The organism is Youxingia wuxianensis (assembly GCF_014385085.1).
Classification (GTDB): Bacteria; Bacillota; Clostridia; order Oscillospirales; family Ruminococcaceae; genus Youxingia; species Youxingia wuxianensis.
Genome location: NZ_JACRTD010000007.1, coordinates 1 through 55,994 on the forward strand (window position 1 = coordinate 1; position 55,994 = coordinate 55,994).

62 protein-coding genes and 1 rRNA gene (1 of these 63 running past the window's edge) are annotated in these 55,994 nt (G+C 49.5%); 52 read left to right on the plus strand and 11 right to left on the minus strand.

Features of this window, described 5'->3' with window-relative positions:
- Window positions 1–12 precede the first annotated feature (12 nt).
- A 5S ribosomal RNA gene (rrf, locus tag H8705_RS09855) occupies window positions 13–129 on the plus strand.
- Window positions 130–491: 362 nt separating this feature from the next.
- Window positions 492–1,076 carry a transcriptional repressor LexA gene (gene lexA, locus H8705_RS09860; RefSeq protein WP_262395599.1) on the plus strand — a complete coding sequence of 195 codons (585 nt, stop codon included), beginning with the start codon at window positions 492–494 and terminating at the stop codon, window positions 1,074–1,076.
- Window positions 1,077–1,169: 93 nt separating this feature from the next.
- Here lexA and H8705_RS09865 read toward each other — a convergent pair whose 3' ends face one another.
- From H8705_RS09865 to H8705_RS09875, 3 genes are all read right to left on the minus strand, one after another.
- Window positions 1,170–1,889, minus strand: coding sequence for a hypothetical protein (locus H8705_RS09865; RefSeq protein WP_262395601.1), 720 nt, complete (start codon window positions 1,887–1,889; stop codon window positions 1,170–1,172).
- Between the two features lie 35 nt (window positions 1,890–1,924).
- Complete coding sequence (locus H8705_RS09870) at window positions 1,925–2,689, minus strand: DUF1624 domain-containing protein (protein ID WP_262395602.1); 765 nt, start codon at window positions 2,687–2,689, stop codon at window positions 1,925–1,927.
- A 208-nt stretch (window positions 2,690–2,897) separates the two neighbouring features.
- Window positions 2,898–3,407: a DUF4358 domain-containing protein gene (locus H8705_RS09875; RefSeq protein ID WP_262395603.1), complete on the minus strand. Its 510-nt coding sequence runs from the start codon at window positions 3,405–3,407 to the stop codon at window positions 2,898–2,900.
- A 214-nt stretch (window positions 3,408–3,621) separates the two neighbouring features.
- Between H8705_RS09875 and H8705_RS09880 the strand changes: the two genes are divergently transcribed.
- From H8705_RS09880 to H8705_RS09900, 5 genes are all read left to right on the plus strand, one after another.
- Window positions 3,622–5,088: an ATP-binding cassette domain-containing protein gene (locus H8705_RS09880; RefSeq protein WP_262395604.1), complete on the plus strand. Its 1,467-nt coding sequence runs from the start codon at window positions 3,622–3,624 to the stop codon at window positions 5,086–5,088.
- 237 nt (window positions 5,089–5,325) lie between these two features.
- Complete coding sequence (gene serC / locus H8705_RS09885) at window positions 5,326–6,411, plus strand: 3-phosphoserine/phosphohydroxythreonine transaminase (protein WP_262395605.1); 1,086 nt, start codon at window positions 5,326–5,328, stop codon at window positions 6,409–6,411.
- Between the two features lie 130 nt (window positions 6,412–6,541).
- Window positions 6,542–7,708, plus strand: coding sequence for a phosphoglycerate dehydrogenase (locus H8705_RS09890; protein ID WP_262395606.1), 1,167 nt, complete (start codon window positions 6,542–6,544; stop codon window positions 7,706–7,708).
- Window positions 7,709–8,254: 546 nt separating this feature from the next.
- On the plus strand, window positions 8,255–8,728 hold the full coding sequence (locus H8705_RS09895) for an NfeD family protein (protein WP_262395607.1): 474 nt from the start codon (window positions 8,255–8,257) through the stop codon (window positions 8,726–8,728).
- A 27-nt stretch (window positions 8,729–8,755) separates the two neighbouring features.
- On the plus strand, window positions 8,756–9,685 hold the full coding sequence (locus H8705_RS09900; protein WP_262395608.1) for an SPFH domain-containing protein: 930 nt from the start codon (window positions 8,756–8,758) through the stop codon (window positions 9,683–9,685).
- Window positions 9,686–10,150: 465 nt separating this feature from the next.
- Here the strand turns inward: H8705_RS09900 and H8705_RS09905 are convergent, their stop codons facing one another.
- The gene (locus tag H8705_RS09905) at window positions 10,151–10,771 is read right to left on the minus strand and encodes a DUF1638 domain-containing protein (RefSeq protein ID WP_262395609.1); all 621 of its coding nucleotides are present in this window, start codon (window positions 10,769–10,771) and stop codon (window positions 10,151–10,153) included.
- Window positions 10,772–10,965: 194 nt separating this feature from the next.
- Here H8705_RS09905 and hflX point away from each other — a divergent pair, with 194 nt between their 5' ends.
- Entirely contained in the window at window positions 10,966–12,207 is a 1,242-nt protein-coding gene (gene hflX / locus H8705_RS09910; protein ID WP_262395610.1) for a GTPase HflX, read from the plus strand.
- Window positions 12,208–12,212: 5 nt separating this feature from the next.
- On the opposite strand, the gene H8705_RS09915 is transcribed toward hflX, so the two are convergent.
- The gene (locus H8705_RS09915) at window positions 12,213–12,710 is read right to left on the minus strand and encodes a flavin reductase family protein (RefSeq protein ID WP_262395611.1); all 498 of its coding nucleotides are present in this window, start codon (window positions 12,708–12,710) and stop codon (window positions 12,213–12,215) included.
- A 162-nt stretch (window positions 12,711–12,872) separates the two neighbouring features.
- Between H8705_RS09915 and H8705_RS09920 the strand changes: the two genes are divergently transcribed.
- The 8 genes from H8705_RS09920 to argF all read left to right on the plus strand — a co-directional run bounded on the left by H8705_RS09920 (window position 12,873) and on the right by argF (window position 21,702).
- Window positions 12,873–13,505 carry a hydrolase gene (locus tag H8705_RS09920; RefSeq protein ID WP_262395770.1) on the plus strand — a complete coding sequence of 211 codons (633 nt, stop codon included), beginning with the start codon at window positions 12,873–12,875 and terminating at the stop codon, window positions 13,503–13,505.
- A 128-nt stretch (window positions 13,506–13,633) separates the two neighbouring features.
- A complete protein-coding gene (locus H8705_RS09925; RefSeq protein WP_262395612.1) occupies window positions 13,634–14,854 on the plus strand; it encodes an argininosuccinate synthase in 1,221 nt (406 codons plus the stop codon).
- Between the two features lie 204 nt (window positions 14,855–15,058).
- Window positions 15,059–16,444 (plus strand): argininosuccinate lyase, encoded by a 1,386-nt coding sequence (gene argH / locus H8705_RS09930; RefSeq protein ID WP_262395613.1) that lies wholly within the window; start codon window positions 15,059–15,061, stop codon window positions 16,442–16,444.
- Window positions 16,441–17,481, plus strand: coding sequence for an N-acetyl-gamma-glutamyl-phosphate reductase (gene argC, locus H8705_RS09935; RefSeq protein ID WP_262395614.1), 1,041 nt, complete (start codon window positions 16,441–16,443; stop codon window positions 17,479–17,481). Before argH ends, argC begins: the two co-directional genes overlap by 4 nt.
- A gap of 29 nt (window positions 17,482–17,510) precedes the next feature.
- Window positions 17,511–18,737, plus strand: a complete 1,227-nt coding sequence (argJ, locus tag H8705_RS09940) for a bifunctional glutamate N-acetyltransferase/amino-acid acetyltransferase ArgJ (protein ID WP_262395615.1) — start codon at window positions 17,511–17,513, stop codon at window positions 18,735–18,737.
- A 22-nt stretch (window positions 18,738–18,759) separates the two neighbouring features.
- Window positions 18,760–19,620 (plus strand): acetylglutamate kinase, encoded by an 861-nt coding sequence (gene argB / locus H8705_RS09945; RefSeq protein ID WP_262395616.1) that lies wholly within the window; start codon window positions 18,760–18,762, stop codon window positions 19,618–19,620.
- A gap of 12 nt (window positions 19,621–19,632) precedes the next feature.
- The gene (locus H8705_RS09950; RefSeq protein WP_262395617.1) at window positions 19,633–20,793 is read left to right on the plus strand and encodes an aspartate aminotransferase family protein; all 1,161 of its coding nucleotides are present in this window, start codon (window positions 19,633–19,635) and stop codon (window positions 20,791–20,793) included.
- Window positions 20,794–21,702 carry an ornithine carbamoyltransferase gene (gene argF / locus H8705_RS09955; protein ID WP_262395618.1) on the plus strand — a complete coding sequence of 303 codons (909 nt, stop codon included), beginning with the start codon at window positions 20,794–20,796 and terminating at the stop codon, window positions 21,700–21,702.
- Between the two features lie 169 nt (window positions 21,703–21,871).
- On the opposite strand, the gene H8705_RS09960 is transcribed toward argF, so the two are convergent.
- Entirely contained in the window at window positions 21,872–22,942 is a 1,071-nt protein-coding gene (locus tag H8705_RS09960) for an ABC transporter substrate-binding protein (protein ID WP_262395619.1), read from the minus strand.
- A 167-nt stretch (window positions 22,943–23,109) separates the two neighbouring features.
- Here H8705_RS09960 and ilvB point away from each other — a divergent pair, with 167 nt between their 5' ends.
- Genes ilvB through H8705_RS09975 form a run of 3 tightly spaced genes read left to right on the plus strand, consistent with a single transcriptional unit; the run spans window position 23,110 to window position 26,793 of the window.
- Entirely contained in the window at window positions 23,110–24,786 is a 1,677-nt protein-coding gene (gene ilvB, locus H8705_RS09965; protein WP_262395620.1) for a biosynthetic-type acetolactate synthase large subunit, read from the plus strand.
- Window positions 24,783–25,280: an acetolactate synthase small subunit gene (ilvN, locus tag H8705_RS09970; RefSeq protein WP_262395621.1), complete on the plus strand. Its 498-nt coding sequence runs from the start codon at window positions 24,783–24,785 to the stop codon at window positions 25,278–25,280. Before ilvB ends, ilvN begins: the two co-directional genes overlap by 4 nt.
- Before the next feature lie 10 nt (window positions 25,281–25,290).
- Window positions 25,291–26,793: a hypothetical protein gene (locus tag H8705_RS09975; RefSeq protein ID WP_262395622.1), complete on the plus strand. Its 1,503-nt coding sequence runs from the start codon at window positions 25,291–25,293 to the stop codon at window positions 26,791–26,793.
- Window positions 26,794–26,830: 37 nt separating this feature from the next.
- Here the strand turns inward: H8705_RS09975 and trmB are convergent, their stop codons facing one another.
- Entirely contained in the window at window positions 26,831–27,472 is a 642-nt protein-coding gene (trmB, locus tag H8705_RS09980; protein ID WP_262395623.1) for a tRNA (guanosine(46)-N7)-methyltransferase TrmB, read from the minus strand.
- A complete protein-coding gene (dusB, locus tag H8705_RS09985) occupies window positions 27,453–28,451 on the minus strand; it encodes a tRNA dihydrouridine synthase DusB (protein WP_262395624.1) in 999 nt (332 codons plus the stop codon). Before dusB ends, trmB begins: the two co-directional genes overlap by 20 nt.
- 250 nt (window positions 28,452–28,701) lie before the next feature.
- Here dusB and polA point away from each other — a divergent pair, with 250 nt between their 5' ends.
- From polA to H8705_RS10015, 6 genes are all read left to right on the plus strand, one after another.
- Window positions 28,702–31,305 carry a DNA polymerase I gene (polA, locus tag H8705_RS09990; RefSeq protein ID WP_262395625.1) on the plus strand — a complete coding sequence of 868 codons (2,604 nt, stop codon included), beginning with the start codon at window positions 28,702–28,704 and terminating at the stop codon, window positions 31,303–31,305.
- Between the two features lie 127 nt (window positions 31,306–31,432).
- Complete coding sequence (gene rimI, locus H8705_RS09995; protein ID WP_262395626.1) at window positions 31,433–31,894, plus strand: ribosomal protein S18-alanine N-acetyltransferase; 462 nt, start codon at window positions 31,433–31,435, stop codon at window positions 31,892–31,894.
- Window positions 31,895–32,032: 138 nt separating this feature from the next.
- Entirely contained in the window at window positions 32,033–33,064 is a 1,032-nt protein-coding gene (gene tsaD, locus H8705_RS10000) for a tRNA (adenosine(37)-N6)-threonylcarbamoyltransferase complex transferase subunit TsaD (RefSeq protein ID WP_262395628.1), read from the plus strand.
- Between the two features lie 246 nt (window positions 33,065–33,310).
- The gene (locus H8705_RS10005) at window positions 33,311–35,077 is read left to right on the plus strand and encodes a phosphoenolpyruvate carboxykinase (GTP) (protein WP_262395629.1); all 1,767 of its coding nucleotides are present in this window, start codon (window positions 33,311–33,313) and stop codon (window positions 35,075–35,077) included.
- 4 nt (window positions 35,078–35,081) lie between these two features.
- Window positions 35,082–35,219: a hypothetical protein gene (locus H8705_RS10010; protein ID WP_262395630.1), complete on the plus strand. Its 138-nt coding sequence runs from the start codon at window positions 35,082–35,084 to the stop codon at window positions 35,217–35,219.
- 70 nt (window positions 35,220–35,289) lie between these two features.
- On the plus strand, window positions 35,290–35,778 hold the full coding sequence (locus H8705_RS10015; RefSeq protein WP_262395631.1) for a prolyl-tRNA synthetase associated domain-containing protein: 489 nt from the start codon (window positions 35,290–35,292) through the stop codon (window positions 35,776–35,778).
- 82 nt (window positions 35,779–35,860) lie between these two features.
- Here H8705_RS10015 and H8705_RS10020 read toward each other — a convergent pair whose 3' ends face one another.
- From H8705_RS10020 to fabD, 3 genes are read right to left on the minus strand one after another with little or no spacing between them, the layout of a single operon-like run.
- Window positions 35,861–36,358, minus strand: a complete 498-nt coding sequence (locus tag H8705_RS10020; protein ID WP_262395632.1) for a shikimate kinase — start codon at window positions 36,356–36,358, stop codon at window positions 35,861–35,863.
- Entirely contained in the window at window positions 36,355–37,194 is an 840-nt protein-coding gene (gene aroE, locus H8705_RS10025; protein WP_262395633.1) for a shikimate dehydrogenase, read from the minus strand. The genes H8705_RS10020 and aroE overlap by 4 nt, the downstream gene beginning before the upstream one ends.
- A gap of 33 nt (window positions 37,195–37,227) precedes the next feature.
- Window positions 37,228–38,145: an ACP S-malonyltransferase gene (gene fabD, locus H8705_RS10030; protein WP_262395634.1), complete on the minus strand. Its 918-nt coding sequence runs from the start codon at window positions 38,143–38,145 to the stop codon at window positions 37,228–37,230.
- 245 nt (window positions 38,146–38,390) lie between these two features.
- Between fabD and H8705_RS10035 the strand changes: the two genes are divergently transcribed.
- The 27 genes from H8705_RS10035 to rpsH form a co-directional block, all read left to right on the plus strand.
- Window positions 38,391–39,383 (plus strand): 3-oxoacyl-ACP synthase III family protein, encoded by a 993-nt coding sequence (locus H8705_RS10035; RefSeq protein ID WP_262395635.1) that lies wholly within the window; start codon window positions 38,391–38,393, stop codon window positions 39,381–39,383.
- Window positions 39,384–39,402: 19 nt separating this feature from the next.
- On the plus strand, window positions 39,403–40,356 hold the full coding sequence (gene fabK / locus H8705_RS10040) for an enoyl-[acyl-carrier-protein] reductase FabK (protein WP_262395772.1): 954 nt from the start codon (window positions 39,403–39,405) through the stop codon (window positions 40,354–40,356).
- On the plus strand, window positions 40,349–41,089 hold the full coding sequence (gene fabG, locus H8705_RS10045) for a 3-oxoacyl-[acyl-carrier-protein] reductase (protein WP_262395636.1): 741 nt from the start codon (window positions 40,349–40,351) through the stop codon (window positions 41,087–41,089). Before fabK ends, fabG begins: the two co-directional genes overlap by 8 nt.
- A 20-nt stretch (window positions 41,090–41,109) precedes the next feature.
- Window positions 41,110–42,345: a beta-ketoacyl-ACP synthase II gene (gene fabF / locus H8705_RS10050; protein WP_262395637.1), complete on the plus strand. Its 1,236-nt coding sequence runs from the start codon at window positions 41,110–41,112 to the stop codon at window positions 42,343–42,345.
- Window positions 42,346–42,348: 3 nt separating this feature from the next.
- A complete protein-coding gene (gene accB, locus H8705_RS10055) occupies window positions 42,349–42,825 on the plus strand; it encodes an acetyl-CoA carboxylase biotin carboxyl carrier protein (RefSeq protein ID WP_262395638.1) in 477 nt (158 codons plus the stop codon).
- Between the two features lie 9 nt (window positions 42,826–42,834).
- Window positions 42,835–43,266: a 3-hydroxyacyl-ACP dehydratase FabZ gene (gene fabZ / locus H8705_RS10060; RefSeq protein WP_262395639.1), complete on the plus strand. Its 432-nt coding sequence runs from the start codon at window positions 42,835–42,837 to the stop codon at window positions 43,264–43,266.
- Window positions 43,267–43,385: 119 nt separating this feature from the next.
- Complete coding sequence (gene accC / locus H8705_RS10065; protein ID WP_262395640.1) at window positions 43,386–44,735, plus strand: acetyl-CoA carboxylase biotin carboxylase subunit; 1,350 nt, start codon at window positions 43,386–43,388, stop codon at window positions 44,733–44,735.
- A 33-nt stretch (window positions 44,736–44,768) separates the two neighbouring features.
- Window positions 44,769–45,635 (plus strand): acetyl-CoA carboxylase, carboxyltransferase subunit beta, encoded by an 867-nt coding sequence (gene accD, locus H8705_RS10070; RefSeq protein WP_262395641.1) that lies wholly within the window; start codon window positions 44,769–44,771, stop codon window positions 45,633–45,635.
- Window positions 45,632–46,429, plus strand: coding sequence for an acetyl-CoA carboxylase carboxyltransferase subunit alpha (locus H8705_RS10075; RefSeq protein ID WP_262395642.1), 798 nt, complete (start codon window positions 45,632–45,634; stop codon window positions 46,427–46,429). Before accD ends, H8705_RS10075 begins: the two co-directional genes overlap by 4 nt.
- 60 nt (window positions 46,430–46,489) lie before the next feature.
- Window positions 46,490–46,720, plus strand: coding sequence for an acyl carrier protein (locus H8705_RS10080; protein ID WP_262395643.1), 231 nt, complete (start codon window positions 46,490–46,492; stop codon window positions 46,718–46,720).
- 248 nt (window positions 46,721–46,968) lie between these two features.
- Complete coding sequence (gene proS, locus H8705_RS10085) at window positions 46,969–48,405, plus strand: proline--tRNA ligase (protein WP_262395644.1); 1,437 nt, start codon at window positions 46,969–46,971, stop codon at window positions 48,403–48,405.
- 503 nt (window positions 48,406–48,908) lie between these two features.
- Window positions 48,909–49,220 carry a 30S ribosomal protein S10 gene (gene rpsJ, locus H8705_RS10090; RefSeq protein ID WP_262395645.1) on the plus strand — a complete coding sequence of 104 codons (312 nt, stop codon included), beginning with the start codon at window positions 48,909–48,911 and terminating at the stop codon, window positions 49,218–49,220.
- Window positions 49,221–49,311: 91 nt separating this feature from the next.
- Window positions 49,312–49,944 carry a 50S ribosomal protein L3 gene (rplC, locus tag H8705_RS10095; protein ID WP_262395646.1) on the plus strand — a complete coding sequence of 211 codons (633 nt, stop codon included), beginning with the start codon at window positions 49,312–49,314 and terminating at the stop codon, window positions 49,942–49,944.
- Window positions 49,945–49,961: 17 nt separating this feature from the next.
- On the plus strand, window positions 49,962–50,585 hold the full coding sequence (gene rplD, locus H8705_RS10100) for a 50S ribosomal protein L4 (protein ID WP_262395647.1): 624 nt from the start codon (window positions 49,962–49,964) through the stop codon (window positions 50,583–50,585).
- The gene (gene rplW / locus H8705_RS10105; protein WP_262395648.1) at window positions 50,585–50,881 is read left to right on the plus strand and encodes a 50S ribosomal protein L23; all 297 of its coding nucleotides are present in this window, start codon (window positions 50,585–50,587) and stop codon (window positions 50,879–50,881) included. Before rplD ends, rplW begins: the two co-directional genes overlap by 1 nt.
- A 211-nt stretch (window positions 50,882–51,092) precedes the next feature.
- A complete protein-coding gene (gene rplB, locus H8705_RS10110) occupies window positions 51,093–51,923 on the plus strand; it encodes a 50S ribosomal protein L2 (RefSeq protein ID WP_262395649.1) in 831 nt (276 codons plus the stop codon).
- Window positions 51,924–51,950: 27 nt separating this feature from the next.
- A complete protein-coding gene (rpsS, locus tag H8705_RS10115) occupies window positions 51,951–52,223 on the plus strand; it encodes a 30S ribosomal protein S19 (RefSeq protein ID WP_262395650.1) in 273 nt (90 codons plus the stop codon).
- A 27-nt stretch (window positions 52,224–52,250) separates the two neighbouring features.
- Window positions 52,251–52,586: a 50S ribosomal protein L22 gene (gene rplV, locus H8705_RS10120; protein WP_262395652.1), complete on the plus strand. Its 336-nt coding sequence runs from the start codon at window positions 52,251–52,253 to the stop codon at window positions 52,584–52,586.
- A 20-nt stretch (window positions 52,587–52,606) separates the two neighbouring features.
- On the plus strand, window positions 52,607–53,287 hold the full coding sequence (rpsC, locus tag H8705_RS10125; protein ID WP_262395653.1) for a 30S ribosomal protein S3: 681 nt from the start codon (window positions 52,607–52,609) through the stop codon (window positions 53,285–53,287).
- Window positions 53,287–53,718: a 50S ribosomal protein L16 gene (gene rplP / locus H8705_RS10130; RefSeq protein WP_262395654.1), complete on the plus strand. Its 432-nt coding sequence runs from the start codon at window positions 53,287–53,289 to the stop codon at window positions 53,716–53,718. The genes rpsC and rplP overlap by 1 nt, the downstream gene beginning before the upstream one ends.
- Window positions 53,718–53,918: a 50S ribosomal protein L29 gene (gene rpmC / locus H8705_RS10135; protein WP_262395655.1), complete on the plus strand. Its 201-nt coding sequence runs from the start codon at window positions 53,718–53,720 to the stop codon at window positions 53,916–53,918. The genes rplP and rpmC overlap by 1 nt, the downstream gene beginning before the upstream one ends.
- Window positions 53,919–53,940: 22 nt before the next feature.
- A complete protein-coding gene (gene rpsQ, locus H8705_RS10140; protein ID WP_262395656.1) occupies window positions 53,941–54,198 on the plus strand; it encodes a 30S ribosomal protein S17 in 258 nt (85 codons plus the stop codon).
- 35 nt (window positions 54,199–54,233) lie between these two features.
- Window positions 54,234–54,602, plus strand: a complete 369-nt coding sequence (rplN, locus tag H8705_RS10145) for a 50S ribosomal protein L14 (RefSeq protein ID WP_262395657.1) — start codon at window positions 54,234–54,236, stop codon at window positions 54,600–54,602.
- A gap of 15 nt (window positions 54,603–54,617) precedes the next feature.
- Window positions 54,618–54,941 carry a 50S ribosomal protein L24 gene (rplX, locus tag H8705_RS10150; RefSeq protein ID WP_262395658.1) on the plus strand — a complete coding sequence of 108 codons (324 nt, stop codon included), beginning with the start codon at window positions 54,618–54,620 and terminating at the stop codon, window positions 54,939–54,941.
- Window positions 54,942–54,957: 16 nt separating this feature from the next.
- Window positions 54,958–55,497, plus strand: coding sequence for a 50S ribosomal protein L5 (rplE, locus tag H8705_RS10155; RefSeq protein WP_262395659.1), 540 nt, complete (start codon window positions 54,958–54,960; stop codon window positions 55,495–55,497).
- A 12-nt stretch (window positions 55,498–55,509) separates the two neighbouring features.
- A complete protein-coding gene (locus tag H8705_RS10160; RefSeq protein WP_262395660.1) occupies window positions 55,510–55,695 on the plus strand; it encodes a type Z 30S ribosomal protein S14 in 186 nt (61 codons plus the stop codon).
- Window positions 55,696–55,725: 30 nt separating this feature from the next.
- Window positions 55,726–55,994 carry the 5' portion of a 30S ribosomal protein S8 gene (gene rpsH / locus H8705_RS10165; RefSeq protein WP_262395661.1) on the plus strand. 130 nt of this gene lie beyond the right edge of the window, so 269 of the gene's 399 nt are visible here — the first part of the coding sequence; it begins with the start codon at window positions 55,726–55,728; the stop codon falls past the right edge of the window.

Below are 55,994 nucleotides of genomic sequence, written 5' to 3' on the forward strand. Positions count from 1 at the left end.
TTATATGTTTTGGCTGGTGTTTATTACGATGAGGTCCCACCTGTTCCCATCCCGAACACAGTAGTTAAGCTCATCCGTGCCGAAAATACTTGGGGGGAAACCCCCTGGGAAAATAGGTCGATGCCAGAACAGAAAAAAGCCGTTCCATACAGGAACGGCTTTCTTATTTTTTTATAAATGCAAAAAAAATGAACAGGATACATATTAAGCATCCTGTTCAAATTTGTTTGAGGTGTGTTTTGAGGAGGGTAGAGATACTCAAAATATTTGCGGCTAATCTTGAGTACATCTTTATTATACCTGAAAAAACGCAAAGTTTGTTAATGAGCTGTGTACGAATTTTAAAAAAAGGGTACATTTTATCTGAACAAATTATAGATTTCCGAATTTTTTGTCAAAAAGAAAACATATGTTTGCTTTTAAAGAGAAGGTTTGCTATAATAAATAATAGAATTTGTAAAAAGAAAAGCAAACAAAGAGGTGGGAGCAGCGTGAACAGCGGCCTGAGTAAAAAAGAAGAATTGATTTTGGAGGTTATTCGTTCGTTTATTGACCGGGGCGTACCGCCGACGGTGCGGGAGATTTGCTCCCAGCTGGGGATTAAATCTACCTCTACAGTCCATCGTTATCTGGGGCAGCTTCAAGAGAAGGGGTATATTACCAAGGATGAAAATTTAAATCGCTCCATCCGTTTGACAGAGGGAGAAATGACGAGGGTGCCGGTGGTAGGGCTGGTCACCGCGGGCAGCCCCATTTTGGCGGTGGAACAGATTGAGCAGTATATTCCTGTAAAAACCAGAGGAGACGGCAAGGACCTGTTCGCTCTGCATGTCCGGGGAGAAAGTATGATTGGCGCGGGGATACTGGATGGGGATATTATCATTGCGCGGCGCACCTCCACAGCGGAAAATGGGGAGATTGTGGTAGCTATGATCGATGATGAAGCCACGGTGAAACGGTTTTATAAGGAGAAGGGAAGATACCGTTTGCAGCCGGAAAATGATACGATGTCCCCGATTTATACGGATACAGTAGCGATCTTGGGAAAAGTGGTCTCCCTCTACCGGGAATATTGAATAGGAAGAGAAAAAGCGGCCGTATGGCCGCTTTTTTAAGCCGTGTCTAACAAATCGAAGATTTGCCCCGCCGCCGGGAAAAAGCCCTAGTTTTCATACTGACTGCTCCGGAGAGCGAAAAATATTATTTTTATTAAAACTTTTGGGAGGGGATATTTTAATAGGTTCGTTGATTTTGCTGTATTTAATCATGTAATACTGCATATAAGAAGTCCGCTGCTCTGCAAAGGAGTTCTTGGTGGAAATGGCAATCTCCCGGAAATTTTTCTGCTTATCCAGCAGACAATAAAGAGAATGGGAAACAGTACCTCCGGGGGAACACATAACGATGCGGGCTTCGTAGCTGCCGTCCGGGAGCTGGTATACTTCGTCTGAAAGAACGGGATAATTTTCTAATATGTAAGTAGGGATCCCCATAAAATCCTGTCTGAGATGATCGGTAAAATGATGATTGGTATCCATAAACCAACTGTCGTTATGTTCATAATAGTAGTTTTCTCCATCGAAATAGCTGGGGGTGGGGAAGTACCAGAAAATAAACGGCCGCCGGGATTGATAGGTAAGGGTGTTGGTACCGTCCGTTTGTTTGGAAAAGGTGATTTCTTCCTGGGTGCTATTTAAGAAATCATATAAGTTGTCAAAATTGAAATTACTTTTGGTAACAATGCCGCTGGATAAGCCGGAGAGGAACTCATGATATAAAGCAACTCCGGAAAGCTCTTCCACCAGAATCGGGGGTACGGAGGTCACCAGCCCGCTGCTGGGGATAGCGATTGTAATTACAAAAAGCAAAAAGATAACAGCTTTCCTCAAAGAAACTCCTCCTCCATCCAAACAACAATTATTTTTCAGCGGGTCAGCATAAAAAAGAGGGACAGCGCGCCATAAATCACAGGCTGATGAAGCAGATAAATCCAAAGCGTATACCGTCCGATCCTACCCAGGAAGGGGATATGGGGAGTATAGACAAAATCCGGCAGCCGCTCCTGGCGCACATACACTCCAAAATACCCGCCTGCCAGAAAAAGAAACAGCCAAGGCAGGAGGGGGAAATAATCAGAAGAAAAGAAATGGGGGCCGGGAAAGCCTAAAAAGACCAACAGCTTGGCAGAGTAAAGGAACGAAGGCAGCCGCACCGCCAGCGGCGGGACGCCCAGAACCCCATTTTGAACCTGATAGGTAAGGAAAAACAGTCCCAGGCACAAGAGGATCCCCAAAAGGGGAGAAAGCCGGTCCAGCAGTTTATGGCACAGCCCAAATACCATCATGCAGATCCCCAGGCAATGCAAGATCCCAAAAACAATAATCTGGGAGGGGAGAAAGAGCCAGGTAATCAGAGTAAGGGCCAGGCCAAAAAGAAAAGCAAGCGCTCCCCGGCGCAGATTGTTGTGGGAATACCGGCAGGAGATGCCGGAAATAAAAATAAACAGTCCGGCAAAAAGAGCCTGGAGAAAAAACAATACAGGGGAATAGAAAATGGGAATATTTAAATTAAAGATTGCTACCAAATCATAAGCCCCGTGGTACACTACCATTAAAAGAATAGACAGCCCCCGAAGCTCGTCCATAAGCGCTACCCGCCGGGGATTGGAAGGAAAAGAATAATCAGTCATATAATTCCCGCTTTCCTGTTTGTCGGTAGAAAAATACAAAAAAGGGATTGTCCTTTTCCCCTGCAGACAGCCATCCAGGGAAAAAGGGGGTTTTATTTATTATACCAGTTATTTAAAAAAAATAAACTTTTTTACCAAAAATTGACTAAAAAAACTAGGCAGCAGACAATGGTCTGCTGCCTAGCGGTAAAATGGGATGAAACTGCAGTTAGGGAATATACCGGTCGATAATCTCCCGGGCGCCGTCCAAGTCCTCCAGCATAAGCATAATTACATATCCGCCCTGTTCAAATACCTGAGCGTTTTGAGCGATACCGTAGGAATTGTGAATATCATAGTTCTCGAACTCTTTCATTCGATTAAGCTTTACCTGCTCCAGGCTTTCGCGGATACTGGGGGTATCTTCCGGGCTGGCTTTCAGAATAAATACGTCCGCCACCCCATACCGGCCGGAACTGTATTTTACATAATATTCTTCCAGTTTGCTGGTATCAATAAAAAATTTTTCCGTCAGGACGGTATCGTCCGCGTCTTCCAATCCTTTCATATCGATGGTTTTATAAATCTCATCCAATGCTCCCTGGGGGTCTGCCTCTTCCAAAACCTCACCGGAAGAATGTTCCTGCGGTACAGCGGCGTTTTGGGGCTCATTGTCTGAGCAGCCGGCCAATGCAAGAAGCAGGGCCAAAAAAAAGCAAAGGTATTTTACACTTTTCAAGCGGGAAGCCTCCTTATTTTAAGTGGTATATTAAAGTATAACGGATTTGAGGGTGAAGTCAAGGGGAAGGGAAAAACTGGCGGAAAGTTTAAAGGTTTATTTACAGTTTTTTCGCTGCTTCTTCAATAACGGCAGAGATTTGGGTGTTTTCAAAGGGAGGGGAGTGTGGTACAATAAAACTCTGAATAAATCAGGAAAACAGGGGGATGACGGGATGCAGGAGCCATATTTGCTGGAGCTGTGCAATTTATTCCGCAGGGTAAGCAGTGAATTTTATTTGCGCTATGTAAATCTAGCGTTAAAGCCGGGGGAAGTACACGCTATTGTAGGGAAAAACGCCTCCGGGAAAAGCACTCTGTTTTCTGTTATTATAGGCAACCTGCCGGCGGAAGGCGGACAGGTGAAGATCGGCGGCGTACCTGCGGTGATTAAAAATCCCCTGGACGCGGGAAAACAGGGGATTGTCCTGGTAGGGCAGAACATGCAGCTGTTTGGCAATCTGATGGTATATGAAAACGTTTATTTTGGCCAGGAACTGCTGCTCAATGAAAAGCTGAAGATCATGGACAATAAACGGATGATAAAAAATGTGGAGGAGACGTTTCAAAAAATGAACGTTTCCATCCATCCCAAGGCGGTGTTTGGGCATCTGTCCGCGGGAGAACAGCAGCTGGTGGGGATTGCCCGGGCGATTTTATCCAACGCCAAGGTCATTTTGCTGGACGAGCCGTCTACCCACCTTTCCGGAGAAGAAAAACAGCGGCTGTATGAGGCGATGAAAACTTTAAAAGCCCAGGGAACCTCCTTTTTAATCATCTCCCACGATCTGGACGAGGTGATGGCCGTAGCGGATGTAGTGTCTGTGATGGAACAGGGGGAGCTGTTGGAAACTTCGCCTATTGGGGCGTTTGATAAAAACTCTTTGATTGAAGCGGTATATGGGATTAAGATCAGCAGCTTGTATCAAAAAGAAGAAATTCCCTTAGGGGAAGAACTGCTGCGGCTGACGCAGGTGAGTTCACACGCCTTTGAAAAGGTGAGCTTTTCTATGAAAAAAGGGGAACTGATTTCGGTAGTAGGCGGCTCCAAATCCGGAAAATTGGATGTGGCTCGTGTTATCGCCGGCGTGTGTCCCGGCAGCGGGGAAATCCTGCTGGAGAAAGAGACACTGCCGTTTGGCTCCCCGATTGAAAGTATGCGCCGGGGGGTGGTGCTGGCCAGCGACGAGACCGACCGGGAGATCCTTAAAACCAGCGAGGAAATGGTCGGCCAAGGGGCCACCGGCACAGGGATGCAGAAAAAGATGCTTTCTATTAAGCTGGCGGTGAGCGATTTAGGAAAACAGTTCAGCTCCTGGACCGGCCTTAAAGAAAAAGAGGAGCGCATGACAGGCGGCAACCGGCAGCGGGAGCGTATGGAACAGGCGCTTCACAAACCGGGGAAAGTGTATCTTCTGTGTGAGCCAGGGGCGGGGATTGACGTACCTACCCGGGCGAGGCTTTATTTTGAGATGCAGAAACTTTTGAAAAACGGCGGAGGGGTTATTTTATTTACCTCTGATTTGGAAGAGGCGTTGGGGCTATCCGATCGAATAATCGCCCTGCGCCGGGGGCGTGTGGTATTTGATAAGCCGGCCAAAGAACTGACAAAAGAGGAAATTTCCCGCCAGATAGAGGAGTAAGACTGTATAGGTTCCATAAAAATTATTCCTTGGTCTAAATTGTGATTGACGCGGGGGAAAAATAGAAATATAATAGTAACATATCGTCAAAGGAGACGAAGAATTACCGCTGTTATTCAGTGTAGAGATTATCGGAGCGCCAAAAGAAAAAGAAGGTGTTGACTTTTTCTGATGGCGCCCGGTTGTTTTTATTTCTGAATAAAGATATTTACCCGATTACAAAGGAGGAAATTTTTGATGGCAAGAGTGTACAATTTTTCTGCGGGGCCTTCGATTCTTCCGGAGAGCGTGCTTCGCAAAGCTGCCGGAGAGATGCTGGATTACCAGGGCTCGGGGCAGTCGGTCATGGAAATGAGCCACCGCTCCAAAGAGTATGAGACGATCATCAATGGATGCGAGGCTCTGCTGCGCCAGGTAATGGCGGTCCCGGACAACTACAAGGTGCTGTTTTTACAGGGAGGCGCGTCCAGCCAGTTTGCGATGGTTCCCCTGAACCTGCTCAACGGTTCCGGCAAAGCGGATTTCGTCATCACTGGGCAGTGGGCGAAAAAAGCGTTCCAGGAAGCGTCCCGTTACGGCGAGTGCAAAGCGGTGGCGTCCAGCGCGGATAAGACCTTTAGTTATATCCCCAAGCTGAACAAAGCGGACTTCACTCCGGATGCGGATTACTTCCACATCTGCATGAACAACACGATTTACGGTACCGTGTTCCATGAGCTGCCGGATACAGGGGATGTGCCCCTGGTAGCGGACCTTTCTTCCTGCATCCTGTCCGCCCCCATTGATATCAGCAAGTTTGGCCTGGTATACGCGGGCGCTCAGAAAAATATGGGACCTGCAGGACTTACCGTGGTTATTGTAAGGGAAGATTTGCTTGGCAAGGCCAGGGAAAGCACTCCGACAATGTTTAACTATGTGACTCATGCGGACAACGGATCCATGTATAATACTCCGCCCACCTACGCAATTTATATTTGCAAGCTGGTGCTGGAGTGGATCAAAAACGATATCGGCGGTCTTGCCGAAATGGAAAAGATCAATCGGAAAAAAGCGCAGATTCTCTATGACTTCCTGGACAGCTCCAAGCTGTTTAAGGGCACAGTGGTAAAAGAGGACCGTTCTCTTATGAATATTCCGTTTATCACCGGCGATGAGGAGATGGATAAGAAATTTGTTGCCCAGGCCAAAGAAGCCGGTTTTGTAAACTTAAAAGGCCATCGCTCCGTGGGGGGCATGAGAGCTTCCATCTATAACGCTATGCCCACCGAAGGGGTAGAGAAGTTGGTAGAACTGATGAGTAAGTTCGAAGCGCAAAACAAATAAGAAAAACAGGAAAGAATTCGGCGCTGCTTTCTGTGCGGAAAACAGAAAGCCGAAAAAAGCAGCCCGTTCATTTGCGGCCCTGCAGCAAACGTTACCGGAAAACAGAAAGCCGGAGAAAGAGGTAGAGCAAATGTATCATATTCAAACATTAAATAAAATTAGTCCCTACGGTTTGGAAAAATTTGACCGGAGCAAATATATCTGCGGAGACGACGTGCAAAATCCGGACGCAGTACTGGTACGCAGCGCCTCCATGCACGATATGCAGCTCGGCGACAACTTAAAGGCGATTGCCCGCGCGGGCGCCGGGGTGAACAATATCCCCATCGACCGCTGCAGCCAACAGGGCATTGTGGTATTCAACACCCCCGGAGCCAACGCTAACGCAGTGAAAGAACTGGTAATGTGCGGACTTCTAATGTCCGCTAGAAAGGTGTATCCGGCAATGGACTGGGTACAGACCATCAAAGGCGAAGGCGACGCGGTACCCAAACTGGTGGAAAAAGGCAAAGCGCAGTTTTCCGGCCCGGAATTAAGCGGTAAAAAATTAGGCGTTATCGGGCTGGGAGCGATTGGTATTTTGGTAGCGAACTTTGCCAGACATTTTGGGATGCAGGTATATGGTTATGATCCCTATATGTCGGTAGAGACTGCCTGGAAGGTTTCCCGGGATATTAAACACGCTATCAGTTTGCAGGAGATTTATGAAAACTGCGATTTTATTACGCTGCACGTTCCCTTGACCCCCGAAACCAAAGAGATGATCAACTCTGAATCCATCAAAATGATGAAACATGGAGTGCGTATCTTAAACTTCGCCAGAGGGGAACTGGTAAGCACAAAAGATATTAAAGACGCGATTGATGAAAAACAGGTTCGCTGCTATGTGACTGATTTCCCGTCGGATGAACTGCTTGGACATCCAGGCGTTCTGGCCATCCCCCATCTGGGAGCGTCCACCCCGGAATCCGAGGACAACTGCGCGAAAATGGCGGCGGAAGAATTGATCGATTATTTGGAAAACGGAAATATCACCAACTCGGTTAACCTGCCTAATGTAATCATCAATCGAAACTGCAAAACCAGGGTAACGGTTATTCACAAAAACATTCCTCAGATGATCACCGCCATTGCCGGCGTGTTTGGCGATTGCGGCGTGAACATTGAAAACCTTACCAATAAATCCAAAAAGGAATATGCCTATACCGTTGTGGATACCAACGGCGACGCCAGCGAGGACGCCATCTCCAAGCTGAAAGCGATTGACGGCGTAATCCGGGTAAATATTTATCGTTAAATTTTGTTTAAAAAAACTGCCCCGCGGGAAAATTTACTTCCGCGGGGCAGTTTTTTATGGGAGAAAGAGAGCGGTTCCCGGGAAGATTAATAATATAATAACCTGTAAGCGCAAAAGGCGGCGCTGCGCTTACGCGCTCTTTCGGCGGATTTGGCTTGTAGCGGGCAGAGGCCCTTTGGAGCTTTCCGACGGTTTCTTTCTGTTTGTCCGGCGGATAAGCGTGCTGGCGAGTTTATGGATAAACATGGGTAGGCTGGCTTATTTTTTCGTTGGGAATAATTTACTTTTTTTCGATTGAGGCCGTATGGAAGAGATTGAGAGAGATTGGATGAGATCGGGGCAGTAGCTTTGGACGGGGGAACAAGGGGAATTTCAGGGGGAGCAAAAAACAATGGTTTTGTATCTTGTGAAAATTTCGTCAAAATGGTACAATGATCTCAACAGGCAAAGACAGAAAAATTAGCCTGTGACAACAATGATGTACATCGTTTATTCGCCCCGGCCCGCCGGGTAATTATAGGAATTTTGAAAGGGAGGAGAACAGGGATGAATGTTATGGGAATAAATTTTGGACTTACCATTTTCTGGTTGGTTGTGGGCATTGTTATGGTAGCAATCGAAGCCGCCACAGCGCAGCTGACCACCATCTGGTTTGCTATCGGAGCGTTCCTTACCATAATTCCGGCCGCGCTGAATGCGCCGGTTTGGCTGCAATTTGTTATATTTACCGCAATTTCACTGGTAACGCTTATCTTTACCAGAAAGTTTGTAAAAAGAGCTTTGAAGGTGAAAAAAGAAAGCACCAACGCAGACCGGGTCATCGGCCAAACAGGATATGTCACCCAGACCATAGATAACGATATGGCTCAGGGCCGCGTATCGGTTATGGGATTGGATTGGTCCGCCCGCAGCGCAGATAATACGGATATCTCTATAGGGGAAAAAATTAAAGTGCGGTCCATTGACGGAGTAAAGCTCATTGTGGAAAAAGCGGATGTACGGGAAGTTGTAATGAAATAAAAATTTTTACTTAGGAGGTAAATTTGTATGTGGGCTATTGTGTTAGGAATTTTAGTAATCTTTTTCCTTATCGTTGTAATCAGCAATATTAAAATTGTTCCCCAGGCTTCCGTTTATGTGGTGGAAAGATTAGGTTCTTACTACGCTACCTGGGAAACCGGACTGCATGTAAAAGTTCCATTTTTTGATCGGATTGCTAAAAAGGTTTCTTTAAAGGAACAAGTGGTAGATTTTGCGCCTCAGCCGGTAATCACCAAGGATAACGTTACCATGCAGATTGATACGGTGGTATTCTTCCAGATTACCGATGCAAAAATGTATACGTACGGCGTGGAACGGCCCATGTCCGCCATTGAAAATTTGACGGCGACTACTTTGAGAAATATTATCGGTGAATTGGAACTGGACAGCACCTTAACCTCCCGTGATGTAATCAATACCAAGATTACCGCCACCTTGGATGTGGCCACGGACAAATGGGGAATTAAGGTGAACCGCGTAGAGCTGAAAAACATCCTGCCTCCGAGAGAAATTCAGGACGCCATGGAAAAACAGATGAAAGCGGAGCGTGAAAGACGTGAATCGATCCTGCGTGCGGAAGGTGAGAAGCATAGCCAGATCCTTGTCGCAGAGGGTGAAAAAGAATCAGCGATCCTGCGTGCTGAGGCGGAAAAACAGTCTGCTATCCTGCGCGCAGAAGGTGTAAGAGAACAGAAAATCCGGGAGGCCCAGGGTGAAGCGGAAGCGATCACTATGGTGCAGAGCGCGTTCGCAGATTCACTAAAGCTGCTCAACGAAGCCAACCCCAACGAACAGGTGATTGCGATTAAAGGCCTGGAAGCCTTTGCAAAAGCGGCGGACGGCAGGGCTACAAAAATTATTATTCCCAGCGAAATTCAGTCCCTTGCCGGTATGGCCGCCTCTTTAAAAGAATTGGTGAGCGACGAGAAGAAATAAAGAAATCCTTGCAAATCTTCGATTTACCAAGGCGCGGCTATAAAAAATCCCAGCAAAACGATGTTTTGCGCCGGACAGAGTCCGGGCAAGGTTTCGCTTTTGCGAAACCTTGGGATGCACTTTGCAGCCAGCGCCTGAAAACGCAGAGCGTTTTGCCGCCAAGGGCGGGAGGAAATCTTCGATTTACCAAGGCGCGGCTATAAAAAATCCCAGCAAAACGATGTTTTGCGCCGGACAGAGTCCGGGCAAGGTTTCGCTTTTGCGAAACCTTGGGATGCTATAAAAAAAGCCCCGATTATTCGGGGCTTTTTCTTTTGCTATTTTTCCGGTTTCTTTTGTAACTCCCTTTTGAGAAGGAGGATTTGGCAGGAAGGATTCGTTTTTTAAAAAACGGGCCGAAAAAAGCTCTTTGCCTTAGGCGGAGATGCGGTCCTATTCCTGCTTAGGGCGGCAGGGCAAAGGATCTCACAAATCAAAATGGGTAATCAGCCGGCGGTCAAAGGAAGCGGTAACAGCCCCATGAGGAGGCGTCACTAAGATGTCGTCGCTGCACCATTTGCCATAAACCAGGCGGGCCAAAAGGGAACTATCGCTTTCCACCTGAATAAAATCTAGTTGTTTCGCGGCGGCGGCCACTCGGGCGGAAAGGCTGCTGTCAGGGATGTTCAGCTGGGTATCCGCAAGATACGCCAGGCACTGGCAGTCCTCCTTTGCCCCGCAGAAAAGTATTTCCGGATAACTGGGGAGATACCAGGCTAAGTTTCCGCTGTATTTTTCGAACATAGCGCGATAATGGTCGGCATTTCCTAAAATTAATGAAATACAATTATGTACACGGGGAATGATAAGAGGGACTTCACCGGCCTGCAAAGCAAACGTTTCCATACCGCACACTCCGGTAGTTAAGATAATACCGTCGGAATCCCTTACTCCATCGATATATTCTTTGATTGCCGTAAAAAGCTGTTCCTGTGCGCATAATTTCTCCTGAGGCAGATAAGTGACGTCCACTTGGTTGGGACAATTGTCCAATAAACGGGAGAGATAAGGCTGCAGGGGGGAGCATGCAAGCAAAGAAAGTTTCATCTGTCGTTCACATCCTATTCAAAATATTATAATTTGAGTTTAGAACATATAGCAATTATTATCAATGCAAAGAATTTGGAAAAAACTTATCCATAAAAGGGCTAAAGAAAGGATTAGTAATCCTTGTATAAATATGTTACAATAATATTCCAAACAATTGATTATCTCCTGACAGAGAAAGGATAATATAAAGAATGATTGAAAATAAGATAGAGCAATTACAAACCGCTGTGTTAATCGCGGTGGATACCGGGGAATATGATGTGGAAATTTCCTTGGATGAATTGGAAGAACTGGCAAAAACCGCAGGGGCCCAAGTGTTAGCCCGGGTAACACAAAAGCGGCCGGGGTTTGATCCTGCTACCTGTATCGGCGGCGGGCGCTTGGAAGAGGCGGCCGAGTTTTGCAAGAATAATAATGTAGATCTAGTTATTTTTGACCATGAACTGACAGCGGGGCAGATTCGCAATATTGAAAAAATTGTGGACCGGGCAGTTATCGATCGTACCATGCTGATTTTAGATATTTTTGCCCAGCGCGCGGTCACCAGCGAAGGAAAACTCCAGGTAGAACTGGCGCAGCTGCGGTACCGGCTTCCCCGGCTGATGGGTATGGGAGGAGCTCTTTCCCGGCTGGGCGGCGGAATTGGCACCCGAGGTCCTGGAGAAACCAAACTGGAAAGCGACCGGCGGCATATCCGCAGGCGTATTTCTGCGCTGCAGGACCAGCTGGAACAGCTGGAAAAACGCCGCGGCCTTTTGCGGGCCCGCCGCAAAAAAGATGGGGTGACCACAGTAGCTATCGTCGGCTATACCAACGTTGGGAAAAGCACCTTGCTGAATACGCTGACAGATGCGGGGGTATTGGCCCAGGACAAGCTGTTCGCGACCTTGGACCCCACCTCCCGGGCATTGCAGCTGCCGGACGGCAGGTCGGTGATGCTGGTGGATACAGTAGGATTTGTCCGCCGGCTGCCTCACCATCTGGTGGAGGCGTTTAAATCCACGTTGGAAGAAGCGGTCAGCGCGGATCTTTTATGGTGCGTATGCGATATTTCCGCCGACGAAGCGGACGAGCAGATCGCCGTTACCCGCAAACTGATGCAGGAACTGGGAGTACAGGATACCCCCATGCTGACCGTTTTGAATAAATGTGATCGAGTAAGCGAAGCGCCGCTGGCGATCAGCGACTCCACAGCCATCATCAGCGCGAAAACCGGATTTGGAATCGACGCTCTTTTACACAAAACTGCCAAAGCGTTAACCCCCAGCCAGCATCGGCTGTCTTTGCTGATTCCTTATGAAAAAACCGGGCTGATCAATGAAATTCTGGAAAAGGGGAAAGTATTTTCCCAGGAGTATGTGGAAGAAGGCACAAAAATAGACGCCCTTGTAGAGAATAAAATTCTCTACAAAGTCGCCCAATATAAAATTTAATCCAATTACTTTTGATATGCGCCTAAGATTTCGCCGATATACATGTAATGATAATCATGGTTTGGATAATTGGCGGTATCCACACAGGGATCAAGGAAACTTTCCGGGGTAAATCTTTGGCAGTAAAGCTTGCGGCAGGTCAGGATCAGCTCCGACTGGCCGATGGCCGGAGCCCCGTCCAGGGAAATTTCTGTAAAGCTGCAGGCGGCCATTTTGTCTTGGTCCCTGCCGGATGCGGAGCCGCAATAGCTATATTCTTTTCGGAAAGTGTCATCCAAAAAACACAAGGAGAACCGCTCGCTTTTTTCCATCAGTTCCTGGGTAAAGCGCTGCGGACGGATGTATACAGTCGCCACGGGTTTATTCCATAAAATACCCACCCCGCCCCAGCTGGCAGTCATGGCATTGGTTTTGTTTGCGGCTTTTGTAGTGATCAGGGTCCACTGTTTGCCGATCAGGGCAAATGGGTTTTGAGCAAGCTCATAGGGGGATAATTTTTGCATATACATTCTCCATTCGCATAAATTTACAAATTAAGAAGTGAGGATATTATTTATTTCATTATATCACAACTATGTAAAAAAAAGACATAGAAAAATAGAAAAGGGGAGATTTTAGTGAAGGCACAATTTATTCCGGAATTTAATGGGTACTTAAGAAAGCATATGCTGATGGTGCCGGATGTCATACGTGAATCCAGCGGAATAAGAATTTTTGGGAAACGGATTAAATCGATTGTCTTTACTACAGATGTAGCAATCATCCGCAATGTAAATGCGGATGCGGTAATCGCAGTCTATCCGTTTACCCCTCAGCCGGTAATTACCCAGGCGATTATGGATGCGGCAGATATCCCGGTATTCGCCGGGGTAGGCGGCGGAACCACCATGGGAAGGCGGGTGACAAATCTGGCGCTCCACGCGGAGCATCAGGGGGCGATCGGCGTAGTGGTCAACGCCCCGACTACCAATGAATCCATCCGGAAAATTTCCCAGACCATTGATATTCCTGTAGTGGTGACGGTGGTATCCGAGCACGATGATATTGAGGGCCGGCTGCAGGCGGGCGCTTCTATTTTTAATGTGTCTGTAGCGGCTCGAACCCCTTATGTAGTGGATAAAATCCGGGAAAAGCATCCTAACGTAGCCATTATCGCTACCGGCGGCCCCAACGAGCAGAGCATTCGGGACACCATCAATGCCGGCGCGAACGCAATCACCTGGACGCCCCCTGCTAATGGGGAGCTTTTTAGGGGGCTGATGCAGAAATATCGCGCCGGGGAGCCCAGAGGAGACTGATTTTGTGCAATCTACCTCAATAAATATGCGTTATATTTGAATGTTTATGCAAAAAACTCCTTGAAAATACCGAGAGATAATGTATAATTATTACCATAATGAAAGATTGACCGGAGGGAAAGATAAAAATGCAAAAGAAATACAACAAAGTAGTGCTTGCATATTCAGGCGGTTTGGATACTTCGATTATTATTCCGTGGCTCAAAGAAAATTATGGGTGCGAAGTCATTGCCGTTTCCGGCGATGTGGGCCAGGGGACGGAACTGGAAGGCTTGGAAGAAAAAGCGCTGAAAACCGGCGCCTCCAAACTTTATATAGAAAATCTCCAGGAAGAATTTGTCAATGAATTTATTATTCCTACCATGCAGGCAGGCGCGGTATATGAGGGGAAATACCTTCTGGGGACTTCTTTTGCCCGCCCGATCATTGCCAAACGGATTGTGGAAATCGCCAAAAAAGAAGGCGCGGATGCGATCTGTCACGGCTGCACCGGCAAAGGCAACGACCAGGTGCGGTTTGAACTTACAATTAAAGCGTTCGCCCCGGAGATGGATATTATCGCCCCTTGGCGTATTTGGGATATTAAAAGCCGGGAAGAAGAGATCGATTACGCACAAGCTCACGATATCCCTTTGAAAATCAGCCGGGAAACCAATTATTCCAAGGATAAAAACCTATGGCATTTAAGCCATGAAGGAATGGATTTGGAAGATCCGGCCAATGAACCCATGTATGAAAAGATCCTGGAAATGGGAGTTACCCCCGAACAGGCTCCGGATAAACCCACTTATATTACCATAAGTTTTGAAAAAGGGGTTCCGGTGGCGCTGGATGGCGTGAAAATGTCTGCGTTGGAAATTGTATTGCAGCTCAATAAAATCGGCGGCGAAAATGGGATCGGGATTACAGATATGGTGGAAAACCGTTTGGTTGGCATGAAGAGCAGAGGTGTTTATGAAACTCCCGGCGGGTCCATCCTTTATCAGGCTCACCAGAATTTGGAAGAGCTTTGTCTGGATAAAGAAACCCAGCACTTTAAAATGCAAACCTCGATTAAATTCAGCGAGCTGGTTTATAACGGACAGTGGTATACTCCCCTGCGGGAGGCGCTTTCCGCTTTTGTGGAGAGCACCCAGCAGACAGTGACCGGCGATGTGAAGCTGAAACTTTACAAAGGAAATATTATCGGCGCTGGAACCACTTCTCCTTATTCCCTGTATTCGGAAGAAATCGCTACCTTTAATGAGGATCATGTATATAACCAGATGGACAGCCAGGGATTTATTAATCTGTTCGGCCTGCCGCTGAAGGTAAAAGCGATGCTGGATCAGAAAAACGGGAAAAAATAAACATAAACAGAGCAAAGGGATGAGGCTGTAACATGGGAGCGGTAATGCCTCCATGTTGCAGCTTTTTGTCAGCGGCGGAGGGCGCTGCGCCTCTAATAAGCGTCCGCGGACGCTTCCTAGAGGCCAGGGGCCTTCGGCCCTGCGGCGCGAAGCGCCGGCAGCGCCCCGGCGGCACAAACAAACGACGAGAGGAATTTTAACGGTATGAAGATGTGGGCAGGACGATTTTCCAAAGAAGTGGACGAGAGGGTCAATGATTTTAATTCATCCATCTCCTTTGACGCCAGAATGTTCCAGCAGGATATTGCTGGTTCCATGGCTCATGCGGCTATGCTGGCGGCGCAGGGGATTATTGAGAAAAGCCAAGGGGACAGCATCATTGATGGGCTGGGTGAAATTTTAGAGGATATCAAAACAGGAAAGCTGGCGTTTGATCCGGAAGCGGAAGATATCCACATGTTTATTGAAGCTCAGCTGACCCAGCGTATCGGGGACACAGGCAAGCGCCTGCACACCGCCCGCAGCAGGAATGACCAGGTCGCTTTGGATATCCGGCTGTATCTGCGGGAGGAAATGGAGAAAATAACCGGCCTGCTTTTGGAACTGATCCGGGAGCTTTGCGAGAAAGCAAAGGATCACTTGGACACGATTATGCCGGGCTATACCCATTTGCAGAGAGCGCAGCCGATTACATTTGCTCATCATCTGATGGCCTATGCCAATATGTTTGTCCGGGATGTGCAGCGTATCCGGGACGGGGTAAAACGGATGAATTACAACCCCTTGGGAAGCGGAGCCCTGGCGGGAACTACCTATCCTATTGACCGGCAGATGACCGCAAAAGCCTTGGGCTTTGATGGAGTAGTGGCCAACAGCCTGGACGGAGTATCCGACCGGGATTTTTGTATTGAGCTGGGGGCGGCAGTCAGCACGGTAATGATGCACCTTTCCCGTTTTTCCGAAGAGGTGATTTTGTGGTGTTCCTGGGAATTTAAATTTGTGGAACTGGACGATGGGTTTGCCACCGGTTCCAGCATTATGCCTCAAAAAAAGAACCCGGATATTACAGAATTGATTCGGGGAAAAACCGCCCGGGTCTATGGGGATCTTATAACCTTGCTGACCATGATGAAAGGTTTGCCGCTGGCTTACAACAAGGATATGCAGGAGGACAAAGAAGCGGTCTTTGACGCCATAGACACGGTAAAGCTTTGTTTGACCACGTTTATCCCCATGCTTCGCACCATGACCGTCCTGAAGGAAAACATGCGCGCAGCCGCGGCCAAAGGATTTATCAACGCTACTGACTGTGCCGATTACCTGACAAAAAAAGGAGTTCCCTTCCGGGATGCTTATAAAATCACCGGCGCCTTGGTGGCGCTGTGTATCCGCGAAGGTTTGACGCTGGAGACCTTGCCTTTGGAAGAATATCAGCGCGCCAGCGGGGTATTTGAAAAAGATGTGTATGACGCTATCAGTCTGGACGCCTGCGTTCACTGCCGCCAAAGCGAAGGCGGCCCGGCGCCGGAAGCGGTAAAGATCCAGATTGGAAAAATAGAAGAATTTTTGACCCGGGAGGCGGGAAAATGAACAGGATAAAAGTGGGGGTTATTGGAGCAACCGGCTATGCAGGATTGGAAATTGTCCGGCTGCTTTTATCCCATCCCAATGTAGAGATTGCGCAGATCAGCTCTGTGAGCTACGAAGGGAAAAAACTCAGTGAAATTTATCCCCAGCTTACCGGTATTTATGAAAAAGTATTAACCAATGACGCAGTTGTAGTGGAAGAATCACAGGTAGTGTTTGCCTGCCTGCCTCATGGACATGCGGAACCGATCGCAAAAAAATGTTTTGATCAGGGAAAGCTGTTTATCGATATGGGGGCGGATTTCCGTCTGTCTAAGGAAGAGGACTATAAACAGTGGTACGGCGGACAATACGAGGAAAAGGGGCTTCATAAAGCGGCGGTATACTGTATCCCGGAGCTTCACCGGGACAGACTGAAAAATGCCAAAATTATCGCCAATCCCGGCTGTTATCCTACGTCTATCTCTTTGGGGCTGGCGCCTGTGCTAAAGGCAGGGATTGCAGACGTTTCCACGATAGTGATCGACAGCAAGTCGGGCGCGACCGGCGCCGGACGGGGGCTGGCGCTGAACACGCATTACACCGAATGCAACGAAGGCTTTTCCCCTTATAAGGTGGCGTCCCACCGGCATACTCCGGAAATTGAGGAAGTACTCAGCGGCATTGCAAAGCAGGAGGTCACGGTTACTTTTGTGCCCCATCTGCTGGCGGTAAACCGGGGAATTGTCTCCACCATGTATGTGAACGTTCCCCCTGACGCGACGGAAGAGACCATCCGGGGCCTATATGAAGAGTTTTATAAAAACGAGCGGTTTGTAAAGCTTCTGCCTGCGGGGGCGGCAGCAAACCTAAAAAATGTGAAATATTCCAACTACTGTCACATTTCCCTTCATTTAGACAACCGTACTCACCGGCTGATTGTGGTATGTACGATTGACAATATGGTAAAGGGAGCCGCGGGTCAGGCAATTCAAAACATGAATATCGCTTTAGGGCTTGAAGAGGCCGCCGGGCTTACGATGGTTCCCCCGGCATTTTAAAAGGAACATCGTTTTTGAGGAGGAGAGGCATGGAAATTCAGTTTATAGAAGGCGGCGTATGCGCCCCTAAGGGCTTTTGGGCGGGAGGCGTTCACTGTGGAATCCGCAAAAACCGGGAGAAAAAGGATTTGGCCTTAATATACAGTGAAAAAGAATGTACCGCTGCCGGCGTGTACACTCAAAACAAGGTGAAAGGCGCTCCGGTGACTGTGACCCAGCAGCATCTGGCCAACGGCAAAGCCCAGGCGGTCCTGTGCAATTCCGGCAATGCCAACACCTGCAATGCAGATGGAGAATTTATCGCAAATTCCATGTGCCAGGCGGCGGCGAAGACTCTGAACATAGATCCCCAGAAGATCATCATCGGTTCCACCGGCGTTATTGGCCAGCCGCTGCCGTTACAGCCTATTGTAAACGCCATGGATCAATTAAAATCGTCCTTACAGACTGGCGCCCAAGGCAGCGACGCGGCGGCCCAGGCGATTATGACCACCGACACCAAAAAGAAAGAAGCGGCGGTTTCCTTTCTGATAGGAGGAAAGCCCTGCTGTATCGGCGGCATTTGTAAAGGCTCCGGAATGATACACCCCAATATGGCTACGATGCTGTGTTTTATGACCAGCGATGCGGCGATCTCTGGGGAAATGATTAAAAAAGCGGTCAAAGAGGTTACCGACGATACCTTTAATATGGTCAGCGTGGACGGAGATACTTCTACCAACGATACCTTTACCCTTATGGCCAACGGGCTGGCGGGAAATCCAGAAATAACCGGGCCGGGAAAGGATTATGACGATTTTAAAGCGGGGCTGATGGCGGTATGCCGCCGGCTGGCCCGGGAAATGGCCGCCGATGGGGAAGGGGCCACCAAACTTCTGGAGTGCCATGTGAGCGGCGCCCCGGAAAAACAAACGGCGGTTAAGGTATCCAAAGCGGTGATCACCTCCAGCTTGCTGAAAGCCGCGATGTTTGGCGCCGACGCCAACTGGGGCCGGATTTTATGCGCTGTGGGCTACGCGGACGCACAGTTTGATATTGGAAAAGTAGGCGTAACCCTGGGATCGGCCAAAGGGACCATAGAAGTGTGTAAAAATGGATCCGGTGTGGAATTCAGCGAGGAAAAAGCGAAACAAATTCTTTTAGAAGATGAAATTCACATAGATATCTCCATGGACCAAGGCGGCGGCGAGGCCACTGCCTGGGGCTGTGATTTGACCTATGATTATGTAAAGATCAACGGGGACTACCGTACCTGAAAGAAAGGGGAACAAACAGGAGATGGAAATAAAAAATGCGGATAAGGCCCAGGTACTGGTGGAAGCCCTGCCGTATCTACAAAAATACTATAATAAAGTGGTCGTGGTAAAATACGGCGGCAACGCCATGGTGAACCCTCAGTTAAAAGAGGCGGTCATGAGCGATATTGTACTTTTGTCCCTGGTAGGGATCAAGGTGGTATTGGTTCACGGAGGCGGCCCGGAGATTACCCAGACGCTTTCCTCCATGGGAAAGGAAAGTAAATTTGTCGGCGGACTGCGGTGCACGGATGAGGAAACCATCAAAGTGGTGCAGATGGTCCTGTGCGGCAAAACCAACAAGGACCTGGTGCGCCTGCTTCAGCAAAATAACGGCCGGGCAATCGGTATGTGCGGAGTAGACGGCCGGATGATCCAAGCCAAAAAGCTGGAAAGCGACCCGGATCTGGGGTATGTAGGAGAGATTACCAAAATTGACCCCGCCCCTATTTTAGACGTGTTGGAGAAAGGGTATATTCCAGTGATTGCTACCATCGGATGCGATGAGGAAGGCAATGTGTATAATATTAACGCGGACCTTGCGGCAGCAAGAATTGCCGCCCAGCTAAAGGCGGAAAATCTTATTTCCATGACCGACGTAGCGGGACTGCTGCGGGACAAAGAAGATCCGTCCTCTTTGATCTCTGTGGTAAAGGTAAGCGAAGTGCCTGCGTTGATCCAACAGGAAATTGTATCCGGCGGAATGATCCCCAAGGTAAACTGCTGTGTAGAAGCGGTGCGCCGAGGGGTAAAACGGGCGTTTATTATTGACGGACGGGTAGCTCATTCCATTTTGATAGAAATGATGACGGATGAAGGCATGGGCACTATGTTCTTAGGATAGGGGAGACGGACAATGAGCTGGAAGCAGCAGGACAGCAAGTATATTGCGGGGACCTACGCCCGGTACGACCTGGAGGCGGTCAAAGGCAAGGGCGCCCGGTGCTGGGATGTCAACGGAAAGGAATATATTGACTTCACTTCGGGAATCGGGGTAAACAGCCTGGGATTTTGTGATGAGGACTGGGCGGCGGCAGTGTCCAGCCAGGCCCAAAAGCTACAGCATATCTCCAATCTGTATTATACCCAGCCCATGGAGGACCTGGCGCAGGGCCTGTGCCAGCGCACCGGAATGAACAAGGTGTTTTTCTGCAATTCCGGGGCGGAAGCCAACGAAGGGGCGATTAAAACCGCCCGGAAATATTCCTTTGATCATTACGGCAAGGGCCGTCATAAGATAGTCGCCTTGGAAAACAGTTTCCACGGACGTACAATTACTACCCTGTCCGCCACTGGGCAGGCGGTGTTTCATCAATACTTCGATCCGTTTACTGACGGCTTTCTGTTCGCCAAAGCAAACGATATCCAGGATATAAAAAGCAAGCTCAGTCCCGATGTGTGCGCGGTTATGGTGGAGCTGATACAGGGGGAAGGCGGCGTTGTGCCCTTAAGGGAAGATTTTGTAAGAGAAATTGCCGCGCTGTGCAAAGAAAAAGACCTGCTTTTAATAGTAGATGAGGTGCAAACCGGAATGGGACGCACGGGGAAACTGCTTTGCTGCGAGCATTACGCCATAAAGCCGGACATTGTCACCTTGGCCAAGGGCCTGGGCGGGGGGCTGCCCATCGGCGCGGTGCTGCTGGGGGAAAAGTGCGAAAATACTCTGGGCGCCGGGGACCACGGCACCACCTACGGAGGGAATCCAGTGGCCTGCGCTGGGGCCAATGTGGTGCTGAAAAAGCTGGACGAAAATCTATTGGAACAGGTCTCCCAAAAGGGCGCGTATTTAAAAAGCCGGCTGCTCGCCTGCAAAAAGGTGGAGAGGGTAGACGGTAAGGGGATGATGCTCGGCATCGCCATGAAGGGAAAAGACAGTAAGCAAACCGCCAAAGAATGTTTGGAGAGAGGGTTGGTCGTATTGACTGCGAAGGCAAAGCTCCGGCTGCTGCCGCCTCTTAACATTTCCCGGGAAGAGCTGGAAAAAGGACTGGCGGTTTTAGAGGAGGTATTGGGATAGATGGATCATTTATTAAAGCTATTGGATCTAAGCAAAGAAGAAATTTTAGACATTCTTAATCTGGCGGATCAGCTGAAATATGAGCTGAAACATGACATCCGTCATCAGCATTTAAAAGGAAAAACCCTGGGGATGATTTTTGAGAAATCCTCCACCCGCACGCGGGTGTCCTTTGAGGTGGGGATGTGTCAATTAGGCGGATCCGCCTTGTTTTTAAGCAGCAATGATCTGCAAATTGGGCGGGGCGAACCGGTAGAGGACACCGCCAGGGTGCTTTCCCGGTATTTGGATGGGATTATGATCCGTACCTTTGCCCAGCAGGAAGTGGAAGATCTTGCTTCCTATGGTTCTATTCCAGTGATCAACGGGCTGACAGACTTTTGTCATCCCTGCCAAGTCCTGGCGGACCTGATGACTGTGCGGGAGCACAAAGGCCGCCTGGAAGGGATAAATATGTGCTATCTGGGGGATGGAAACAATATGGCCAACTCCCTGATTGTAGGCGGGCTGAAAATGGGAATGAATGTTTCTGTTGCCACCCCGAAGGAATATCAGCCGGATCCCACTGTACTGGAATTTGCTCAGAAAACCGGGAACTTTAAATTGACCCAGGATATTTATGAGGCTGCCAAAGGGGCGGACGTAGTTTTTACCGACGTTTGGGCTTCCATGGGACAGGAAGGGGAGGCTGGTATTCGCCGCAAGGCTTTTGCAGGGTACCAGATTAACCATAAACTGCTGGAAGTATGCGCCAAGAACGTTATGGTCCAGCACTGCCTGCCTGCCCACAGAGGAGAAGAGATTACCGCGCAAGTGTTCGAAGAACATGCGGGAGAAATTTTTGACGAGGCGGAAAACCGCCTTCATGCTCAAAAGGCGGTAATGGTTACACTGATGACGAAAAGATAAAAAAAGGCGCAGGGACGCTTCTTTATGAGAAGGATTCCCTGCGCCTTTTTTGGATGTGAAAGGGCGGTTGAACAGAGAGGCTTTATATTCCGGCGGGAGAAAAATTCCGATTTGTTAGGCGGGGCTATAAAAAAATAGGTGCAAAACGATGTTTTGCACCTATTTTTTATCAGGTAGTTCCCGGCATACTGACGCCGTCCATAGTGAGCAGTTCATCATCGCTTTCGCTGTCCCCGCTGCTTTCCAAAGAAGCGTCCTGCTGGGAAAGAGCGCTGTCCTGGGTATCAGAGGAAGTTTCTCCCCCAAAGTCAATCTGCGGATAAGCAGCGGCGGCCATTTCTTCCAGCAGGGAGAACATCCGGGAGCTCTGCCGCTCAAACAGAAGAGACTCAACCGGCACCAACTGATTGTTTTTCACCGCGTCCAGATTTTTATACACTTCACTGGAAGCAAACTGCTGAATGTCGATAGATTGATCATAAAAGATAATCTGGGGCAAAAATTCGCTGGCTTTGTCCGCGGGAAAAACCCACTCCCCATACTCCTGGGCGATATTATCAATTCCTATCATAGAAAGCAGCCTGCCTTCCAGGGTATCGCCGGTAGCGACGGTGAAATCCGGCACCCGCACATACACTCCTTTGAGCCGCTGAGTTACATTGGCCTGGACAGCCGACGCAAGCCGCTGCGCCCGCTCCAGCAGAGGATCAAATACCCGACGGCCATTTTCCTCCCCGGAAACAGCGCCGTCCATAATGGTGGCGATAGTCAGATAGATGTTTTCCAGCTCATCCAAAGTAGCCGCTTTCTTTAAAACCACTACCTCAATATCCATCTGCTGAAGTTTTACCGTATCCTCCTGGGTGAGGGAGGAAGAGGCAAATACGACAGAAGGAGAAATATTTTCAATCTCTTCCAAATTAGGAAGCTGAGGGGTTCCCGCCCGGGGCAAACTGGTGATTGAGGAGGGATAATCGTCAAAATCGCTGATCCCTGCCAGCCGGTCGCTGCAGCCTAAATCTATAAGCACTTCGGTCAGGGCCGGAGAGAGGGAAACTACCGCCTCAGGCCGCTGGGAGATACGGATATCGCCGATGGCCACCGGATATTCCGGATCAATCTCCTCCGCCGGCTGGGAGGAGGAAGGACTGTCTTCCTCCCGGTTAAAAAACTGACAGGACGCCAAAGAAAACAGTAAAACCAGCGCCAAAAATAAAGCCAACCACTTTTTTATGATCATTGGAAAAATCCCTTCCATGTTTAAAATTAGATTACCTGTATTTTATCTTATCCGGGACAGGCTGTCAATCAAACTAATAGTGGAGGAAAACAGGGGGATGATTGCAAGGCGGCGAAAAAACTTGTATAATAGAGCTTACTTTATTAATACATTAAGGGGATATCATTATGAGTACCAGGATGACAGGCGCCCAGGCAATGGTGAAATGTCTGGAACTGGAAAATATAGGGGTGATTTTTGGATATCCGGGAGCGGCGATCTGTCCATTCTATGACAGTTTGTACTCCTCCCATATCCGCCATATTTTAACCCGCAACGAACAAAACGCCGGCCATGCCGCCAGCGGTTATGCTCGGGTAACAGGAAAACCTTCGGTATGCGTAGCCACTTCCGGACCGGGAGCTACCAATCTGATTACCGCTATGGCTACCGCTTATGTGGACAGCATCCCGTTGGTTGTAATCACCGGACAGGTATCCAGCGATCTTTTGGGCCGAGATGTTTTTCAGGAAGTGGATATTACCGGCGCGGCGGAGCCGTTTACCAAATACAGTTACTTAGTGAAAGACGCAAAGGACCTTCCCCGGGTATTTAAAGAGGCGTTTTATATTGCGTCCACCGGGAGAAAAGGTCCGGTGCTCATTGATGTGCCGGTGGATATCCAGCGGCAGGAAATAGAATTTTTTTATCCAAAACAGGTGGATATCCGTGGATATAAACCTACTTATAAAGGACATATTATGCAGGTCAAACGGGTGGCTCAGGCGATTAAAAATGCAAAACGGCCTCTGCTTTGCATCGGCGGGGGAGTATTTGCCGCCGGAGCGCAAAAGGCGGTGCGCAGCTTCAGCGAAGAGTTTTCTATTCCGGTGGTTTCCACCTTGATGGGGATTGGCGCCATGCCTACCGCACATCCGCTGTATTTCGGAATGTTAGGCAACAATGGGAAGAAATATGCAAATCAGGCGGTGCAGGAAAGCGATCTGCTGATTATTATGGGGGCCAGGGTAGGCGACCGGGCGGTCTCCCGCCCCGCTCTGCTGGAACATACGACATCTATTATTCATATTGATATCGACCCGGCGGAAATTGGAAAAAACCTGGGGACAACCATCCCTTTGGTAGGCGATGTGGGACAGGTTTTGGAACAGCTTACCCAACAAAATCCCCAAGGGGAATACACCCAATGGCTGGCACAGCTGGAAGAGTGGCGCTTACAAGAGCAAACAAAGCAAAAGGAAGAACTTTTCCCAAGAGAAGAGACTAAATTTATAAATCCAAGGGAATTTTTTAATCAGCTTTCTTTCGCTTTGGAAGAGGATGCTGTTTTTGTGTCCGATGTGGGACAAAATCAGATGTGGTCCGCTACCAGCATGGTCATAAAGGAGGGCCGGTTCCTTACTACCGGCGGCATGGGAACCATGGGATATGCCCTGCCAGCGGCAATCGGCGCCAAATTAGCGGCGCCCGACCGCCAGGTGATCGCATCCTGCGGGGACGGGGCGTTCCAGATGTCTATGATGGAACTGGCTACGGTCAATCAGCATCAGATACCCATAAAATTAATAGTTATGAATAACCATTGCCTGGGAATGGTACGGGAAGTACAGACGGTGAGCTATCATGACCGGCAGATAGCTGTGGATCTTGCGGGAGGCCCGCAGATTGAAAAAATCGCAAAAGCATATGACATTCCCTTCCTGCGTCTGGAAGACGCCCGGAAGATGGAAGGGGCGATAAAAGAGTTTATAGCGGCGGATGGGTCCTTCCTTTTGGAATGTATGGTGGACCCCAGAGAAACAACGGTAGCAGAAGGCGAGGATGTATTAGGAGGGCGGATATGAAACAGATTATGTCAGTGCTGGTGGAAAACAAAGCGGGTGTTTTGTCCAGAACCGCGGGATTGTTCGCCCGCCGGGGATTTAATATTGAAAGTTTGGCCGTAGGGGAAACCGAAGATGTTACGATCTCCCGTATGACCATTGTGGTCAATGGGGATGAACGTACCATTGAACAGGTAGAAAAGCAGCTCAACAAACAGATTGACGTGATTAAGGTAAAAACCCTGGAAGTGGATACCGCTACCCGCAGGGAACTGCTTCTTATTAAAATTTATGCCCAGCAGCAAAACCGGGGAGAAATTATTGATATATGCAGTATTATGAATGCTAAAATTGTGGATATGTCCCATACGACCTTAACGATAGAAATGTGCGATCGTCCGGAACGGGTTGCGCTGATGATGGAAATGCTGGCCCCCTATGGAGTGGCCGAAGTAGCCAGGACAGGGATGGTAGCTTTGCAGAAAGGAAGCGAAGCCATCGCTGTGAAAAGGTGAGGAGAACCGCATGAAAAATTTAAAGGGACTGGCAGCGCTGGGCGTTTGTATCGGGATGCTCCTCTGTCCCCTGGGCGGCTGCGCCCCGCGGGGCGTCGGCCTTTCGGCCGCATCCGGCTCCCGCAGCGAGCCGGATCAGCCGCCCTTAAGCAGCAGCTCCCAGCAGGAAGCTTTAAAAGAGAAAATACCGCCTAAAATTTTAATGACGGGGGAAGTGCGCTGGACCAGCGACAGCCAGTATCTGGTGATGCAAAACGGGGACACCCTGGAATACTATAACCGGGACAGCCAGCGGGAAAAAACAGTAAAATTTGACCTGCCCAAAGCAGCCGGCGAATCCGACGATCCGACTATGAGCTGGAATGATGATATGGTGTTTATCCCTAAAGCTTCCTCTGAAGAACAGGCTCCCTGCCGGGTAATGGTGGTAGGCGGCAAGCGCACTTTGGTAAACGCGGGGATTTATACTGCCCAAGGGGAGTTGATTAAGGAGTTTCCCCGGGCCAGCGCACAGGAACTCGCCCCTTTGCAGGAGGCGTACGAACGATCAATCTCCCAAAATGTGGAGCGGGTGTATTGGCTTAACAATGACCAGTTTGTGATTGACACCAAAGCCCGGGTGCTTATTTATAGCATCAGCAGCGATGAACTGACGGTGGTATCCGATATGACCGAGGCGGTCAGAGGCGGGTATACCATAGAAAATTCCTGGGCCTTCGGAACGCAGGAGCATTGGGTTGACCAAGGGAAGTTTTATTATGCGGCCAATACCAAGCCGTTGGATGTTTATCAAAAGACTCTGTTATACGTGATAGGGGAGGATAACCAGCCCCATCAAATATTTAAGGAGGAAGAACTTCCCCCTCATCCCATGTATCAGGTGGAAAACGGCCTGATTACCGTTTATGAGGAGCTGCGGCTGGATTATGATCTTTCAAAGGATGGCTTTGCCGTATGGTATGCCAACACACAGGATTATGAGCTGAAAAAGCTGGGAGATATTATTAACCGGTGGGAAGCTAAAGTGAACTTCGACGGAAGATATTTTTCCTACAGCGATATGGATATCCGGGACACCCTGGATTATACCAAATATTTTCATTGTTACGATCTGCAAACAGGGGAAGATATTGTGCTGACCCCGGAGAAGGTAGAAACGGACACTCCAAAACAGAACAAAACCTTTGAGTATACTCTTATGGATGTGGATACTGCGGATCCGAACAACCTGAAATTTATTTATGGGCGGACGGACATCTTGGAAGAAGGCTCGGCTGTTTATACGAAGAGCGACCTGCAGGTGCATGAGATGGGAAGTGGGATTCAGCATAATTATGGAGAAATTTATGATTTGGGCTGGAGCTGGGCCGAAGAAAGCGCCCTCAGTCCGGATAAGACAGCGGTTTTAAATATCCAGGATCACTTGGAACCCAAAGAGATGATCCTGGAGGATGGATCCACCTGTATGGACATGGAGGTCTCTTTCTATTTTACCATCCTTCCTTTTCAGTAAAATAACAATGTCCTGCCGCGGCCGCGGCAGGACATTGTTATTTTCGAACGGCATGAATAGAATAGATGGGCATTCCCTTAGAGGAAAAGAAGGTTTCATATTCCGTCATAATATTTTCTTTGGCCAAAGGACTGCTGTGTAAATCCTCGGTGGTAAAAATACGCTTCATACAAAAATCAAATTCTCCTAAGGAAAAGCGAAATAAAGGTTCATTGTCCGTTTTAAAATGAATTTCACCCTCAGGAGAAAGCAGGGTAAGATAGGTTTGCAGCCGCTGCCGATAGGTAAGACGGCGTTTATAGTGGCGGTGTTTATGCCAGGGATCGCAAAAATTAATATAAATGCGGTCAATTTCTCCCGGCTCAAAAATATCTGAAAGCAAGGCAGCGTCGTCAATGAGGAACAAAACGTTAGTAAGCCCGGCGGCCACCGCTTTCTCCATAGCTACCAGTCCTACAATTTCTTCCCGTTCCATAGCAATATAATTTATTTCCGGATGCTGAGAGGCCAGAGTAGTGACAAACTGTCCCTTTCCGCATCCGATCTCCAGATGAAGAGGCTGCTCAGGATGAGGAAACAAATCTCGGATCGTCCCTTTTTTTTCAGTTGGGTTGTTAAGCCTTACCTCTTCACAGGCCGCCATCCGCCGGTCTTGATGTTTACGTCGTCTGGGTCTCATCCCAATTTCCCTCCTGTCGTCCTTTTTCCAATACCGCCTGCGCCAGATGAAGGGCGTCCGGATAAGTTGTTAATTTTCCAGCCAGATGCCGCAAACTCGCCGCGCCGCGAAGCCCTTTCATATACCAGGCAGCATGTTTTCTTGCTTCCCGCATACCGCCGCTTTCTCCTTTATACTGGCAGATGAGCTTAAGATGCCGAAGCATCACCTCCATGCGCTTTTCCAAAGTGGGGGAAGCAAGGACAGTCCCATCGGTAAAATATCGATCCACTTGCTCGAACAGCCAAGGGGCTCCTAGGCACCCTCGGCCAATCATTACGAGATCACATTTAGTATAATTATACATATTAACAACTGATTGTATATCAACGCAGTCTCCATTTCCAATTACAGGAATAGAAACGGCCTGTTTGACCGCGGCAATAATGTCTAAGTCTACCGGCGGGGAATACATCTGCTGACGGGTACGGCCGTGAACAGTCAAAGCGGCAGCGCCGCTTTCCTGCATAATATGGGCAAACTCCACCGCGTTGCAATGCTCGTCGTCCCATCCTTTGCGAAATTTTACGGTTACCGGGATATTGACAGAAGACGCTACCGCTTCCGTGATTTCCCCCGCAAGCCGGGGATGTTTCATCAATGCGCTGCCCCCGCCGTTTCCCGCAATTTTTGGGGCGGGGCAGCCCATGTTAATATCAATAACATCGGGAGCGTATTCTAATGCGTTTTTCGCCGCCTGGGCCATAATATAAGGATCATCACCAAATATTTGCACGGCGATGGGATGCTCCTTTTCACCCACTGCTAAAAGCTCAAAGGATTTTTTGCTGTGATAGTGCATTCCTTTGGAGCTGGCCATCTCGCCTACCAGGTAAGACGCGCCGAATTCTTTGCAGATCTCCCGAAAAGCCCGGTCTGCTACCCCGGCCATGGGAGCTAGGGCAGCCGTCCGTTTTATCTCAATAGTTCCGATTTTCATACAAGGCCTCCTGCGGGCAGCTATTCATTGCCCAGCGACAAATATTTTAACAGAAAAGTAATTATATGGCAATCATTTATGGTATAATAAAAAACGAACTAACCCTCAGAAATGCTCGGCCGGTCCCGGACAGCGCGTGGGGATGCGGACCCGCAGGTTTCACTATTGCCAAGCAGTTTTGCCGCCCAGGAGCCGCTTTTACTGAGGTATGATAATTTTTAGACCGATTTACCAATAAAGGAGAATATAGATGAAACTTTTGGCCATCGATGGAAACAGCATCTTAAACCGAGCGTTTTATGGTATTAAACTTCTTACTACAAAAAATGGAGAGTTTACCAACGGCATTTACGGTTTTTTAAGCATCCTTTTGCGGATGCTGGAAGAAACTCAGCCGGACGCGGTTGCTTGTGCATTTGATATGCGGGGGCCAACCTTCCGACACAATATGTTTGATGGATATAAAGCCCAGCGCAAAGGGATGCCGGAAGAATTGGCCTCCCAGATGGACCCGTTAAAAGAACTGTTGACGGCGTTGGGATATAAGATAGTAGAACGGGAAGGGTATGAGGCGGACGATATCCTGGGGACTCTTGCAAAAACCTGTACTGATACGGGAAACCAATGTGTGATCGCCACGGGAGACCGGGATAGTTTACAGCTGATCAATGATAGGGTCACTGTGCGGCTGGCAACGACAAAAGCGGGACAGCCTCACTCTACCATCTATGGCGTGGAAGAGGTGAAAGAAAAATATGGCGTTGCTCCCCAGCAGCTGATCGATGTAAAGGCGCTGATGGGCGACGCCTCTGATAATATTCCCGGGGTGGCGGGGATCGGCGAAAAAACGGCCCTGACTTTGATTTCTTTGTATGGCGATTTGGATTATATCTACGATCATCTGCCGGAGTTGGATATTAAACCCGGGGTACGCAGTAAGCTGGAAGCAGGGAAAGAAATGGCATATACCAGCCGGGATCTTGCACGGATTTATTGTGAATCTCCGGTGGATACCAAGCTGGAAGATTATATCCCTAAACCGGTGGATCATACCAAAGCCGCCCGGCTGCTGGGACGGCTGGAAATGTTCAGTATGATGAACCGGTGGGGGATTGAGAAAGACGCGGGCGGCGGCGATGGGGCTGCGCCCCAGACGCCGCCGAAGTCGGCGCAGGTGCTTTATAACCCTGAAAATGGGGAAGCATTGGCTTTTAAAGAAAAAAGATTGGATTTGCTGGCCGACTTCGGCGGCCCCAGCGCGGTACGCGCTGTCGCCGCCGCCTTGTCTGACGAACAAATTCTCCTGATAGAAGGGGAAGAAAGAGCGACTGCCTTTTTGCGAAAGCTGCTTTCCTCTGAGGCAGAAATCCGGGTGTTTTCCAGCAAACCTATTTATAAATTTACGTATATAAATGATATAAATATACAAAATGTAATATTCGACTGCGAACTAGCCGCTTATCTGCTCAATCCGACCTCCTCCAGCTATGGGGTAAGCCAGCTAGCCGTTGGGTACGAGATTGAGATGAGAGCCATCGAAAATGAGCTGCCGGAGGAATGGAAGCCGTTCGCTCAAGAAGCGGCCGTACAAAGGGAGCTATATGATGTTTTGGAAAAACGGGTAAAAGAAAGCGGGGAGGACAAGCTTCTTTATCAAGTAGAGATGCCTTTGGCCAAGGTTCTTGCACAGATGGAGTGTGAAGGGTTTTCCCTTGACACACAAGCGTTAAAAGAATACGGCAGGGAGTTAGACGGGCGGCTGTTTGAACTGCAAAATGGAATATATGAGTACGCGGGGACGGAATTTAATATTAATTCCCCTAAACAGCTAGGCGAGGTGCTGTTTGGAGAACTGGGCCTTCCCGCAAAGAAAAAGACAAAAAGCGGATACTCCACCAATGCGGAAGTCTTGGAACATTTAAAGGGAAAACATCCTATTGTTGAATTAATCTTGGAATATCGGAAGCTGGCCAAATTAAAATCCACGTATGTAGATGGGCTGCTTAAAGAAGTAGATGCGGACGGGCGGGTGCGTTCTACCTTCCAGCAGACGGAAACCAGAACAGGAAGGATTAGCTCTACGGAACCTAATATGCAAAATATCCCTATCCGCACCAAGGAAGGAAGTAAGCTTCGGAAATTTTTTAAAGCCCGAGAAGGATGGAAGTTAATTGACGCTGACTATTCACAAATTGAACTGCGGGTGTTAGCTTCCATTGCTGATGACAAAAATATGATCGCCGCTTTTAAGCAAGGGGAAGATATCCATACCACCACGGCGGCTCAGGTATTTGGCCTTCCGGAACTGATGGTGACGCCGCTAATGCGTTCCCAGGCAAAGGCGGTTAATTTCGGAATAGTATATGGGATCGGCGCGTTTTCTTTATCCCAGGATATTGGAGTTTCCGTAGCGGAAGCCGACCGATATATTAAAGGGTATCTGGACACCTATTCCGGAGTCAAAAAATATATGGAGGAAACCATTAAGTTCGCCCGGGAAAATGGATATGTAAAGACTCTGTTTGGCCGGCGCAGATATCTGCCGGAACTGTCCGCATCCAATAAAAATACTCAGGCGTTTGGCGAGCGGGTAGCGATGAATACCCCTATCCAGGGGACAGCGGCGGACATTATTAAGATTGCTATGGTTCGGGTAGCTCAGCGGCTGGAAAAAGAAAAAATGAAGGCAAAGCTGATTTTGCAGGTCCATGACGAACTTTTGGTGGAGGCGCCAGAGGAAGAAATTCATATGGCAACCATTATCCTAAAAGAAGAAATGGAACATGCCGCCCAGCTGAAGGTCCCCTTGGAAGCGGATACCAATGTGGGCGGGAATTGGCTGGAGGCCAAATAGTTTCGGCGAAACGGCCCCGGCCGCCGCTGTTTCACAGCGGCCCGCGCCTGCGGCGCGGCGGAGCTTTGCTCCGGGCTGGGGCCGGAACTACCGGTGGCGGCAAGGGACAAGAAAGAAGGAATGGGTATTGCATATACGGGAAATGAGCAGGCGACATATTAAACAGGTAGCTCAGATAGAACAGGCGTGTTTTTCCCAGCCTTGGAGCGAAAAGTCTTTGGAAGCGGAATTGGACAACCCCAACGCTATTTTTCTGGTAGCGGAAGAGGACCATATTGTAGCTGGATATATGGGGATGCACACAGTATTAGATGAGGGTTATATTGCAAACATTGCCATTTCCCAGCAGTTTCGCCGTCGGGGGACAGCGACGCTGCTTACCAAACGGATGATGGAATATGCCAGGGAGAAACAGTTAAGCTTTCTTACTTTGGAAGTACGACAATCCAACGAGGCAGCCATCTCCCTTTACCGGAAGATGGGGTTTGACCAGGTTGGCCAGCGCCGCAATTTTTATGCCAAGCCTTGTGAGGACGCAATTTTAATGACATTGTATTTTAAGCCTCAAGGGCGGGAAGATAAACGGTAATATTCCATATACGGGGCATATTGAAGATGAAAAGATAACTTCCTTCCGGCGGCGCACGAGAAAACACATGAAAATTTTATGGACCTTTTGGACAGCGGGACCGGGTTTCCCTACTAAAACAGCTGAGGTGATAAAGACTTGAAGATATTAGCAATTGAAAGTTCCTGTGATGAAACTGCGGCGGCAGTGGTGGAAGATGGCCGGAAGGTATCTTCCTCGGTGGTAAATTCTCAAATAGCGGAACACAAGATTTATGGCGGGGTTGTACCGGAGATCGCCTCCCGCCGTCATATGGAGAACATTGTCCCGGTGACGCAAGAAGCCTTGTCCCAGGCAGGAATATCCCTGGAAGAGATTGACGCGGTGGGTGTTACCGCGGCGCCGGGATTGATCGGCGCTTTGCTGGTGGGGGTAAACTATGCCAAAGGAATCTGCATGGCTACAGGGAAACCGCTGATCCCGGTGCATCACATCCGGGGGCATGTAGCCGCCAATTATATTGCGTCCCCGGAATTGAAGCCTCCTTTTTTATGTTTGATTGTTTCCGGCGGCCACAGCCATATTGTGGAGGTGCTGGATTACACCCGGTATCGGATCGTGGGATATACCCATGACGATGCGGCGGGAGAGGCTTTTGATAAATCCGCCCGCGCTATGGGCTTCCCATATCCAGGGGGGATCTATATCGACCAGGCGGCTAAACGGGGCGACCCAGGAAAGTACAAGCTTCCTAAGCCACGGGTGGAGGGTTCTCCGTATGATTTTAGCTTTTCTGGGCTGAAAACAGCTGTGATTAACCTTTTGCATAACGCACAGCAAAAAGGGGAAGCTGTTGATAGGGACAGCTTAGCGGCGTCTTTCCAGCAAACTATTTGTGAAATACTTACAGACCATCTGGAAAAGGCGGCCAAGGAATTGGGATACTGTGTAATTACCGCCGCCGGAGGGGTGTCCGCCAATAGCGGGTTAAGATTTTGTTTAGAAAAAATGTGCAGGGAAAACGGATACTCCCTGCATATTCCGCCTCTTTCTCTGTGTGGAGACAACGCAGCGATGGTTGGAGCCCAGGCGTATTTTGAATTTTTGGCAGGAAATACGGCAGGATTTGATTTGAATGCTTCCCCTTCGAAAAATATAGAAACTGGCTTCTCCCTGGAAAGGCCTTTGTAAGAGGAAAATGAAAAACCCAAAAAATTTTTGTAAACTTATTGTTTTTTTGCAAGGTTAACCAAAAAATATTTCATAAATTGTTGATATTTTAACAAAGAGCCATCTTGCAATTTTGCATTCGATCATTTATAATGATATCTGTGGGAAAATTGAATTTGTTGGGGGAAATAATATACAAATTTGTAATTTTCCGGTCAAGGTCTAGTTGAGAGTAAAAATTATATAAGATGAGAGGAGTTAAACCACATGACAAAAAACAAGAATGTCCTGGAGTGGATTGAAGAAATGAAAGCTCTCGTCCAGCCCGACAAAGTTGTCTGGATTGACGGAAGTGAAGAACAGCTCAAAGAAATTCGGAATATTTCTTTGGCCTGCGGCGAAATGGAAGCCTTAAATGAAGAAAAACTTCCTGGCTGCCTGCTGCATAGAACTGCGATTAACGACGTTGCCCGTGTAGAAAATAAAACTTTTATCTGCAGCCGTAAAAAAGAAGACGCCGGCCCGACCAACAACTGGGAAGACCCGAAAGAAATGTACGCCAAGCTGCGCCGCCTGTTTGACGGGGTTATGAAGGGCAGAACCATGTACATTATCCCGTACTGCATGGGACCGATTGGCTCTCCTTTCTCCAAAGTGGGAATTGAAATCACCGATTCCACTTATGTTGTGCTCAACATGGACATTATGACAAGAGTGGGTACAGACGCTTTAAAACAGCTGGGCGATGTTTCCAACGACTTTGTGCGCGGACTTCATTCCAAAGCGGATATCGATGAGGACAATCGCTATATTGTTCATTTCCCGGAAGACAACGCTATCTGGTCTGTGAACTCCGGTTACGGCGGAAACGTGCTTCTCGGCAAAAAGTGCTTTGCTCTTAGAATTGCGTCTTACCAGGCGAAAAATGAAGGCTGGATGGCAGAACATATGCTTATCCTTGGCCTGGAAAATCCCCAGGGTGAAATTAAATATGTGTGCGCGGCCTTCCCCTCCGCCTGCGGAAAAACAAACCTGGCAATGCTGATCCCGCCGGAAGTTTTTGCGAAAAAAGGATATAAAGTTTGGACCGTAGGAGACGATATCGCATGGCTGAGACCCGGCCCGGACGGAAGACTTTGGGCGATCAACCCTGAGAATGGTTTCTTCGGCGTGGCTCCGGGAACCAATATAAAATCCAACCCCAACGCGCTGGCTTCCACACGTAAAAATACCATCTTCACCAACGTGGTTCACAATCTGGACGACAACACTGTTTGGTGGGAAGGCCTGGATAAAAATCCTCCGAAAAACGCGGTTAACTGGAAAGGTGAAAAATGGGACTGCACAGACGGCTCCAAAGGCGCTCATCCCAACAGCCGCTTCACTGCTCCGGCGATCAACTGCCCATGCATCAGCTCAGAGTTTAATAATCCTCAGGGCGTGCCTATCTCTGCAATCGTCTTTGGCGGCCGCCGTGCAAAGACCGCTCCCCTGGTTTATCAGGCGAGAAGCTGGGAACATGGCGTGTTTGTAGGCTCCACCATGGCTTCTGAAACCACTGCCGCCGCTGCCGGCGCCGTAGGCGTTGTACGCCGCGACCCGATGGCAATGCTTCCGTTCTGCGGCTACCATATGGGCGACTACTTCCAGCATTGGCTCGATATGGGCAAAAAGCTGGGCGACAAAGCGCCGAAAATCTTCAATGTTAACTGGTTCAGAACGGACGACGAAGGCCACTTCATCTGGCCGGGCTTTGGTGATAACCTGCGGATTCTTAACTGGATTATTGACCGCTGCGAAGGCAAAGCGGATGCAGTAGAGACTCCGATCGGTTATGAACCGAAACCGGAGGATATCAACCTGGAAGGTCTGGATATTTCAATGGATACTTTGAAAGGCCTGCTTAATGTTGATATCAGCCTGTGGAAAGAAGAAGTTGCCGGCATTAAAGAGTTCTACGGGAAGTTTGGCGACAGACTGCCAAACGAGCTCAAAGAGCAGCTGGCAAAACTGGAAGCAAACTTGGACAAATAACGCTATGAGGACGTTTAGAGATTATAGCACGGTCAGCTCCTGGCGGGGAATTGCAGCTGTGGTTTTTGTAGCCGCCGCTACTATGATCGCCGCAGTATTTGGAGTGATGGCAATGCTGATTATGAACAAAGATCCAAGATAAGCGTGAATGTCGGGCGGGGGTGTATTCTTACACCTCCGCCTTTTATTTATGATAAGGGAGGAACAGATGGATGGACAAACGGCAAAAGGTGTACGAGCGCTTAAAGGAGCTGGGAATTTCTTATGAGGTAACCGAGCATCCGGCGGTATATACCATCGAGGAAATGGAACAGCTGGGGATTGCTTTGAAAGGAGATGTGTGCAAGAATTTGTTTTTACGGGATTATAAAGGCCGCCGGCATTTTTTAGTGGTTCTGCTTAAGGATAAGACGGCGGATCTGAAACATCTGCGCCAAGAGCTGGACAGCACCCCGCTGAGTTTTGCTTCTCCCGAGCGGCTGGAAAAATATCTGGGCCTGCATAAAGGGGAGGTCACCCCGCTGGGGGTGATTAACGATACGCAGGCGCAGGTGGAAGTGGTATTTGACAAGGACTTGGTAAACCGGCCTCGACTGGGGGTGCATCCCAATGACAACACAGCCACTGTTTGGATTTCCTTTGAAGATTTGAAACGAGTGGTAGAAGAAAACGGAAATACGATCCGGTATGCGCAGATATAAAAAGCGTTTTTCCGCCAGCAGAGGGGAAAAACCTTTGATTTGCCGGGCGCGGATATAAAAAAATAACCTGGTGTACACCAGGTTATTTTTTATATTCACGGGCAATCTCATCGGCGATTTCTTGGGCCGGCCGATCGCCGCTTACCCACAGCCCGGCCGCCTTTTGGTACAGCGGGCGCCGAACAGCGAAAACCTCCTCCAGCTGGCGGGGGGTGCTGCGGCGCACTACCGGCCGGGAGCTGTCCTTAATGCGCTCATAGCAGACAGGGAAAGAAGCGTCGATAAACACTACCAGATCCTGGGGGGACAAAACGGCAAGATTACGGGAAAAGGTAAGCGCTCCGCCCCCTGTGGAAACAATACAGCGTATACGCCGGGAAAGTTCGGCAACCGCCTCATGTTCCAGCTGCCGGAAACGCTCCTCCCCCCATTGGGAGAAAATCTCCGGGATAGACATCTGCTGCTTCTGTTCAATCTGCTGGTCCAAGTCGATAAATTCCATAGACAGCTGTTTGGCGAGCAATTTGCCTATGGTAGTTTTTCCGCAGCCCATAAAACCGCAGAGGATAATATTTTTCACTGGCTCTTCTCCCTTTCACAAAGCTGACGGTTCATATCCTCAATCAGCTCGGTGATTTGCGCGGGCTCATATTGACTGCCGTTCCAAATTTCATGGGCAGCCACCGCCTGCCAAACCAGCATATCCATTCCGCCGATTACCCGGCATCCCCGGGCAAAGGCCTTGTTCATCAGCATGGTATGGCGCGGGTTATAGATACAGTCAAAAACCACGGGGATCCCTTGTAAAAACTCCTCCGAGACAGGCATATGGTCCTGATTGGGATACATGCCTACGGGAGTCGCGTTAATAAGCAGACCAAAGGGGCCTTTCAGAGTGGAAATATCCTGCACGGCAATCTGTGCGCCCAGTTTTTCCCGTATTTCCTGTTGCAGCTCCCGGGCGCCGGCAAGCCCGCTTTCCCGAACAGCTACCGATACGTTTCCTCCCTGACGTACAGATTCAATGGCGAACATCCGGCCCACGCCGCCGGCGCCCAGCACGCACACGTCGGTGGCCAGGGAGATCCTGTGGCTTTGCATAGTGCGCACGAAGCCGTCCACGTCGGTGTTATATCCCAAATAGCGCCCGCCGTCGTTTTTTACCACATTGACCGCGCCGTAAAGCTTGGCGCCGTCGCTCAGTTCATCCAGAAAAGGAAGAACCGTCTGCTTATAAGGGATCGTCACATTGAACCCATCCAGAGCTTTAAGCTGTGTTATCCGCTGGGAAAACTCCTCCGGCGGAAAGGAGATCACCGAGTATTCGGCGTCCAGGTTTGCTAAAGCAAACAGCCGGTTGTGAATCGGCGGGGACATGGTGTGGCCCAAAGGATAACCGGTAATAGCGTAATTCATATAGTATCCCTCGATATCAAAAAATTTACCGCTTTATTGTACCACAACCTGCCGTGCTTTTTCCAGTGTTTTCAGATTTTCCACATTCACCGCGGTCACTTGTTTAAATGTGCGCTTGATCAGCATAGTAAGCACTTTATTGGGTCCCAGTTCCACAAAGGTGTCCACTCCGTCGGCAATCATAGCGGAAATTTCCTCGTGGAAATGCACCGGCGATACGAGATGAAGTCCCAAGTACTGGGTCAGATCCTGGGGTTCCCACCGTTTTCCGGTAATGTTGGAATAAAAAGGAAGCGCCGCCTCCCCGGTAGGAATCTGGGACATGGCTTCTTTAAACTCCTGGGCCGCGCCGTCCATCATCTTGGTGTGAAAAGCGCTGGAGACCGCCAGCTTTACCGCTTTGGCGCCCTGCTGGGACAAAACGGCGGCGGCCTGGGCGCAGGCGGACTGTTCCCCGGAAATTACTGTCTGGGAAGGACTGTTGTAATTTACCGGCGTTACAAATCCCTGGGCCTGCCGGCAGGCCAGGGCAACGGAAGCCTCGTCGCTTCCCAGGATAGCGTACATAGCGCCGGCATTTTGTTCACTGGCTTTTTGCATGGCGGCGGCGCGGGCGCCGATAGCCCGAAACCCGTTTTCCAGGGAAAAGGCCCCGGCGGCGGTCAAAGCGGCAAATTCCCCAAGGGAATGTCCGGCGCAGGCGCAGGGGGATACAAACTGGGAAACAACGCGGTAGGCAGCCATGGACACGGCAAAGATCGCGGGCTGGGAAACCTTGGTCTGGGAGAGGACCGCCTCGTCTCCTTCAAAAGAAACCTTCGCCAGATCATACCCCAGGATATCCCCGGCGCACTGGTAGACCTCTTTTGCCTGTTTGAAATTTTCAAAAAGCTCCCGTCCCATCCCGGGATATTGGGACCCCTGACCGCTGAATAAAAACGCTGTTTTCATAAAAATAGACTCCTTCTATAAACAATAGTAATAATGGCTAAAAAAACCGACTAAATATAGTCAGTATAACATGAACAATTTATTAAAAATAGTTTATTTTACTAAAAAATGGTTGACAATATGAGCAGTTTAACAGTATTATAGAAAAAAGAAAATATAACACTTGTTACATTTTTCGAGTTTTATTATAACAACCCCGAGGTAAAATTGCAAGGGGAAATTTAAAGGGCAAAGGAGCCACACCAATGATCGGAATTAAAATCTGCGCCACCGGGCGGTATCTTCCGGGAGAGCCTATACACAACGAGGCGTTTACCTCCATCGTGGAAACCTCCGACGAATGGATCCGCACCCGCACAGGGATTTGCTACCGGCACATCGCCGACGGGGATACCACCTGGCATATGGGAGCTGCGGCCGCCAAGTCCGCGTTGCAGGACGGGGGGATCGATCCGGAGCGGATTGATCTGATTATCGCCAGCTCGCTTACTGGAGATTATGCTACCCCCTCTTTAAGCTGTCTCATCCAAAAAGAAATCGGCGCGCAAAACGCCATGTGTATTGATATCAACTGCGCATGTTCCGGCTTTGTGTACGCTTTGGATATGGCCAGGCGGTATCTTGCCTGCGGGGATGTGGACACTGTGCTGATTGTGGCTTCCGAGATGCTCTCCCGGATCACCGATTATACCGACCGTTCCACCTGCGTGCTGTTCGGCGACGGCGCTGGAGCGTGTATTGTAAAAGCGGCGGAGAAATTGTTCGCCTCCCACCTGGGAGCGGACGGGACAGGGTATGATCTGCTTTACAGCAAAAACGACCCTCCCGCTTCTCCGTTTACCAAAAAACCTTTGATAGAGGACGCCATCTCCAAAACGGACAGGAAACCCCACAGCTTGTTTATGGACGGCAGGGAAGTATATAAGTTTTCCATCAGCGCCATGCCCCAGGCGGTAAGAAAAGCTTGTGAAAAAGCGGGGATTACTCCGGAACAGCTGGATTATATTGTACCCCATCAAGCCAATGTGCGCATTGTGCAGACCGCCATGAAAGCTTTAAAGCTTCCGATGGAAAAAGCCGTGTTATATATTGATAAATATGGAAATACCTCCAGCGCCAGCATCCCCATTGCGCTGGATGCGCTGTGCCGTTCCAAACAGGTAAAGGCGGGAGAAAAACTGTGCGTAGTAGGATTTGGCGCGGGGCTGACTTATGGCGCCGCGGTAATAGAATGTTAGACAGGAGGATCTCACAATGATAAAGACACAAATCACACAACTCTTAGGAATACAGCACCCCATTATTCAGGGAGGGATGGCCTGGGTAGCCGACGCGAAACTGGCAGCGGCGGTTTCCAATGCCGGCGGCCTGGGATTGATCGGCGCGGCCAACGCCCCGGCGGATGTGGTGGAAAAGATGATTTTGCAGGCGAAAAGTCTGACAGATAAGCCTTTTGGTGTGAATATTATGCTGATGAGCCCCTATGCCCAGCAGGTAGCGGAGCTTTGCGCGCGGGAAAAGGTAAAGGTTGTAACCACCGGCGCGGGCAATCCGGGCAAGTATATGGAAATGTGGAAAAATCAAGGAATTAAGGTGATTCCGGTGGTTCCCTCCGTAGCTTTAGCGAAACGGATGGAACGGGCGGGAGCCGACGCGGTCGTGGCGGAAGGCACGGAAAGCGGCGGACATATCGGAGAGGCCACCACCATGTGCCTGGTCCCCCAGGTGGTGGACGCGGTTTCCATCCCGGTGATCGCCGCAGGCGGCATTGCCGACGAACGGGGGATGACGGCGGCGTTTGCCTTAGGCGCTCAGGCGGTTCAGATGGGGACCATTTTTGTGTGCGCCGAGGAAAGCCCGGCCCACCTGAACTTTAAACAAATGATTGTGAACGCCAAGGACACGGATGTAACGGTTACCGGCCGGGCAGGCGGCGCGCCCATTCGTTCCTTAAAAACAAAATTCACAAAAAGGCTGCTTGCTATGGAAAAGGAAGGAGCCAGTTTTGAGGAGTTTGAAAAGGCGGCGGTGGGCTCCCTTCGCCGCGGAGTGCAGGAAGGGGATATGGAAACCGGCACCTTTATGGCCGGACAGATTTCCGGATTGATAAAAGAGATTGCTCCGGCCAAAGAAATCGTAGAGCGGCTGGTAAAAAATACCGAGGACCTGCTTGCTCACCTCATGGAAAAAAGGGGGATTACCATTGAATAAGACAGCGCTGATTACGGGTTCCAAACAAGGAATTGGAAAAGCGATCGCCCTGGCTTTTGCCAAAGCGGGTTATGATGTGGCGGTTAACTGCCGCAACGAGGACGGTGTGCCTGCAGCGATGGAAGTGGTAAAACAGTGCCGTAAAACCGGAGTGGACGCGGATTGTTTTGCGGCGGATGTTTCTGACTTTGCCCAATGCGGCGACCTGGTAAAGAAGGTGGCTTCCCGGTTCGGCAGTGTGGATGTACTGGTCAACAACGCGGGGATTACCAAAGACGGGCTGATCGCCAGGATGAGCGAAGAGCAGTATGACAGCGTCATTGCCGCCAATCAGAAAAGTGTGTTTAATATGACCCGGCATATATCTGGAATAATGATTAAACAAAAAGGCGGCAGGATCATCAACATTACTTCGGTTTCCGGACTATATGGCAATGCCGGACAGTTTAACTATTCCGCCTCCAAAGCGGCGATCATAGGGATGACCTATACGGCGGCAAAGGAGCTGGGGGGCCGGGGCATTACCGTAAACGCGATTGCTCCGGGATTTATAGAAACGGATATGACAGGCAAGCTTTCGGAGAAAATAAAAGAAAGCATTGTGGCTTCCACCTCCCTAAAACGTATGGGACAGCCCCAGGAAGTAGCGGATCTGGCGGTATTTTTAGCGAGCGAAGCAGCCGGATATATTACAGGCCAGGTGATCTGTGTAGACGGCGGATTAATGATGTAAATAAAGGAGCGACGTCCCTTATGAAACGTGTAGTAATTACTTCCACCGGCGTAGTAACTCCCGTCGGTTTAAATACGCAGGAGTACTGGGAAAGCTTAATTTGCGGAAAAAATAATTTCGCGCCTATCTCAGCTTTTGACACGACTGATTTTGATGTTAAATATGCGGCGGAAATCAAAGAGTGGGATCCGGCTGCTATGGGAATTTCCAAGAAGGAAGCGCGCCGGATGGATCGGTATACCCAGTTTGCCATGGCTGCCGCAAAAATGGCCGTCCAAGAGGCGGGAGATCTTTCCGGGACAGATCCTTTCCGGATCGGCGTTATTGTGGGCAGCGGGATCGGCGGCTTTATTTCCATGGTAAACGAACATGAAAAATTTTTGGAAAAAGGACCCGACCGGGTATCGGTGTTTTTAATCCCTATGATGATCCCCAATATGGCGGCGGGGCAGATTGCTATTGAATATGGATTTAAAGGGGATAACTTCAGTACGGTAACCGCCTGCTCCTCCGGGGCCCACGCCATTGGCGAAGCATTCCATAAGATTAAATATGGATACTTAGATATGTGTCTAGCGGGAGGGGCGGAAGCGGCCATCTGTGAATTTGCTATGGCTGGGTTTAATAATATGGGGGCGCTGACCAAGGGCGCCGACCCGGCCAGATTGTCGATCCCTTTTGATAAGCAAAGAAGCGGCTTTGTTATGTCCGAAGGGGCGGGACTTGTGATGCTGGAGGAATATGAACACGCGAAGACCAGAGGAGCGAACATACTGGGAGAAATTGTAGGCTATGGTTCCACTGCCGACGCATACCATATTACCAGTCCATCGCCAGATGGAGAGGGCGCGGCCCGAGCGATGGTAAACGCTGTTGCGGATGCGGGAATCCAGCTCCAGGAGGTGGATTATATCAATGCCCATGGAACCTCTACCCCGCTAAACGATCATTATGAAACGGTGGCGATTAAAAGAGCCTTCGGGGAGCACGCATATAAACTGGCGGTGAGTTCTACCAAGTCAGTTACCGGTCATATGCTTGGCGCGGCAGGCGGTATTGAAGCGGTTGCTTCTGTCAAAGCTTTACAGGAGGGGATACTTCCTCCTACCGCCGGCTATCAGGAGGCGGATGAAAACTGTGATCTGGATTATGTGACCGAGGGAGCCAGGAAAGCGGATATCAAATACGCTCTTTCCAATTCCTTGGGCTTTGGGGGGCACAATGCCACATTATTATTTAAAAGATATGAGGGATAAGATATGAGCGAATTTACGGTAAGCGAAATTAAGGAGCTTATCAAAGCGGTGCAGGAAAGTAAAATCGCCGGACTTGTGTATGAAACGCAAGAATTTAAATTAAAAATTGACGGAAAAAAAGAAAAGATCCTGCAGAGTGCAGCTTCCGCACCCATGCAGCAGGCGCCGGTGGTAGTAGCCGCTACTGCCGCTTCCCAGGGGGACGGCGGCGCAGAGGTATCTGTTTCCAGTTCTGCGCAGGATGCTTCCAAGCTGATTACCTCTCCCATTGTAGGCACCTATTATAACTCCCCGGCACCGGATCAGGAGCCGTTTGTGGAGGTGGGCCAGCATGTGGGAAAAGGGGATGTTGTATTCATTATTGAATCCATGAAGGTTATGAACGAAGTACCCAGTGAATTTTCCGGAACAGTAGCGGAAATTTTAGTGCAAAACGGCCAGGCGGTAGAATTTGGGCAGCCAATATTACGGCTGGAATAGGAGAAGACGATGGCGTTATTAAATAAACAGCAGATTATGGAAATTATTCCTCACCGGGACCCATTTTTACTTATTGATGAAGTGTTGGAGTTGGAGCCGGGCAAACGGGTAGTGGCAAAAAAATATATTAAACCGGATGAATACTGGTTTAAAGGGCATTTTCCAAGTTATCCCGTGACGCCGGGAGTGCTGGTTGTGGAAATGCTGGCGCAGGCCGGCGCAGTGTGCGCTTTGTCGCTGCCGGAAAACAAAGGAAAGATCGCTTTCTTTACCGGGATCGACAAAACAAGAATTCGCCGCAACGTCCTGCCTGGAGAAACCCTGACCCTGGAGGTGGAGATCATGAAAACCAAAGGACCTATCGGTATCGGGAAAGCGGTGGCTACGGTGGACGGAAAAAAAGCCGTTACCGGAGAGATCTCCTTCGCTTTAGGAAAGTAAGAGATCATCGGGCCGCCCGCGGGCGCGCATGCGCCCACGGGCCCGGACAAAGTCCGGGCGCCGTCTTGGAGCGAAGCTCCAAGGCGGGCGGCCTAGTACAGAGTGACAGAGGTTAGAGTATGTTTAATAAAGTACTGATTGCCAACCGGGGGGAGATTGCGGTACGTATTATCCGAGCCTGCCGGGAATTGGGGATACGCACGGTAGCGGTATGCTCCACAGCGGACAAAGCCGCCCTGCACGCTCAGATTGCAGACGAGTGCGTATGTATTGGTCCGGCCGCGTCCAGGGACAGCTATTTGAATATGCCTGCAATTTTGGCCGCCTGTGAGCAGACCGGAGCGGACGCAATTCATCCGGGATTTGGATTTTTATCGGAAAACGCTCATTTTGCCCGTCTGTGCGGCGTGTGCGGAATAAAGTTTATCGGGCCCTCCCCAGCGGCCATTGAGCTTTTGGGGGACAAAGCCAGAGCGAAGTCCACGATGAAAGCGGCTGGGGTACCGGTGGTTCCTGGTTCCGAAGGAACCGTGGATACGCCGGCTCAGGCCAGACAGCTGGCCCAGGAGATCGGCTGCCCGGTGATGGTGAAAGCCAGTGCCGGCGGAGGCGGACGGGGAATACGCATTGCTTACACCTTAGACCAGGTGGAAGGGGCGTTTACCGCGGCCCGTCAGGAAGCGCTGGCTTGTTTTGGCAGCGGCGATATTTATATGGAAAAGTTCCTGGTAAATCCCCGGCATATAGAAATTCAGATTCTGGGGGATCAACAGGGAAATGCTATCCATCTGGGGGAACGGGACTGTTCAGTACAGCGCCGCAATCAGAAAATGATTGAGGAATGTCCGTCTCCGGCCCCAATGATGACCCGGGAACTCCGGGAAAAAATGGGCCAGGCGGCGATTAAAGCGGTGAAGGCCGCCGGCTATTATAATGCGGGGACCATAGAGTTTCTTTTGGATGAACAGGGCGAGTTTTATTTTATGGAAATGAACACCCGAATCCAGGTGGAACATCCGATCACTGAGCTGGTGACGGGAGTAGATATTGTCAAACAGCAGCTTTACATCGCCGCGGGGGAAGAGCTGAAGCTGAAACAGGAAGAAATTCATATGAACGGCCACGCTATTGAATGCCGTATCAACGCGGAAAATCCGGCATTGGGATTTCGTCCATGTCCGGGGAAAATTACCTCCCTTTATATGCCCGGAGGCCCGGGTGTGCGCATTGACAGCGCTGTGTACGGCGGATATACGATTCCGCCTTATTACGACTCTATGATCGCGAAACTGATCGTATACGCCCCTACCCGCCGGGAGGCCATTATGAAGATGCGCTGGGCCTTGGCGGAATTTATTGTGGACGGGGTGGACACCAATATCGATTTTCAGATCTCCCTTCTTCACGCCCCGCAGTTTGAACAGGGGGAGTATGACATTGGTTTTTTAGACCGGTTTAACCGGGAATAGATGGTATGAGTGCTGCTGGCAGGAGGTGTTGACATGTTAGAGGACTTATTTTCCAAAGTAAAAGCCAGGGTAACCTTTGAAACCCAGGCGGATAAAAAGAATACGATGAACATTCCGGAAAATTTAATGTTTAAATGTCCCAGGTGTTCCCATGTGGAATTTATGGACAGTTTTGTAATGAACAATAAAGTGTGCTCCGGCTGCGGCTATCATTCCCGGCTTACAGCTCAAGAACGCCTGGAGCTGACAGCGGATAACTTTACCTTCCGGGAATATGACCCTGGGATGAAAAGCGTAAACCCAATAGGGTTTGACGGTTATACGGAAAAGGCCCACCGCCTGCGCCGGAAAACCGGTCTGCGGGACGCGGTTGTCACCGGGGAATGCACTATTATGGGAAACCCCTGCGCATTGGGAGTGATGGATACCCGGTTCATGATGGCGTCTATGGGGTCTGTGGTAGGAGAAAAAATTACCCGGATGTTTGAACGGGCAACGGAAAAAAACTTGCCGGTAGTGCTGTTTGCCGCGTCCGGCGGAGCCCGGATGCAGGAGGGGATTGTTTCCTTGATGCAGATGGCGAAAACCAGCGGAGCTGTGGGCCGTCACAGTCAAAAGGGGCTTTTGTATATTACTGTGCTTACCGACCCGACAACCGGCGGGGTCACCGCCAGTTTTGCGTCGTTGGGGGATATTATTATCGCCGAACCGAAAGTGCTTGTTGGATTTGCTGGACGGCGGGTGATCGAAGGGACCATTCGTCAGCGGCTTCCAGATAATTTTCAGTCGGCGGAATTTTTGCTGGAACATGGATTTGTAGATATGATCGTAGAGCGGGGACAGCTTCGCAAAACCATCGGCGCCCTGCTTAGTTTGCATGATAAGGGGGAAGAAGTATGATCAGCGCTTGGGACAGACTGCAGATTGTGCGGATAAAACAGCGCCCGACTATTCGAGAGTATATCCCTCTGATTTTCGACAATTTTATAGAGATGCACGGTGATAGACTGTACGGAGACGACAGGGCTATATTAGGGGGGATCGCTACCCTGGAAGGAACCCCCGTAACGGTTATCGCGCAGGTAAAAGGGCGGGACTTGAAAGAAAACCAGGAAAGCAACTTTGCCATGCCTCATCCGGAAGGCTACCGCAAAGCGCTGCGGCTGGCCCGCCAGGCGGAAAAATTTCACCGTCCGGTGGTGTGCTTTATTGATACTCCCGGGGCGTTCTGCGGCGTGGGAGCCGAGGAGCGGGGGCAGGGGGAAGCGATTGCCCGAAATTTGATGGAATTTATGCAGCTGCGCACCCCCGTCGCTTCGATTGTACTGGGGGAAGGGGGAAGCGGCGGCGCATTGGCGCTGGGCGTATGCGACCAGCTTGCGATGATGGAAAACGCCGTATATTCGGTAATCTCTCCCCGGGGCTTTGCCAGCATTCTTTGGAAGGATGCTGGGCGGGAGCGGGAAGCCGCGGATAGGATGCGCATTACCGCGCAGGATTTGGTGGAGCTGGGAGTGGCGGAAGCGGTGATCCGAGAGCCTTCCGGCGGGGCTCACAACGACCCGGCGGCGGCAGCCAGGGAGATAAAAAAATATATTTTATTAACCTTTGAAAAATTAATGCAAATACCTATTGATAAATTAGTGGAAAACAGGTATTATAAATTTCGGAAGATTGGGGAATTCATGGAATAAACGAATACGAAACCCTAAATCAAGAAATGAAGTATTTATTATAAAAGGAGGAAATAACCAATGGTATTCGAGAAGGTAAGAGAGATCCTGGTTGATCAGCTGGATGTAGAGGAAGAAGCGGTTACCCTGGAGGCGAATATTGCCAACGACCTTGGCGCGGATTCTCTTGACATTGTGGATCTGGTAATGAGCTTGGAAGAAGAGTTTGATACTGAAATCCCGGACGAAGAGATTGAAAACATTAAAACCGTCGGGGACATTGTAAAATTCATTGAAGATAACGCTCAGTAAGAGGAAAAGGAAAGTCCCCGGCTCTGCCGGGGCTTTTTTTGTTTTTTCTTCCCGCTTGGCCAAAGTTTTCCCATGAGGGGTGTACCCGGCCGAATTTTAAGCGGCGAGGTTCATAGATTTTTGAAGAGAGAGAAAGAAAACACACCCTATCCCAGGGAGGAACTTTGTCTTTTCCCTTGCAATTTGCTGGAAAATTCGCTATGATAGCAGATAGAACTCTAATTTGGCTTAAAAGGAGCAAACACAAAATGGCAGATCAGAAAAAAATGGTGGAAGCGATTACCTCCATGGACGAGGATTTCGCAAAATGGTACACCGACATCGTGAAAAAAGCCGACCTGGCCGACTACTCTTCTGTACGAGGCTGCATGGTCATCCGTCCCTATGGCTACGCCATCTGGGAAAATATTCAGCATATTATGGATGGGATGTTTAAAGACACCGGCCATGAAAATGTATATATGCCCATGTTTATCCCTGAAAGCCTTCTTCAGAAGGAAAAAGATCACGTGGAAGGATTTGCGCCGGAAGTGGCCTGGGTCACCCATGGGGGGGAGGAAAAGCTCACAGAGCGCATGTGTGTGCGCCCCACCTCGGAAACTCTTTTCTGCGAGCATTACGCTCATGTGATCAACTCCTACCGGGATCTGCCAAAACTCTATAATCAATGGTGTTCAGTGGTCCGGTGGGAAAAAACCACCCGCCCTTTCCTGCGCACCTGTGAATTTTTATGGCAGGAAGGGCATACCATGCATGAAACCGCCCAGGAAGCTATCGATGAAACCGAGCGGATGCTGAATGTTTACGCCCAGTTCTGCGAGCAAACGCTGGCAATCCCAGTGGTCAAAGGACAAAAAACCAAAAAAGAACAGTTTGCCGGCGCTCAGGCCACCTACACCATCGAGGCGATGATGCACGACGGCAAAGCGCTTCAGTCGGGAACCTCCCACTATTTTGGAGACGGATTTTCCAAGGCGTTTGATATCACCTTCCAGGGACGGGACAATAAACCCCAGTATCCCCATCAGACCTCCTGGGGAACGTCTACCCGTCTGATCGGCGCGATCATCATGACCCACGGCGACGACAACGGTTTGGTGCTGCCTCCGGCCATTGCCCCCATCCAGGTCATCGTGGTGCCCATAGCCCAGCACAAAGAAGGGGTGCTGGAAAAGGCCGGGGAGATTACAAAACAGCTTAAAACCTTCTGCCGGGCGAAGATGGATGACAGCGACAATTCCGCCGGCTGGAAGTTTGCCGAATATGAGATGAAAGGCGTACCCCTGCGCCTGGAGATCGGTCCCCGGGACATGGAAGCGGGCCAGTGTGTGCTGGTGCGCCGGGATAACCGGGAAAAAATTGTGGTTAAGCTGGATGAATTGGAAACGAAGGTGCCTGAACTTCTCAAAGCGGTTCACGACGGTCTGTATGAGAAGGCGCTGAAAAACAGGGAAAACCGTACCTGGACCGCCAAAAATATGGAAGAGGCCAAAAAGATTGCCGAAAACAACAATGGGTTTATTAAATCCATGTGGTGCGGGGATCTGGAATGTGAATTGCGCATGAAAGAAGAACTGGGGCTTTCCTCCCGGTGTATGCCCATGGAGCAGGAGCATCTTGGGGATACCTGCGTCTGCTGCGGCAAGCCCGCCAGCAAGAGCATTATTTGGGGAAAAGCGTATTAAAAAACAGCGAAGCCCGGGCGGAAAAATTTTCGCCTGGGCTGCTCTATTATATATAGTATATTTTATGGCGGCCGCCGCTATATATGGTAGGAAAAAGGAGCAAGGATTTGGGGAATAATGGAAGGGATTTTGGGAAAACTGAATTTTGTAAAAATCCACGAAATTTATAAAAAAAATACTTGCAATCTGCCGATGAGTATGGTATTATAATCAAGCGTGACTGCACAAGATATGCGATGAAGCGGGAGGTGGCCGTCTTTTAAGACGGGGAATTTCCGCCGAGTATGTCCGATTTTAAACCGGGCGACTTTAATACTGACAACAAGACCTGCGCCTTTGGCGTGTGGTATCGGGCGCGTTGTGCGTCTGGGCGGTATGAAGTCCGGCTAAACTTAAAAAAGTTTACCGGATTTTTTGTATGCTCAACTGCGAAACACCCGGAAGGGTGTGCAGGAAATCAGTAGGTAAAGCGTCTCATGAAAATTTAAGGAGGCGATGTTCAAGTGGCAGTCAAAGAAAAAATTCGTATTAGGCTCAAAAGTTACGATCACCAGCTGGTGGATGCGTCCGCGGAAAAGATCGTAGAAACCGCAAAGCGCACTGGCGCCCGTGTTTCCGGTCCGATCCCCCTTCCTACAGAGAAGGAAATCGTAACCATCTTGCGCGCTGTTCATAAGTATAAGGACAGCCGTGAGCAGTTCGAGATGAGAACTCATAAGAGACTCATCGATATCCTGCGTCCTTCTAACAAAACGGTAGAAGCTCTTACAGGATTGGAACTTCCTGCCGGCGTAGAGATCGAAATTAAGCTCTAATTTTACAGCAGGAACCCCGGCGGCTAAATATTTATAGCCGTCAGGTCATGTTGGCCAAAAGCCAACCAATAACCTAAGGAGGTAAAAAAGTATGCAAAAATGCATCGTAGGCAAAAAGATTGGGATGACCCAGCTTTTTGACCCAAACGGCAAAGTGATCCCCGTAACAGTCGTTGAGGCGGGCCCTTGTGTTGTCGTTCAGAAGAAGACAATCGAAAACGACGGCTATGAAGCTGTGCAGATCGGTTTCGGCGACATCTCGGACAAGGCTGTCAACAAACCCCTCAAAGGCCATTTTGCGAAGGCTGACGTTGCCAACAAGAGAACCTTAAAAGAATTTAGACTGGATGATTGTTCCGCCCTGAATGTAGGCGATATCATCAAGGCCGACGCGTTCCAGGCAGGCGACGCTGTTGATGTTGCCGGCGTTTCCAAGGGAAAAGGCTATGCAGGCGTAGTAAAACGTCATGGCTTTGCGCGGCTGAAAGAAACCCATGGTACCGGCCCTGTATCCAGACATGCAGGCTCCAACGGCCCTGGGTCCGACCCGTCCAGAGTAATGAAGGGCAAAGGACTTCCTGGCCATATGGGCGTGGAAAATGTAACCGTTCAGAACCTGGAAGTGGTTAAAATTGACGCTGAGAATAATCTGATCGCTATTAAAGGTGCGATACCCGGCCCTAAAGGCGGCGTGGTATTTATCACCGATAGCGTTAAGGCGTAAGGGAAGGAGGATATACAATGCCAAAGGTTAATGTCTATGATATGGCGGGCAAAGTCGTTTCGGAGATGGAACTTTCCGATTCCGTTTTCGGTATTGAACCCAACCCAGCGGTAGTACATGCAGTTGTTGTGAACTATCTTGCCAACCAGCGCCAGGGAACCCAATCCACCAAAACCCGTACGGAAGTTTCCGGCGGCGGAAGAAAACCCTGGAGACAAAAAGGCACCGGACACGCAAGACAAGGTTCTATCCGCGCTCCTCAGTGGAGACACGGCGGAATCGCTCTGGGTCCCAAGCCAAGAGATTACAGCTATTCTCTCAACAAGAAGGTAAAACGTCTGGCGATCAAATCGGTGTTCTCCGATAAAGTTGCCGGGGGCAATCTGATTGTTGTGGACAACATTTCCGTAGACGCTTATAAGACCAAGACCATCGTGAATATGCTTTCCGCGCTGGGCGCAGACAAAAAAGCGCTGATCCTTATGCCGGAAAAAAATCCGATGCTCATTAAAAGCGCCGCGAACATTCCGGGAGTAAAAACTGCTCTCGTGAATACGATCAACGTATACGACATCGTAAACTGCGATAAATTTATCGTAGCCAAAGATGCCGTAGCCAAACTCGAGGAGGTGTACGCATAATGAAGGCACCACAAGATATTATCCTTCGCCCGGTGATCACCGAAGCCAGCATGGCCGCAGTTCAGATGAAAAAGTACACCTTTAAGGTGGCAAAAACTGCCAACAAGCTGGAGATTGGCAAAGCGGTGGAACAGCTGTTCCCCGGCACCAAGGTAGCGAAAGTAAACACCATGAACTGCCGCGGCAGATATAAAAGAATGGGAATGCACGGCGGATACACACCGTCCTATAAAAAAGCGATTGTTACCTTGACCGAAGACTCTAAAACAATCGAGTTCTTCGATTCTATGATGTAAGGCGTAAAGCCAGCCTATGGGGTGCTCATAATTCCGTTTTTATGCCGCTGGGGAAGCGGCAGGGCAAAAATTTTTGCTTAAACGGCGTTTATACGCCCGCTTTCGCGGCAAAGCCGCCCAAACAAACGGCCCTTTGGTTTTTTTACATCGTCCAAAGGGAAAGAAAGCGCGTATAGCCCCGATAACACATTATGAGGAGAGTGAAACCGAAATGGCGATTAAGACCTATAAACCGACAACCCCGTCCCGTCGTGAGATGACCTCTATCGACTACAGCGGCTTGTCGAAGGTTGCGCCGGAGAAAAGTCTTCTGGAACCTATGAAGAAAACTTCCGGACGCAATAATACAGGCAGAATTACGGTTCGCCACCGGGGAGGCGGCAACCGTAGAAAATACCGGGTAATTGATTTTAAGAGAGACAAGATTGGCACCGCCAATGTGCTCACCCTGGAATACGACCCTAACCGTACCGCGCACATTGCTTTGGTTCAGTATGAGGACGGCGAAAAACGCTACATCATCGCCCCCAACGGGCTGAAGGTGGGCGACACCGTAACCACCGGACCCAGCGCGGACATCAAACCGGGCAACGCCCTTCCGATGGCCAACATCCCGGTAGGTACCTTTATTCACAACATTGAGCTTTATCCGGGCAAAGGCGCGCAGCTGGCGCGTTCCGCTGGTATCCAGGCTCAGTTGATGGCAAAAGAAGGCGCCTATGCGCTGGTAAGACTTCCTTCCGGCGAATTGAGAAACATCCCTGCCAACTGCATGGCCACTATCGGTCAGGTAGGCAACATTGATAATGAAAACATCTCCCTTGGCAAGGCAGGCCGCCGCCGTCATATGGGCTGGCGTCCAACCGTCCGCGGTTCGGTAATGAACCCCTGCGATCACCCCCATGGTGGTGGTGAGGGCAAATCCCCGATCGGACGTCCGGGTCCTGTTACTCCTTGGGGCAAACCGGCCCTGGGCTATAAGACTCGTGAGAAACATCACCGCTCCGACAAGTTCATTGTCAAGCGTCGCAACGCGAAATAAGGCGGGCTGAAAGGAGGCAACTGAATTATGGGTAGAAGCGTAAAAAAAGGACCTTACGTGCAGTCCGCGCTGCTTAAAAGGGTTCAGCAGATGAATGAAAGCGGCGACAAAAAGGTCGTATTAAAGACCTGGAGCCGCGCGTCTACAATATTCCCGGATTTTGTTGGACACACATTTGCGGTACATGACGGCCGCAAACATGTGCCGGTATATGTGACGGAAGATATGGTAGGACATAAACTGGGCGAGTTCGCTCCCACCAGAACCTACCGTGGTCACGCCGGTGCGAAAAAATCCTAATAAGGTGGCCGAAAGGAGGAAATCACCATGGAAGCAAAAGCTTCATTAAGACACGCTCGGATCTCGCCGCGCAAAGTGCAGATCGTGCTTGATCTTATCAGAAATAAGCCTGCGAATGAGGCTATGGCAATTTTAAAGCACACTCCAAAGGCCGCTTGCGAGCCGCTGGAAAAACTGCTCAAGTCGGCGATGGCAAACGCGGAGAACAACTTTAACATGGATAAAAACAATCTCTATGTTTCGGAATGTTACGCAACCCCTGGTCCGACGATGAAACGTATCAGACCGAGAGCGCAGGGCAGAGCCTTCAGAATTATGAAGAGAACTTCTCATGTGTTCATTACCGTTAAGGAAAAGGAATAAGCTGAAAGAGGAGGTAAACTATGGGCCAAAAAGTGAATCCGCACGGGCTCCGTGTCGGTGTAATCAAGGATTGGGATTCCCGCTGGTTTGCTAAGGACAAAGCTTTCGGCGATATCCTTGTCGAGGATTATAAGCTGCGCAAGTTCTTAAAGAAAACCTTGTTCGACGCGGGCGTTCCCAAGATTGAAATTGAAAGGGACGCGACCAAAGTTCGAATCCACATCCACTGCGCCCGCCCCGGTATTGTAATCGGCAAAGGCGGAGCAGAAATCGAAAAAATCCGCAAACAGTGCGATGATATGATCAATAAGGGCAAGGACAACAAAGTCAACGTGTTCATCAATGTTGTCGAGGTAAAACAGCCCGATAAAAACGCTCAGCTGGTAGCGGAGAGCATCGCCGCTCAGCTGGTGAACCGTGTATCTTTCCGCCGCGCTATGAAACAGGCCATTGGCCGCGCTATGAAATTTGGCGCCAAGGGCATTAAAGTAATGGTTGCCGGACGGTTGGGCGGCGCGGAAATCGCCAGAAGCGAGCATTATCACGAAGGCACAATCCCCCTGCAGACCATCCGGGCCGACATTGATTACGGCTTTGCGGAGGCTGACACCACTTACGGCAAGATCGGCGTAAAAGTGTGGATCTATGCCGGAGAAGTACTTGGGGAAAGAAAACCCCAGAGGGAAGGAGGCAATAAATAATGCTTCTGCCTAAAAGAGTAAAGTACCGCAGAGTACACAGAGGACGCATGAAGGGCAAAGCCACCAGAGGAAACAAGGTAACCTACGGCGATTACGGCCTGCAGGCCCTGGAGCCGGCTTGGATTACCTCCAATCAGATTGAGGCCGCCCGTATTGCGATGACCCGTTATATCAAACGTGGTGGTCAGGTATGGATCAAAATCTTCCCTGACAAACCGATTACCCAAAAACCTGCTGAAACCCGAATGGGTTCCGGTAAAGGCAGCCCGGAATACTGGGTAGCTGTTGTAAAACCCGGCAGAGTTATGTTTGAAATCGGCGGCGTAACCGAAGATCTGGCCAGAGAAGCGATGCGTCTTGCGATGCACAAACTGCCGATCAAATGTAAATTTGTCAGCAAAGAAACTGAGGAAAAGGGGAGTGAAGAGTAATGAAGGCAAACGAGATTAGAGAATTGTCTCCAGCGGAACTGGATCAGAAACTGTCTGACCTCAAAGCCGAGCTTTTCAACCTTCGTTTCCAGCACGCCATCAATCAGCTCGATAACCCGATGAGACTTAATGTGGTGAAAAAAGACATCGCCCGCGTTAAAACCATCATCCGGGAAAACGAACTGAAGAACGTGCAGTAAGCGGAAGGGAGGACAAAGGTAAATGAGCGAAAGAAATCTCAGAAAAACCCGTGTCGGAATGGTTGTCAGCGACAAGATGGATAAAACCGTTGTGGTAGCTATTCAGGATAACGTAAAACACCCCCTTTACAAAAAAATCATTAAGCGCACCTCGAAGTTCAAAGCCCACGATGAGAAGAACGAATGCGGCATTGGCGACAAGGTGGAAATTATGGAGACCCGTCCGTTGTCCAAAGACAAACGGTGGAGAGTGGTCAATATCATTTCCAAAGCGAAATAATTTAAGGTTAGTAAGGCCGAAAGGAGGAACGCTCTGTGATACAGATGCAAACCCGTCTGAAAGTAGCTGACAACACCGGCGCAAAAGAACTGATGTGCATCAGAGTGTTGGGTGGCTCCCGCAGAAGATACGCCAATATCGGCGATGTGGTAGTAGCTTCCGTTAAAAAAGCGGCGCCTGGCAGTCAGGTAAAAAAAGGCGACGTTGTAAAAGCAGTGATCGTTCGTTCCGCAAAAGGGGTTCGCCGCGATGACGGTACCTATATCCGTTTTGACGAGAACGCAGCGGTTATCATAAAAGAAGACAAAAACCCAAGGGGCACACGTATTTTTGGCCCAGTGGCGAGGGAACTCCGTGAAAAGGAGTACCTCAAGATATTAAGCCTCGCTCCTGAGGTGCTGTAATGGAGGTGCTCGAAAGTGAATAAGCTTCACATTAAAAAGGGCGATACAGTAATCGTTCTGTCCGGCAAGGACAAGGGCAAAAAGGGCAAGGTTCTTGAGGTGAGCCCCAAAGAGCAAAAGGTTATCGTAGAAGGCATCAACATGGTTACTAAACACGTCAAACCCCGTAAAATGGGCGATGTTGGCGGTATTGTAAAGGTAGAAGGCGCCATGTATGCCTGCAAAGTGATGGCCGTTTGCCCAAAATGCGGCAAACCCACAAGACCTGCGCATAAATTCTTAAACGACGGCTCGAAAGAGCGTGTTTGTAAAAACGCTGGCTGCGGTGAAACTTTTTAAGTAAGGAGGAGAAAACATGGCAAGAATGAAAGAGCGGTACCAGGGAGAAATCGCCCCTGCGCTTATGACTAAGTTTGGCTACAAAAGTGTCATGCAGATCCCCAAGCTTGATAAAGTTGTTATCAACGTTGGCTGCGGCGAAGCTCGTGACAATCCGAAGATCATTGACGCCATTGTCTCTGATTTGTCCAAAATCACTGGACAAAGACCGGTTGTCTGCAAAGCGAAAAAGTCCGTTGCTAACTTCAAGCTGCGTGAAGGCATGAACATCGGCGCTAAGGTTACCCTGCGGGGCGACCGGATGTACGAGTTTGTGGACAGACTGTTTAACGTTGCTCTCCCGCGTGTAAGAGACTTCAGAGGCATCAACCCCAATGGGTTTGACGGCAGAGGAAACTACAACATGGGACTCAAAGAGCAGCTGATTTTCCCTGAGATCGAATATGATAAAATTGACAAGGTCAGAGGCATGGATATATGCTTTGTAACCACAGCGAAAACCGATGAAGAGTCCCGTGAGCTTTTAAGCTTAATGGGTGCTCCATTTGCGAAGTAAGGAGGAGATATTGTGGCGAAAACATCAATGAAAGTAAAGCAGCAGCGCACTCCGAAGTACTCTACAAGAGCGTACACAAGATGCAAAATCTGCGGCAGACCACATGCTTACCTTCGCAAATTCGGTATATGCCGAATCTGTTTCAGAGAACTGGCATATAAAGGTCAGATCCCCGGCGTAAGGAAAGCAAGCTGGTAAAACAAAGCTGAGCAAAAGGAGGTTGACGGCATGCATATCACCGATACCATCGCTGACATGCTGACACGTATCAGAAATGCGAACGACGCAAAACATGATACTGTTGATATTCCTGCTTCCAACATGAAGAAAGCGATCGCTCAGATTTTGTTGGACGAAGGATATGTTAAAAGTTTTCAAATAGTTGAAGACGACAAACAGGGAGTTATTCGAGTAACCCTGAAATACGGCCCCGGCAAGACCCCCGTTATCCAGGGTCTGCGCAGAGTGTCCAAACCGGGCCTGCGTATCTACACAAG

Coding starts and splice junctions, on each gene's coding strand:
- H8705_RS09870 (WP_262395602.1), bottom strand. CDS start 2,689: ATGACTGATTATTCTTTTCCTTCCAATCCCCGGCGGGTAGCGCTTATG.
- H8705_RS09880 (WP_262395604.1), top strand. CDS start 3,622: ATGCAGGAGCCATATTTGCTGGAGCTGTGCAATTTATTCCGCAGGGTA.
- serC (WP_262395605.1), top strand. CDS start 5,326: ATGGCAAGAGTGTACAATTTTTCTGCGGGGCCTTCGATTCTTCCGGAG.
- H8705_RS09890 (WP_262395606.1), top strand. CDS start 6,542: ATGTATCATATTCAAACATTAAATAAAATTAGTCCCTACGGTTTGGAA.
- H8705_RS09895 (WP_262395607.1), top strand. CDS start 8,255: ATGAATGTTATGGGAATAAATTTTGGACTTACCATTTTCTGGTTGGTT.
- H8705_RS09900 (WP_262395608.1), top strand. CDS start 8,756: ATGTGGGCTATTGTGTTAGGAATTTTAGTAATCTTTTTCCTTATCGTT.
- H8705_RS09905 (WP_262395609.1), bottom strand. CDS start 10,771: ATGAAACTTTCTTTGCTTGCATGCTCCCCCCTGCAGCCTTATCTCTCC.
- hflX (WP_262395610.1), top strand. CDS start 10,966: ATGATTGAAAATAAGATAGAGCAATTACAAACCGCTGTGTTAATCGCG.
- H8705_RS09915 (WP_262395611.1), bottom strand. CDS start 12,710: ATGCAAAAATTATCCCCCTATGAGCTTGCTCAAAACCCATTTGCCCTG.
- H8705_RS09920 (WP_262395770.1), top strand. CDS start 12,873: ATGCTGATGGTGCCGGATGTCATACGTGAATCCAGCGGAATAAGAATT.
- H8705_RS09925 (WP_262395612.1), top strand. CDS start 13,634: ATGCAAAAGAAATACAACAAAGTAGTGCTTGCATATTCAGGCGGTTTG.
- argH (WP_262395613.1), top strand. CDS start 15,059: ATGAAGATGTGGGCAGGACGATTTTCCAAAGAAGTGGACGAGAGGGTC.
- argC (WP_262395614.1), top strand. CDS start 16,441: ATGAACAGGATAAAAGTGGGGGTTATTGGAGCAACCGGCTATGCAGGA.
- argJ (WP_262395615.1), top strand. CDS start 17,511: ATGGAAATTCAGTTTATAGAAGGCGGCGTATGCGCCCCTAAGGGCTTT.
- argB (WP_262395616.1), top strand. CDS start 18,760: ATGGAAATAAAAAATGCGGATAAGGCCCAGGTACTGGTGGAAGCCCTG.
- H8705_RS09950 (WP_262395617.1), top strand. CDS start 19,633: ATGAGCTGGAAGCAGCAGGACAGCAAGTATATTGCGGGGACCTACGCC.
- argF (WP_262395618.1), top strand. CDS start 20,794: ATGGATCATTTATTAAAGCTATTGGATCTAAGCAAAGAAGAAATTTTA.
- H8705_RS09960 (WP_262395619.1), bottom strand. CDS start 22,942: ATGATCATAAAAAAGTGGTTGGCTTTATTTTTGGCGCTGGTTTTACTG.
- ilvB (WP_262395620.1), top strand. CDS start 23,110: ATGAGTACCAGGATGACAGGCGCCCAGGCAATGGTGAAATGTCTGGAA.
- ilvN (WP_262395621.1), top strand. CDS start 24,783: ATGAAACAGATTATGTCAGTGCTGGTGGAAAACAAAGCGGGTGTTTTG.
- H8705_RS09975 (WP_262395622.1), top strand. CDS start 25,291: ATGAAAAATTTAAAGGGACTGGCAGCGCTGGGCGTTTGTATCGGGATG.
- trmB (WP_262395623.1), bottom strand. CDS start 27,472: ATGAGACCCAGACGACGTAAACATCAAGACCGGCGGATGGCGGCCTGT.
- dusB (WP_262395624.1), bottom strand. CDS start 28,451: ATGAAAATCGGAACTATTGAGATAAAACGGACGGCTGCCCTAGCTCCC.
- polA (WP_262395625.1), top strand. CDS start 28,702: ATGAAACTTTTGGCCATCGATGGAAACAGCATCTTAAACCGAGCGTTT.
- H8705_RS10005 (WP_262395629.1), top strand. CDS start 33,311: ATGACAAAAAACAAGAATGTCCTGGAGTGGATTGAAGAAATGAAAGCT.
- H8705_RS10010 (WP_262395630.1), top strand. CDS start 35,082: ATGAGGACGTTTAGAGATTATAGCACGGTCAGCTCCTGGCGGGGAATT.
- H8705_RS10015 (WP_262395631.1), top strand. CDS start 35,290: ATGGACAAACGGCAAAAGGTGTACGAGCGCTTAAAGGAGCTGGGAATT.
- aroE (WP_262395633.1), bottom strand. CDS start 37,194: ATGAATTACGCTATTACCGGTTATCCTTTGGGCCACACCATGTCCCCG.
- fabD (WP_262395634.1), bottom strand. CDS start 38,145: ATGAAAACAGCGTTTTTATTCAGCGGTCAGGGGTCCCAATATCCCGGG.
- H8705_RS10035 (WP_262395635.1), top strand. CDS start 38,391: ATGATCGGAATTAAAATCTGCGCCACCGGGCGGTATCTTCCGGGAGAG.
- fabF (WP_262395637.1), top strand. CDS start 41,110: ATGAAACGTGTAGTAATTACTTCCACCGGCGTAGTAACTCCCGTCGGT.
- accB (WP_262395638.1), top strand. CDS start 42,349: ATGAGCGAATTTACGGTAAGCGAAATTAAGGAGCTTATCAAAGCGGTG.
- fabZ (WP_262395639.1), top strand. CDS start 42,835: ATGGCGTTATTAAATAAACAGCAGATTATGGAAATTATTCCTCACCGG.
- accC (WP_262395640.1), top strand. CDS start 43,386: ATGTTTAATAAAGTACTGATTGCCAACCGGGGGGAGATTGCGGTACGT.
- accD (WP_262395641.1), top strand. CDS start 44,769: ATGTTAGAGGACTTATTTTCCAAAGTAAAAGCCAGGGTAACCTTTGAA.
- H8705_RS10075 (WP_262395642.1), top strand. CDS start 45,632: ATGATCAGCGCTTGGGACAGACTGCAGATTGTGCGGATAAAACAGCGC.
- H8705_RS10080 (WP_262395643.1), top strand. CDS start 46,490: ATGGTATTCGAGAAGGTAAGAGAGATCCTGGTTGATCAGCTGGATGTA.
- proS (WP_262395644.1), top strand. CDS start 46,969: ATGGCAGATCAGAAAAAAATGGTGGAAGCGATTACCTCCATGGACGAG.
- rplC (WP_262395646.1), top strand. CDS start 49,312: ATGCAAAAATGCATCGTAGGCAAAAAGATTGGGATGACCCAGCTTTTT.
- rplD (WP_262395647.1), top strand. CDS start 49,962: ATGCCAAAGGTTAATGTCTATGATATGGCGGGCAAAGTCGTTTCGGAG.
- rplW (WP_262395648.1), top strand. CDS start 50,585: ATGAAGGCACCACAAGATATTATCCTTCGCCCGGTGATCACCGAAGCC.
- rplB (WP_262395649.1), top strand. CDS start 51,093: ATGGCGATTAAGACCTATAAACCGACAACCCCGTCCCGTCGTGAGATG.
- rpsS (WP_262395650.1), top strand. CDS start 51,951: ATGGGTAGAAGCGTAAAAAAAGGACCTTACGTGCAGTCCGCGCTGCTT.
- rplV (WP_262395652.1), top strand. CDS start 52,251: ATGGAAGCAAAAGCTTCATTAAGACACGCTCGGATCTCGCCGCGCAAA.
- rpsC (WP_262395653.1), top strand. CDS start 52,607: ATGGGCCAAAAAGTGAATCCGCACGGGCTCCGTGTCGGTGTAATCAAG.
- rplP (WP_262395654.1), top strand. CDS start 53,287: ATGCTTCTGCCTAAAAGAGTAAAGTACCGCAGAGTACACAGAGGACGC.
- rpmC (WP_262395655.1), top strand. CDS start 53,718: ATGAAGGCAAACGAGATTAGAGAATTGTCTCCAGCGGAACTGGATCAG.
- rpsQ (WP_262395656.1), top strand. CDS start 53,941: ATGAGCGAAAGAAATCTCAGAAAAACCCGTGTCGGAATGGTTGTCAGC.
- rplE (WP_262395659.1), top strand. CDS start 54,958: ATGGCAAGAATGAAAGAGCGGTACCAGGGAGAAATCGCCCCTGCGCTT.